This is a genomic window from Brachybacterium avium (assembly GCF_002216795.1).
GTDB lineage: Bacteria > Actinomycetota > Actinomycetes > Actinomycetales > Dermabacteraceae > Brachybacterium > Brachybacterium avium.
On record NZ_CP022316.1, the window covers coordinates 2,568,049 to 2,623,538 of the forward strand.

At 70.7% G+C, this 55,490-nt stretch carries 53 protein-coding genes, 2 tRNA genes and 2 pseudogenes (1 of these 57 running past the window's edge); 30 read left to right on the forward strand and 27 right to left on the reverse strand.

What is annotated here, in order from left to right; translation table 11 throughout:
- Positions 1-166 precede the first annotated feature (166 nt).
- The 5 genes from CFK39_RS11460 to CFK39_RS11480 all read left to right on the forward strand — a co-directional run bounded on the left by CFK39_RS11460 (position 167) and on the right by CFK39_RS11480 (position 5,436).
- Positions 167-1,729, forward strand: coding sequence for an HNH endonuclease signature motif containing protein (locus CFK39_RS11460; RefSeq protein ID WP_089065575.1), 1,563 nt, complete (start codon positions 167-169; stop codon positions 1,727-1,729).
- Between the two features lie 31 nt (positions 1,730-1,760).
- The gene (pheA, locus tag CFK39_RS11465) at positions 1,761-2,738 is read left to right on the forward strand and encodes a prephenate dehydratase (RefSeq protein ID WP_089065576.1); all 978 of its coding nucleotides are present in this window, start codon (positions 1,761-1,763) and stop codon (positions 2,736-2,738) included.
- Positions 2,739-2,750: 12 nt separating this feature from the next.
- Complete coding sequence (locus CFK39_RS11470; protein ID WP_089065577.1) at positions 2,751-3,290, forward strand: YdeI/OmpD-associated family protein; 540 nt, start codon at positions 2,751-2,753, stop codon at positions 3,288-3,290.
- Positions 3,291-3,409: 119 nt separating this feature from the next.
- Positions 3,410-4,357 (forward strand): universal stress protein, encoded by a 948-nt coding sequence (locus tag CFK39_RS11475; protein ID WP_089065578.1) that lies wholly within the window; start codon positions 3,410-3,412, stop codon positions 4,355-4,357.
- A 131-nt stretch (positions 4,358-4,488) separates the two neighbouring features.
- On the forward strand, positions 4,489-5,436 hold the full coding sequence (locus CFK39_RS11480; RefSeq protein ID WP_089065579.1) for a universal stress protein: 948 nt from the start codon (positions 4,489-4,491) through the stop codon (positions 5,434-5,436).
- On the opposite strand, the gene CFK39_RS11485 is transcribed toward CFK39_RS11480, so the two are convergent.
- Positions 5,437-6,600, reverse strand: a complete 1,164-nt coding sequence (locus CFK39_RS11485; RefSeq protein WP_089065580.1) for a diacylglycerol/lipid kinase family protein — start codon at positions 6,598-6,600, stop codon at positions 5,437-5,439.
- Between the two features lie 44 nt (positions 6,601-6,644).
- On the opposite strand from CFK39_RS11485, the gene serS reads away from it, so the two are divergent.
- Together serS and CFK39_RS11495 are read left to right on the forward strand one after the other, a co-directional pair.
- Positions 6,645-7,916: a serine--tRNA ligase gene (gene serS, locus CFK39_RS11490; RefSeq protein WP_089065581.1), complete on the forward strand. Its 1,272-nt coding sequence runs from the start codon at positions 6,645-6,647 to the stop codon at positions 7,914-7,916.
- Between the two features lie 94 nt (positions 7,917-8,010).
- Entirely contained in the window at positions 8,011-8,886 is an 876-nt protein-coding gene (locus CFK39_RS11495; RefSeq protein WP_089065582.1) for an HAD family hydrolase, read from the forward strand.
- Here the strand turns inward: CFK39_RS11495 and CFK39_RS11500 are convergent, their stop codons facing one another.
- Together CFK39_RS11500 and CFK39_RS11505 are read right to left on the reverse strand one after the other, a co-directional pair.
- Complete coding sequence (locus tag CFK39_RS11500) at positions 8,887-9,840, reverse strand: NAD(P)H-quinone oxidoreductase (RefSeq protein WP_157697251.1); 954 nt, start codon at positions 9,838-9,840, stop codon at positions 8,887-8,889. It lies immediately after the preceding gene.
- A gap of 2 nt (positions 9,841-9,842) precedes the next feature.
- Positions 9,843-10,829 (reverse strand): MDR family oxidoreductase, encoded by a 987-nt coding sequence (locus CFK39_RS11505; protein ID WP_089065584.1) that lies wholly within the window; start codon positions 10,827-10,829, stop codon positions 9,843-9,845.
- Positions 10,830-11,115: 286 nt separating this feature from the next.
- Here CFK39_RS11505 and CFK39_RS11510 point away from each other — a divergent pair, with 286 nt between their 5' ends.
- The 5 genes from CFK39_RS11510 (at position 11,116) to CFK39_RS11530 (ending at position 13,761) form a co-directional block, all read left to right on the forward strand.
- Positions 11,116-11,535: a hypothetical protein gene (locus tag CFK39_RS11510; protein ID WP_245822530.1), complete on the forward strand. Its 420-nt coding sequence runs from the start codon at positions 11,116-11,118 to the stop codon at positions 11,533-11,535.
- 144 nt (positions 11,536-11,679) lie between these two features.
- Positions 11,680-12,033 (forward strand): GntR family transcriptional regulator, encoded by a 354-nt coding sequence (locus CFK39_RS11515; protein WP_089065586.1) that lies wholly within the window; start codon positions 11,680-11,682, stop codon positions 12,031-12,033.
- A complete protein-coding gene (locus tag CFK39_RS11520; protein WP_089065587.1) occupies positions 12,030-12,908 on the forward strand; it encodes an ABC transporter ATP-binding protein in 879 nt (292 codons plus the stop codon). The genes CFK39_RS11515 and CFK39_RS11520 overlap by 4 nt, the downstream gene beginning before the upstream one ends.
- A gap of 13 nt (positions 12,909-12,921) precedes the next feature.
- Positions 12,922-13,638 (forward strand): hypothetical protein, encoded by a 717-nt coding sequence (locus CFK39_RS11525; protein ID WP_089065588.1) that lies wholly within the window; start codon positions 12,922-12,924, stop codon positions 13,636-13,638.
- A 35-nt stretch (positions 13,639-13,673) separates the two neighbouring features.
- A tRNA-Ser gene (locus tag CFK39_RS11530) sits at positions 13,674-13,761 on the forward strand.
- Positions 13,762-13,835: 74 nt separating this feature from the next.
- On the opposite strand, the gene CFK39_RS16435 is transcribed toward CFK39_RS11530, so the two are convergent.
- The 3 genes from CFK39_RS16435 to CFK39_RS11540 form a co-directional block, all read right to left on the reverse strand.
- Positions 13,836-14,057 carry a hypothetical protein gene (locus CFK39_RS16435; protein WP_172805625.1) on the reverse strand — a complete coding sequence of 74 codons (222 nt, stop codon included), beginning with the start codon at positions 14,055-14,057 and terminating at the stop codon, positions 13,836-13,838.
- On the reverse strand, positions 13,961-14,254 hold the full coding sequence (locus CFK39_RS17515; protein WP_089063853.1) for a helix-turn-helix domain-containing protein: 294 nt from the start codon (positions 14,252-14,254) through the stop codon (positions 13,961-13,963). The genes CFK39_RS16435 and CFK39_RS17515 overlap by 97 nt, the downstream gene beginning before the upstream one ends.
- A gap of 110 nt (positions 14,255-14,364) precedes the next feature.
- On the reverse strand, positions 14,365-15,279 hold the full coding sequence (locus CFK39_RS11540; protein WP_218192257.1) for an SDR family NAD(P)-dependent oxidoreductase: 915 nt from the start codon (positions 15,277-15,279) through the stop codon (positions 14,365-14,367).
- A gap of 102 nt (positions 15,280-15,381) precedes the next feature.
- Here CFK39_RS11540 and ptsP point away from each other — a divergent pair, with 102 nt between their 5' ends.
- On the forward strand, positions 15,382-17,100 hold the full coding sequence (gene ptsP / locus CFK39_RS11545) for a phosphoenolpyruvate--protein phosphotransferase (protein WP_089066415.1): 1,719 nt from the start codon (positions 15,382-15,384) through the stop codon (positions 17,098-17,100).
- A 160-nt stretch (positions 17,101-17,260) separates the two neighbouring features.
- Here the strand turns inward: ptsP and CFK39_RS11550 are convergent, their stop codons facing one another.
- The 7 genes and pseudogenes from CFK39_RS11550 to ku form a co-directional block, all read right to left on the reverse strand.
- Complete coding sequence (locus CFK39_RS11550; protein WP_089065589.1) at positions 17,261-17,533, reverse strand: HPr family phosphocarrier protein; 273 nt, start codon at positions 17,531-17,533, stop codon at positions 17,261-17,263.
- A 71-nt stretch (positions 17,534-17,604) separates the two neighbouring features.
- Positions 17,605-18,746: pseudogene (locus CFK39_RS11555) on the reverse strand (mannitol-1-phosphate 5-dehydrogenase).
- 7 nt (positions 18,747-18,753) lie between these two features.
- Positions 18,754-20,799, reverse strand: a complete 2,046-nt coding sequence (locus CFK39_RS11560) for a PTS sugar transporter subunit IIA (protein WP_089065590.1) — start codon at positions 20,797-20,799, stop codon at positions 18,754-18,756.
- A 179-nt stretch (positions 20,800-20,978) separates the two neighbouring features.
- A complete protein-coding gene (locus CFK39_RS11565) occupies positions 20,979-21,617 on the reverse strand; it encodes a TVP38/TMEM64 family protein (RefSeq protein ID WP_245822532.1) in 639 nt (212 codons plus the stop codon).
- Positions 21,618-21,730: 113 nt separating this feature from the next.
- Entirely contained in the window at positions 21,731-22,042 is a 312-nt protein-coding gene (locus CFK39_RS11570) for a putative quinol monooxygenase (protein ID WP_089065591.1), read from the reverse strand.
- 106 nt (positions 22,043-22,148) lie between these two features.
- A complete protein-coding gene (locus tag CFK39_RS11575) occupies positions 22,149-22,988 on the reverse strand; it encodes an SDR family NAD(P)-dependent oxidoreductase (protein ID WP_089065592.1) in 840 nt (279 codons plus the stop codon).
- 64 nt (positions 22,989-23,052) lie between these two features.
- Positions 23,053-23,934: a non-homologous end joining protein Ku gene (gene ku, locus CFK39_RS11580; protein WP_089065593.1), complete on the reverse strand. Its 882-nt coding sequence runs from the start codon at positions 23,932-23,934 to the stop codon at positions 23,053-23,055.
- A gap of 92 nt (positions 23,935-24,026) precedes the next feature.
- Between ku and CFK39_RS11585 the strand changes: the two are divergent.
- The 4 genes and pseudogenes from CFK39_RS11585 (at position 24,027) to CFK39_RS11600 (ending at position 29,504) form a co-directional block, all read left to right on the forward strand.
- Positions 24,027-26,481: pseudogene (locus CFK39_RS11585) on the forward strand (ATP-dependent DNA ligase).
- Positions 26,482-26,914: 433 nt separating this feature from the next.
- A complete protein-coding gene (locus CFK39_RS11590) occupies positions 26,915-27,118 on the forward strand; it encodes a cold-shock protein (protein ID WP_089065594.1) in 204 nt (67 codons plus the stop codon).
- Between the two features lie 129 nt (positions 27,119-27,247).
- A complete protein-coding gene (locus CFK39_RS11595) occupies positions 27,248-27,967 on the forward strand; it encodes a M50 family metallopeptidase (protein ID WP_089065595.1) in 720 nt (239 codons plus the stop codon).
- A gap of 79 nt (positions 27,968-28,046) precedes the next feature.
- The gene (locus CFK39_RS11600) at positions 28,047-29,504 is read left to right on the forward strand and encodes a lipase maturation factor family protein (RefSeq protein ID WP_089066416.1); all 1,458 of its coding nucleotides are present in this window, start codon (positions 28,047-28,049) and stop codon (positions 29,502-29,504) included.
- 12 nt (positions 29,505-29,516) lie between these two features.
- Here the strand turns inward: CFK39_RS11600 and CFK39_RS11605 are convergent, their stop codons facing one another.
- Both CFK39_RS11605 and CFK39_RS11610 read right to left on the reverse strand, forming a co-directional pair.
- On the reverse strand, positions 29,517-30,533 hold the full coding sequence (locus tag CFK39_RS11605) for a YdcF family protein (RefSeq protein ID WP_089065596.1): 1,017 nt from the start codon (positions 30,531-30,533) through the stop codon (positions 29,517-29,519).
- Positions 30,534-30,618: 85 nt separating this feature from the next.
- Complete coding sequence (locus CFK39_RS11610; protein ID WP_089065597.1) at positions 30,619-32,055, reverse strand: tagaturonate epimerase family protein; 1,437 nt, start codon at positions 32,053-32,055, stop codon at positions 30,619-30,621.
- A gap of 165 nt (positions 32,056-32,220) precedes the next feature.
- On the opposite strand from CFK39_RS11610, the gene CFK39_RS11615 reads away from it, so the two are divergent.
- The 5 genes from CFK39_RS11615 (at position 32,221) to CFK39_RS11635 (ending at position 36,489) form a co-directional block, all read left to right on the forward strand.
- Positions 32,221-33,213 (forward strand): LacI family DNA-binding transcriptional regulator, encoded by a 993-nt coding sequence (locus CFK39_RS11615; RefSeq protein WP_089065598.1) that lies wholly within the window; start codon positions 32,221-32,223, stop codon positions 33,211-33,213.
- Positions 33,214-33,232: 19 nt separating this feature from the next.
- Positions 33,233-33,910: a DUF1801 domain-containing protein gene (locus CFK39_RS11620; RefSeq protein ID WP_089065599.1), complete on the forward strand. Its 678-nt coding sequence runs from the start codon at positions 33,233-33,235 to the stop codon at positions 33,908-33,910.
- Positions 33,911-34,042: 132 nt separating this feature from the next.
- Entirely contained in the window at positions 34,043-35,788 is a 1,746-nt protein-coding gene (locus CFK39_RS11625; RefSeq protein WP_089065600.1) for a potassium channel family protein, read from the forward strand.
- A 33-nt stretch (positions 35,789-35,821) separates the two neighbouring features.
- Positions 35,822-36,298: a peroxiredoxin gene (locus CFK39_RS11630; protein WP_089065601.1), complete on the forward strand. Its 477-nt coding sequence runs from the start codon at positions 35,822-35,824 to the stop codon at positions 36,296-36,298.
- Between the two features lie 102 nt (positions 36,299-36,400).
- Positions 36,401-36,489: transfer RNA gene (locus CFK39_RS11635), tRNA-Ser, on the forward strand.
- Positions 36,490-36,556: 67 nt separating this feature from the next.
- Here CFK39_RS11635 and CFK39_RS11640 read toward each other — a convergent pair.
- Entirely contained in the window at positions 36,557-37,345 is a 789-nt protein-coding gene (locus tag CFK39_RS11640) for a GntR family transcriptional regulator (protein ID WP_089065602.1), read from the reverse strand.
- 320 nt (positions 37,346-37,665) lie between these two features.
- On the opposite strand from CFK39_RS11640, the gene CFK39_RS11645 reads away from it, so the two are divergent.
- The 5 genes from CFK39_RS11645 to ppc all read left to right on the forward strand — a co-directional run bounded on the left by CFK39_RS11645 (position 37,666) and on the right by ppc (position 43,869).
- Positions 37,666-38,589, forward strand: a complete 924-nt coding sequence (locus tag CFK39_RS11645) for a transporter substrate-binding domain-containing protein (protein ID WP_089065603.1) — start codon at positions 37,666-37,668, stop codon at positions 38,587-38,589.
- Between the two features lie 85 nt (positions 38,590-38,674).
- Positions 38,675-39,451, forward strand: a complete 777-nt coding sequence (locus CFK39_RS11650; protein ID WP_089065604.1) for an amino acid ABC transporter permease — start codon at positions 38,675-38,677, stop codon at positions 39,449-39,451.
- Positions 39,448-40,107, forward strand: coding sequence for an ectoine/hydroxyectoine ABC transporter permease subunit EhuD (gene ehuD, locus CFK39_RS11655; RefSeq protein WP_089065605.1), 660 nt, complete (start codon positions 39,448-39,450; stop codon positions 40,105-40,107). The genes CFK39_RS11650 and ehuD overlap by 4 nt, the downstream gene beginning before the upstream one ends.
- Positions 40,100-40,897, forward strand: a complete 798-nt coding sequence (gene ehuA, locus CFK39_RS11660) for an ectoine/hydroxyectoine ABC transporter ATP-binding protein EhuA (protein WP_275094101.1) — start codon at positions 40,100-40,102, stop codon at positions 40,895-40,897. The genes ehuD and ehuA overlap by 8 nt, the downstream gene beginning before the upstream one ends.
- A gap of 143 nt (positions 40,898-41,040) precedes the next feature.
- A complete protein-coding gene (gene ppc, locus CFK39_RS11665) occupies positions 41,041-43,869 on the forward strand; it encodes a phosphoenolpyruvate carboxylase (RefSeq protein ID WP_089065606.1) in 2,829 nt (942 codons plus the stop codon).
- Positions 43,870-43,957: 88 nt separating this feature from the next.
- Here ppc and CFK39_RS11670 read toward each other — a convergent pair whose 3' ends face one another.
- Genes CFK39_RS11670 through CFK39_RS11680 form a run of 3 tightly spaced genes read right to left on the reverse strand, consistent with a single transcriptional unit; the run spans position 43,958 to position 46,110 of the window.
- Positions 43,958-44,515, reverse strand: coding sequence for a GNAT family N-acetyltransferase (locus CFK39_RS11670; protein WP_089065607.1), 558 nt, complete (start codon positions 44,513-44,515; stop codon positions 43,958-43,960).
- Positions 44,512-45,618, reverse strand: coding sequence for an App1 family protein (locus CFK39_RS11675; RefSeq protein WP_089065608.1), 1,107 nt, complete (start codon positions 45,616-45,618; stop codon positions 44,512-44,514). Before CFK39_RS11675 ends, CFK39_RS11670 begins: the two co-directional genes overlap by 4 nt.
- Positions 45,619-45,624: 6 nt before the next feature.
- Positions 45,625-46,110: a GNAT family N-acetyltransferase gene (locus CFK39_RS11680; RefSeq protein ID WP_089065609.1), complete on the reverse strand. Its 486-nt coding sequence runs from the start codon at positions 46,108-46,110 to the stop codon at positions 45,625-45,627.
- Positions 46,111-46,266: 156 nt separating this feature from the next.
- Between CFK39_RS11680 and CFK39_RS11685 the strand changes: the two genes are divergently transcribed.
- Positions 46,267-46,785 carry an arsenate reductase/protein-tyrosine-phosphatase family protein gene (locus CFK39_RS11685; RefSeq protein WP_089065610.1) on the forward strand — a complete coding sequence of 173 codons (519 nt, stop codon included), beginning with the start codon at positions 46,267-46,269 and terminating at the stop codon, positions 46,783-46,785.
- Between the two features lie 19 nt (positions 46,786-46,804).
- On the opposite strand, the gene CFK39_RS11690 is transcribed toward CFK39_RS11685, so the two are convergent.
- The 8 genes from CFK39_RS11690 to CFK39_RS11720 all read right to left on the reverse strand — a co-directional run bounded on the left by CFK39_RS11690 (position 46,805) and on the right by CFK39_RS11720 (position 53,488).
- Positions 46,805-46,987: a hypothetical protein gene (locus CFK39_RS11690; RefSeq protein ID WP_089065611.1), complete on the reverse strand. Its 183-nt coding sequence runs from the start codon at positions 46,985-46,987 to the stop codon at positions 46,805-46,807.
- Positions 46,984-48,102: a hypothetical protein gene (locus CFK39_RS11695; protein WP_089065612.1), complete on the reverse strand. Its 1,119-nt coding sequence runs from the start codon at positions 48,100-48,102 to the stop codon at positions 46,984-46,986. Before CFK39_RS11695 ends, CFK39_RS11690 begins: the two co-directional genes overlap by 4 nt.
- Before the next feature lie 303 nt (positions 48,103-48,405).
- Complete coding sequence (pgm, locus tag CFK39_RS11700; protein ID WP_218192288.1) at positions 48,406-50,043, reverse strand: phosphoglucomutase (alpha-D-glucose-1,6-bisphosphate-dependent); 1,638 nt, start codon at positions 50,041-50,043, stop codon at positions 48,406-48,408.
- A gap of 110 nt (positions 50,044-50,153) precedes the next feature.
- Positions 50,154-50,648: a hypothetical protein gene (locus CFK39_RS11705; protein ID WP_245822534.1), complete on the reverse strand. Its 495-nt coding sequence runs from the start codon at positions 50,646-50,648 to the stop codon at positions 50,154-50,156.
- A 333-nt stretch (positions 50,649-50,981) separates the two neighbouring features.
- Positions 50,982-51,275 carry an inorganic phosphate transporter gene (locus CFK39_RS17585; RefSeq protein ID WP_338027722.1) on the reverse strand — a complete coding sequence of 98 codons (294 nt, stop codon included), beginning with the start codon at positions 51,273-51,275 and terminating at the stop codon, positions 50,982-50,984.
- Positions 51,185-51,997 (reverse strand): inorganic phosphate transporter, encoded by an 813-nt coding sequence (locus CFK39_RS11710; RefSeq protein WP_245822536.1) that lies wholly within the window; start codon positions 51,995-51,997, stop codon positions 51,185-51,187. Before CFK39_RS11710 ends, CFK39_RS17585 begins: the two co-directional genes overlap by 91 nt.
- A complete protein-coding gene (locus CFK39_RS11715) occupies positions 51,998-52,633 on the reverse strand; it encodes a DUF47 domain-containing protein (RefSeq protein ID WP_089065613.1) in 636 nt (211 codons plus the stop codon). It lies immediately after the preceding gene.
- A gap of 228 nt (positions 52,634-52,861) precedes the next feature.
- Positions 52,862-53,488, reverse strand: coding sequence for a hypothetical protein (locus CFK39_RS11720; RefSeq protein WP_089065614.1), 627 nt, complete (start codon positions 53,486-53,488; stop codon positions 52,862-52,864).
- A 286-nt stretch (positions 53,489-53,774) separates the two neighbouring features.
- Here CFK39_RS11720 and CFK39_RS11725 point away from each other — a divergent pair, with 286 nt between their 5' ends.
- Positions 53,775-54,866 (forward strand): IS110 family RNA-guided transposase, encoded by a 1,092-nt coding sequence (locus CFK39_RS11725; protein ID WP_245822990.1) that lies wholly within the window; start codon positions 53,775-53,777, stop codon positions 54,864-54,866.
- Between the two features lie 14 nt (positions 54,867-54,880).
- Positions 54,881-55,490: the 5' portion of a PH domain-containing protein gene (locus tag CFK39_RS11730; RefSeq protein ID WP_089065615.1), read on the forward strand. 47 nt of this gene lie beyond the right edge of the window; only the first 610 of its 657 coding nucleotides appear in the window; the start codon lies at positions 54,881-54,883; its stop codon lies off the right edge, out of view.

The window sequence follows — 55,490 nt, forward strand, 5'->3', positions numbered from 1 at the left end:
CAGATTCATCCCCATGTAGGGCTGGCTCTTGTTTCTGAGGGGGTCGGGAAATAGGATGGGAGATCCCAGGTGGAATTGCCCTGGGAGTGTTTTTCTGGATCGTTCCTGCGTTAGATTTTTCCTGAGTTGGATCGTTCCTGCGTGGCCCTGCGAGGAGGTGGAGACGATGACCGTGACCATTCGGCGCCCCGGCGGTGGTGGATCTGACGGCACCGCCCCAGCAGCTCCGGCCACCATGGTCCGTGCGCGCTCACCGTTGACGCCTGAATCGTTGCTCAGGCGCGGCAGGGTCGACCCGGGCAGCGCCGACGCCGCCGCCGTCTCCCGGATGATGGATCTCGAGCGGGAGGAGTCGCGGCGCTACGCCCGGCACCTGCGCGACCTCGCACCGTTCTGGATCGACCATGAGGACCCGGATCTCGCGGAGGACCGCGAGGAGCGGAGCCTCGCGATCGCCATCGCGCTGCGCACCACCACGGCACTGGCGTCCTTCCGGATCCGGGAGGCTCATATCGCGCTCCGGGAGATGCCGCGAACCTTCGAGCGCCTCGCCGCCGGTGACATGCCGAGGCGGTGGCATGAGAAGATGCTGAAGGCGGTTCGGGATCTCACCGGATTCCAGCGTTCGCAAGCGGATGAATATATCGCCGCGTGGGATCTCGCCTCGATTCCGGCTGACCGATTCCACGATGAGCTGCGTCAGCTGGTCTCCTGGTTCGAGCGGGAGCAGCCGCGGCACTGCCCGGAGCATTCCCGCGACGTCACCGTCGAGACCAGCGGGCGCGATGACGGCGTCGCCTGCCTGCGCGTCACCGGCCCGATCCCCGAGATCCTCGCCCTCGCCCGCCGGATCGATGCCTCGACGACGGCGGTCCAGTCCGCACAGCGTCATGCGCTCGCCCAGGGTGCCCCGATCCCCTTCGACCTCGACGGGGATGTCGCCCGCGACGGCAGCGCCATGACGCGTGCCGCCCTGCGCTACGCGATCATCCACCGCACCCTGCTCGACACCGCCGGCGTCGAGGTGCCGGCGCCCCGCCACCGCATCAACATCGTCGTCCCGGTCCTCACCCTGATGGGCGTCGATGACACCCCCGCCACCTACGACGGCATGACTCCGCTGCCCGCCGCGATGGCGCGGGACCTCGCCGAGTCCGAGCCCGTCTGGCACCGGGTCTTCACCCACCCCGTCACCGGAGCGTTCCTGCCGCTGCCGGCCCAGCGCTACCGCCCCACCCCCGAGATGGTCGAGCACCTGCGACTGACCACCCCTCGCTGCGCCGCCCCCGGCTGCACCAAGGGCACCACCGATGACGCGGAGAACGACCACATCGAGGAGTTCGACCACGCACACCCCGCACGCGGAGGGCCCACCAGCATCGACAACCTCCACCGATTGCACTGGGGTCATCACGACCTCAAGACCGCCGGACGCGTGGACCCCGTCCGAGAACCCGACGGCTCCACCACCTGGACCGTCGGCTCCCCACCCCTGATCACCACGAGGGTGTCACCGCGCCCTGACCTCGCCACGCCCCGTTTCGCCACCGCCATGATGGAGTCGTGGGAGCACTATCGGTGGCTCTGCATGACGGAGGAGATGGAGCGCAACGGCGAGGTGGAGCGGATCTTCCGGGAATGGGGCCCGATCGACCCCGCCGTGGATGGGCAGCACGACGACGAGGAATCCGCCCGGCGCGCGCCCTGGGCCGGCGACCCACCGTTCTGAGCCGTCCGGGCGCGAGCGCTACCCTTTCCCCATGCGGTACGGATTCCTCGGTCCTGAGACGACCTTCACCCACCAGGCGCTCCTGCAGGCCCTCGCAGAGATGCCCGAGGGCTTCGACACCAGCGCGCCGGAGATGGTGCCCTTCTCCTCCGTGGCCACCGCCGCTGCCGACCTGTTGGCCGGCGACATCGACGCCCTCATGGCCCCGATCGAGAACTCCGTCGAGGGCGGGGTCTCCGGCACGCTCGACGTCCTCGCCGCGACCGACTCCATCACGATCGTCGCCGAGCAGACCGTGCAGATCACCTTCGTGCTCGCCGCCCGCGAGGCCATGCCCCTCGACGAGCTGACCACGGTCTCCTCCCACCCGCACGCCCAGGCGCAGGTCCAGGGCTGGCTGCGGGAGGAGGTGCCCGGGGCGCACGTCGCCGCCGCCTCCTCGACCGCCGCCGCCGCCCGGGACCTCGCCGCCGCGGGGGAGGACGAGGCCCGCGGCTGCGCCGCCGTCTGCTCACCGCTCGCGGCCGAGCACTTCGGCCTCGCGGTCCTCGCCGAGGGCATCGAGGACTACGAGGGCGCGATCACCCGCTTCGTCCTGGTCACCCGCGAGGGGAGGATCCCCGCCCGCACCGGGGCCGACAAGACCACGCTCGTCCTCCAGCTGCCGCACAACCGCTCGGGCGCGCTGCTCGAGGCGCTCGAGATCCTCAGCTCCAACGGAGTGAACATGTCGCGGATCGAGTCCCGGCCCGTCGGCGACTTCCTGGGCCGCTACTCCTTCTCCCTCGACATCGAGGGCCACCTCGAGGACCGCCGCGTCGCCGCCGCCCTGCGGGCGCTGCACCGGCTGTGCCCGGTGGTGCACTACCTCGGCTCCTACCCTCGGGTCGACGGGCGGCGCGCGGAGGTCCGTGAGGACTTCGCCGACCCTGCCTATGACGACGCCCGCCGATGGATGCAGCGATTGACGGCGATGATCACCCCGACCGACCCGAGCACCGAGATCTGAGGGAGAGCACCGATGGCAGCGAAGTCCGTCGCCCCTGTCCGAGGCAGCACCGCGGCCCGCGCGATCGACCAGCGGCTCATCATTCCCCTGCCCGGGGAGGCCAGCTCCGCGCTGCCCTCCCGCGGTCAGGTCGCGGTTGATGCGGTGCTGAACGGCCGGGAGTTCGCCACCGTCGTCGAGCCCGACGGGCGCAAGGGCCACTGGCTGCGGGTCGACGACGCGCTGCGGACGGAGCTGGGGCTCGAGGACGGCACCGCGGTCGAGTTCACGCTCACGCCCACCAAGACCTGGCCCGAGCCCGAGATCCCCAGCGATCTGGGCGCCGCCCTCGAGGACGCCGACGACCTCGGACCCACCTGGGCATCACTCACCCCCATGGCGCGCTGGGAATGGGTGCGCTGGATCGGCGCGACCCGGAACCCCGACACCCGCGCCCGCCGGGTCGAGGTCTCGATCGACAAGCTCCACAACGGGAAGCGCCGCCCCTGCTGCTTCGACCTCGCCTCCTGCACCGATCCGGAGCTGGCCCGCAGCGGCAGGCTGAAGGACTGAGCGCGGGGACCTAAGCCGGATTCAGCGCCGGAGGGTGATCTAGGGTACGAGGCGACGCGATGGCCTCGACAGCGGGGCGCCATCGTCGTCCGTGCCGGCAGCCCCGCGGAGTATCAGCCATGCACACCGCAGCTCAGCCGAACCACCACTCGCTCCCCGACGACCCCACCGCACGCGACCTGGGTGTCGTGGTCGGATTCGACGGGTCACCGAACTCTGCGCTGGCGCTGGACTACGGGGCCGCTGTCGCCGCGCGCCGTGGCCGCCCGCTCACCGTCGTCACCAGCTACCGGCCCGCGATCCCGGGATACCCCACCGACGACGAGCTGCCTCCGGACCCCGAGGACGTGGCGCGGAAGCGGCAGGCCGAGACGGTGCTGGACGGGGCCGCAGAGCGGCTGACGGAGCACTCCGGCACGGTCTCCTATCTGGCCATCGAGGGGGACTCGGTCGGAACCCTCGCCGACCTCTCCGCGAAGGCGCACCTGGTGGTCGTCGGCGCCCGCGGGCGCGGCGGCTTCCTCGGCCGGGTGCTGGGGTCGGTGTCCACGGCGCTGCCCGCGCACGCGCAGTGCCCCACCGTGGTGGTCCCTGCTGAGCCGGAGCCCGGCGACGGTCCGGTGGTCGTCGGTGTCGATGGCTCGCAGCACGGGCGTCGTGCCGCGGTGCGTGCGGCGCAGGAGGCCCTCGAACGCGGCACCTCGCTGGTGCTGGTGACCGCGATGCAGACGCCCGACAGCGGTGAGTACTGGTTCCCGCTGCCCCCGGGCGATGCCGTGGAGCTCGTCGAGGAGCACCGGATCGAGCTCCAGGACGACCTGCAGCGGGAGGCCGCCCGGATCTCGGAGCAGGTGCCCGGCGTCGAGGTCACCGGGGAGGTCCGCAGGGGCGTGGCCGCTGCCGTGCTGCACGACGCCGGCCGCGGGGCGCAGCTGGTCGTCGTCGGCTCCCACGGTCGTGGCCGCGTGGCCAGCGCCCTGCTCGGCTCGGTCTCCCGAGCGATGCTGCACGGCGCCCGACGACCGGTCATGGTGGTGCCGCCGCTGGCGGAGGAGCGCGCGGAATGACCGCCGGAGGACCTCCGTCCTGGGCATGACCTCCCGTCGGCCGTACGCTGGGAGGCGACGAGGATGGACTCGAGACTCGAGAGCGGGGCATCATCATCGTCTTCACCCGGTAGCCCCGTGGAGGAACTGCCATGAACACCGACGGTCGCCCGGAGCAGCTCACGATCCCCTTCGACCTCGCCGCACGAGATCTCGGCATCGTGGTCGCGTTCGACGGTTCGCCGAACTCCGAGCTGGCGCTGGACTACGGCGCCGGCGTCGCCGTTCGCCGTGGTGCGCCGCTCACCGTGATCACGGCGTACAAGACCCCCTTCCCGCTCTACGTCAACTACGCCTCGCTCCCGCCCTCGCACGAGGCGGAAGCCAGCGAGCGGGGTGCCGAGGACGTGCTGCAGGCCGCCGCGAAGCGCCTGGCCGACTACCGCGGTGAGGTCACGTACCTGACGATGGAGGGGGACTCCGTCGGTGCACTCGTCGATGCCTCTGCGAAGGCGCATCTGATGATCGTCGGCGCCCGCGGCCGGGGAGGCTTCCTCGGTCGAGTGCTGGGATCGGTGTCGATGGCGCTGCCGTCGCACGCGCAGTGCCCCACCGTGATGGTCCCGGTCAAGGCCGAGCTCGGCGATGGGCCGGTGGTCGTCGGCGTCGACGGCTCGGTCCACGGTCGCCGCGCCGCCCTGCACGCGGCGCAGGAGGCCCGCGAGCGCGGCACCTCCCTGGTGCTGGTGACTGCGATGCAGACGTCCGATACCGGCGACTACTGGTACCGGGTGCAGCCGCGCAGAGACGACGATCTCGTCGAGGGGCGTCGGGCCGAGCTCCAGGAGGAGCTGGAGAAGGAGGCCGCGTGGCTCTCCGAGCGCGTGCCCGGTGTGGAGATCTCGGGCGAGGTCCGCATCGGGACGCCCGGTGAGGTCCTCCACGACGCCGTGCCCGAGGCGCAGCTGATCGTGGTCGGATCCCATGGTCGCGGCGCCGTCGCCAGCGCGCTGCTCGGCTCGGTCTCGCGAGCGACGCTGCACCGGGCTCAGCGACCGGTCATGGTGGTCCCGCCGCTGGAGGATGAGCGGGTGGGGTGATCAGCGCCGTGCGGAGTCCCCGTGCCCGGGGACCCGCAGGCGCAGCACCCCGGGATCGACGGTCGCGATCATGTGAGTGGCCTCGGCATCGCTGTCCCCGTCCAGCTGCACCGGCTGCGGCTTCATCGTGGTCACCTGGATGCCGGTGGTCAGGTACCGGTCCATGGTCGCGAGCTTCGGACCGAACCGCGGGGTGAGCTTCGGGTTCATGACTTGGGCCGCGACCTGGCTGAACCCGGCGGCGCCGCGCCAGCCGGCCACGACCACCTCGAGCCTCCCGTTGTCGATCGTCGCATCCGGCATCAGCACGAAGCCGCCGGGCAGCTTGCCGACGTTTCCCAGCAGCACGGTGCGCGCCTTGTGCGCATGGCGGCTCTCGTCGGGCAGCTGCACGACGACGTCCACCGAGCGGCCCAGGATCGTGCGGATCCCGCCGAAGATGTAGGCGATCCAGCCGATGCGCTTCTTCATCTCCGGGTCGGTGTAGCCGATCATCTCCGCATCGGCCCCGAACCCGGCGATCACGAGGAAGATCTGCCGCTCCGCGGCGCGCGCGGCGGCCAACGAGTCGCCGACGCGCAGCCAGCCGACATCGACCTGGCGGTCCGAGCCGGTCAGTGCGGCGACCATCGCCCCGGTCGGGTCCTCCAAGGGGATATCGACGTTGCGGGCCAGCAGGTTCCCGGTGCCGGAGGGGATGACGCCCATCCGGGTGTCGGTGCCCGCCAGCACGGAGGCGACCAGACGCACCGTCCCATCGCCGCCGGCGGCCATCACCAGATCGGCGCCGTCCGCGACGGCCTGCTGCGTCTGCCCCGTGCCGGGATCATCGATCGTGGTCTCGTAGAAGGCGACCTCGGCACCCTCGATGCGCTCCACCGCCTCGGTGATCTTCCGGCGGAAGGACTCGGTCTCCTTGAACTTCGAGGGGTTCAGCACCACGGCGACCTTGCGCAGGGAGCCGTCATCGGCCGACGGGGGATCCGTCGCCCCGTCCTCCTGGCTGTCGGCATCGGCGGCGGTGTGCCGCTGGGTGGCTTCCTTCAGCGCGGCGAGCTCACGACGGTGGCGGCCCAGATGGCGCAGCACGATCACGAGCAGCACGATCGTGATCGCGGCGATGACCACCGTGGTGATGCTCAGCAGCAGCAGAGTGAGGTCCATGTCGTCAGAGTAACGGCAGCGGCGTACGCGGGTACCCTGGAGGGATGATCGATCTGCGGCACCTGCGCGAGAACCCTGAAGCTGTCCGTGACGCCCAGCGGGCGCGTCGACGAGACCCCGCCGCCGTGGACGCGGTGCTGGAGGCCGACGTCCGCTGGCGCGAGACCACCGCGGCCTTCGAATCCGCGCGCGCCGAGCAGAAGGCCTTCGGCAAGCAGGTCGCCCAGGCGAAGGGCGAGCAGAAGCAGGCGCTGCTGGCCGAGGTCAAGCAGCTCGCGGCCGACGTGAAGCGGCTCGAGGCCGAGGCCGGCGAGGCCCTGACCGCCCGCGATGCGGCGCTGCGGGAGATCCCGAACCTCTCCGAGGGCGCCCCCGAGGGTCTCGAGGACGACTTCACCGTGCGGGAGCACGTCGGCGAGGTCCCCCGCTTCGACCACCCGATCAAGGACCACCTCGAGATCGCTGAAGGTCTCAGGGCGATCGACATGGCTCGCGGCGCGAAGGTCTCCGGCGCCCGCTTCTACTTCCTGCGCGGCATCGGCGCCCAGCTGGAGCTGGCGATCCTGAACTCCGCCATCGACCAGGCCACGAACGCGGGGTTCACGCCGATGATCACCCCCACCCTGGTGCTGCCCGAATCGATGGAGGGCACCGGCTTCCTCGGCGAGCACGCCGATGAGGTCTACCACCTGGACAAGGGCGACGATCTCTACCTCGTCGGCACCAGCGAGGTGGCGCTGGCCGGCTACCACAAGGACGAGATCATCGACCTCTCCGACGGCCCGCTGCGCTACGCCGGCTGGAGCGCCTGCTATCGCCGCGAGGCCGGCAGCTACGGCAAGGACACCCGCGGCATCATCCGCGTCCACCAGTTCCACAAGGTGGAGATGTTCTCTTACTGCCGGATCGAGGACTCCTACGAGGAGCACGAGCGGCTGCTGGACTGGGAGCGGGAGATGATGGCGCGCATCGACGTGCCCTACCGCATCATCGACACCGCCGCCGGGGATCTCGGCACTTCCGCAGCGCGCAAGTTCGACTGCGAGGCGTGGATGCCCAGCCAGGAGACCTACCGCGAGCTGACCTCCACCTCGAACACCACGCAGTTCCAGGCGCGCCGGCTGAACATCCGCGAGCGCACGGAGGACGGGCTGCGCCCGGTCGCCACCCTCAACGGGACGCTCGGCACCACCCGCTTCCTCGCGGCGATCCTCGAGAACCATCAGCAGGCCGACGGCTCGGTCGTGGTCCCCGAGGGGCTGCGTCCCTACCTCGGTGGGCGCGAGGTCTTCGAGGTCGTGGGGGGCGCAGCCTGAGATGGCGTCGTCGTCCCCCTTCCGCCGCATGCGGGAAGTTCTTCGTCACCGATGGTTCACCCGTTCGTCGGGCGGCGATGCCACACTGCGTGACATGACAGGCACCTCCACCTCCACCTCGATCACCGATCGTGAGGCCACCCGTGACCGCCTCCGGGAGCACCTGGCCGGGCTCGCAGGGCAGCAGCTGCTGATCGGGCTCGACGTCGACGGCACCCTCGTCGACCACGACGGTGCGATGACCCCCCAGATGCACCGGGTCCTGCAGCGGGCCGCCGAGGAGCACACGGTCGTGATCGCGACCGGTCGCTCCCTCGGGGCGACGCTGCCGATCGTCGAGACCGCCGGGATCACCCGCGGCTACGCGGTCTGCTCCAACGGCGCGGTCACCCTCGAGATGGATCCGGAGCTCCCGGGCGGGCACCGCATCATCGACACCCGCGCCTTCCAGCCCGGCCACGCGCTGCGCACCCTGCGGGAGGTGGCACCGGATGCGCACTACGCGGTGGAGATGTCCGACGGGACCTTCCGCTCGACCCCCGGATTCCAGGACGCGAGCTTCGGGGTCCAGGCGATCGAGAGCGATCTGGACGAGCTGATGGAGCTCGAGGCGGTGCGCGTGGTGGTGCACGTGCCGGACCTCTCCCCGCAGGAGTTCTCGAAGGTCATCGCCGAATCCGGGGTGCACGGCGTCGAGTACTCGATCGGCTGGACCGCCTGGCTCGACATGGCCGCCCCCGGCATCTCCAAGGCCAGCGCCCTCGAGGTGCTGCGCGGGCGGCTCGGGATCGACCAGGCTCACACGGTCGCCGTCGGTGACGGCTTCAATGACGTCGAGATGCTCACCTGGGCCGGCGTGGGTGTGGCCATGGGCCAGGCCCCGCAGGGCGTGAAGGACGTCGCAGATACCGTCACCGACTCGATCTATGAGGACGGCACCGTGCTCGTGCTGGAGCAGCTGCGGGGCTGATCAGCGCCGGCGTGCGGGCGGTGCCACCTCCAGGACGACCTTGCCCAGGTGGCCGCCTTCGCGCAGGATCGCATGCGCCCCCGCCGCCTGCTCGAGCGGGAGGCGGGCGTGGAGCGGGACCTGCAGCTCGCCCGAGGCCAGCAGCGGCCAGGCCAGCGCCTCGGTGGCCTCGAGGATCTGGTGCTTGGCCTCGGTGGGGCGCGAGCGCAGGGTGGTGCCGATGACCCGGCCGCGCTTGCCCATCAGCGTCCCGATCGGCAGCTCCCCGCTGGCCCCGCCGAGGGTGCCGATGATGACCAGGCGGCCGTGCTCGCGCAGCATCCCCACGTTGTCTGCGAGCATCGACCCGCCCACCACGTCGAGGATCACGTCCGCCCCGCCGGTCTCCCGGACCGCCGCCAGCAGATCGGTGGAGTGCCGGTTCCAGGCCATGTCCGCGCCCAGGGAGCGTGCCGTCGGGATCGCCCCGTCGGAGCCGACGGTGGTGAGCACGCGGGCTCCCAGGTGCCGGGCCAGCTGGATCGCGACCGTGCCGATGCCGCCGGTGCCGCCGTGGATCAGCACCGTCTCGCCCTCGGCGAGGCCGGCTTCGAGCACGAGGTTCGAGATCACGGTCGCGCAGGCCTCGATCACGCCCGCGGCCTCGACCAGGTCCCTCCCCGCGGGCGCGGGGAGCAGCTGCGGCTCCGGGACGGCGACCACCTCGGCGTAGCCGCCGCCGGCCAGCAGCGCCACGACCGGCTCGCCGGTGTCGCGGCGGTGGCCCGAGATCTCCAGCCCCGGCAGCTCGGAGGCGCCGGGCGGCGGCGGGTACTTCCCGGCGACCTGCGCGAGATCGGCGCGATTCACTCCCGCACCGACCACGTCGATGAGCACCTCGCCGGGGGCGGGGACCGGCTCGGGCAGCTCGGCGAGCTCGAGGCGGTGGTCCTCGGTGATGGTCATGGCGCGCATGGTCACTGATCCACCTCCACGACGGTGCGGCCGCGGACCTCACCGGCGAGGATCCGCGGGGCGTGGTCGATCACCTCGGAGAGCCCGATGGCGGTGGTCATGCCGTCCAGCAGCTCCGGATCGAGCTCGCCGGCCAGGGCGTCCCAGGCGCGCTCGCGCAGCGGCAGCGGGCACTGGACCGAGTTGATCCCGGCCAGCGTCACCCCGCGCAGGATGAAGGGCAGCACGGTCGCGGGCAGGTCCGGGCCCTGCGCCATCCCGTAGGCCGCGACGGTGCCACCCCAGGTGGTCTGGGCGAGGACGTTGGCGAGCGTGGTGCTGCCCACCCCGTCGATCGCCGCGGCGAAGCGCTGGGACTGCAGGGGGCGGCCCGGCTGCTCGGACAGCTCTCGCCGATCCAGCACCTCGGCGGCCCCGAGCTCGCGCAGGTACTCCCCGTTCTCCTCGGTCCGGCCGGTGGAGGCGAGCACCCGGAAGCCGCGGCCCGCCAGCAGGGCGACGGCGATCGAGCCGGCGCCGCCGGAGGCCCCAGTGACCAGGACGTCCCCGGATTCCGGCGTGACGCCCCCGTCCTCCAGGGCCAGCACCGCGAGCATCGCGGTGAAGCCCGCGGTGCCGATCGCGGCGGCGCGGTCGGGGGAGAGCGTCGCGGGCAGGCGCACCAGGGCGTCGGGGCGCACCCGGGCGCGGGTCGCGAAGCCGCCGTGGACCGATTCGCCGATCCCGTCGCCGTTGAGGATCACCAGGTCTCCGGCGGAGAAGCGCCCGTCGGCGGTTTCGGCGGCGTCGGTCACCCGGCCCACCAGGTCGATGCCGGGGATCAGGGGATGGGTGCGGGCGATGCCCGTGCCGGCCAGGGCCATGCCGTCCTTATAGTTCAGGCCGGAGGCCAGGACGTCGAGGCCGATGTCACCGCTCAGCAGCGACTCGTCGGCATCCTCGACCAGGCGCGGGGCCGCGCCCTCGGACTCGATCAGTACGGCGCGCATGGGGCGCTCCTCTCGCTCGGGCGGATGACCCCAGCCTATGCGCCGCTCTCCTCCGCCGGCATCCAGCACGTTCCCGTGCACCCGCGATCCTCGTGGGTGAACCCGAGCGGCTGGCGGTATATGCATCATGGGGAGCGGTCCCCATGGGCCGGTACCGTCATCCGCGGACGATCCAGATCGCATCGTCGGGAAGGACGGACCGATGGCCGAGGTCTGGTATCGGGCGCTCAGGATCGGGTGGATCCGCACCGGCTTGGGATGCGTTGTGGGTTTCGCCTGTCTCATCATGCTCGGAGCCGGCGCTTGGCTGCTCACCCTGGATTCCGCCGCCGGGGTGCTGGGAGCGGTGATGTGCCTGATGGTCGTGCTGCTCATCGTTGCCATGGTGCTGATCGGCACCCGGCTCCAGTTCACCGTCGATGACGAGGGCCTCAGCGTGCTCCACTACTTCCGCTCCCACCGGTTCCCGTGGGCGGAGGTCGCCGTGATCGAGCAGAGCACCGCCTACTGGACCTCAGGGGCCGTGGTGGTGGTGCTCAAGAATCCCTCCGGGCACCGGATCACGGCGCTGGCGACCACGGACCGCATGGCGGTGTACCGCGGTGAGAACATCTTCAGTTGGGGCAGACCGGCGTCGGAGCTGCGCCCGCCCACCCGGGCCGCCATCGCCGCACACCGACGCTGGCTCGCGGCCTCGGCACGGTGATCCCAGCCCCTTGAGCGGTGAGCTGGGACGGGAGGCGCCGCAACGGGCGGAGGAATCCTCTTGACGAGCCCTCGGTTCCATGGTTCATTAGTGGAGTAATGAACCAACGAGCCGCCGGGGCGGCCGACGACCGGGGAGGCGCGTGTGCTGGACGAGACGAAGCCCCTCTACCTCGCGGTCGCGGAGCAGATCGAGGACGGGATCCTCGACGGCACTCATCAGGAGGACGCCCCGGTGCCCTCGACCAATGAGCTGGCCGCCTTCCTGCGGATCAATCCCGCCACCGCCGGCAAGGGACTGAACCTCCTCGCCGACGCCGGCGTGCTGGTCAAGCGGCGCGGGGTGGGCATGTTCGTGGCTCCCGGTGCCATCACTCGGCTGCGACAGCGCCGACGCGACGACTTCGCTCGCGACTACCTCGTCCCGCTGCTGCGCGAAGCCGCTCACCTGGGCATCGAGCCCCGAGAACTCACCGAGATGATGGAGGCCCTGCAATGAAGGCCATCGAGACCCGCAACCTCAGCAAGCACTTCCGGGACGTCGCCGCTCTCGAGGACGTCTCCCTCGACCTCGATGCGGGGCGGGTGCACGGCCTGCTGGGACGCAACGGCGCCGGCAAGACCACCCTGATGAAGCTGCTCACCGGGCAGATCTTCGCCACCTCCGGCCAGATGCGGATGCTGGGGGAGGACCCGGTCGAGAACGCGCGGGTGCTCTCGCGGACCTGCTTCATCCAGGAGAGCCAGAAGTACCCCGACGGCTTCCGGCCGCGGGACGTGCTGCGCATCGCCGGGAGGCTCTATCCCGCCTGGGACGACGAGCTCGCCCGGGAGCTGGTCGCCGAGTTCCGGCTGCCGGAGAAGCGGGTCATCAAGAAGCTCTCGCGCGGTCAGCTCTCCGCCGTCGGCATCATCGTCGGCCTCGCCTCGCGGGCCCCGCTGACGTTCTTCGACGAGCCCTACCTGGGGCTGGACGCCGTGGCGCGGCGCCAGTTCTTCGACCACCTGCTGGCCGACTTCTCCGCCCACCCCCGCACCGTGATCCTCTCCACCCACCACATCGACGAGGTCTCCGACCTGCTCGAGCACGTGGTGCTGCTGGACGAGGGCCGGGTCGCGATCTCCGCCGAGACCGAGGAGCTGCGGAACGCGGCGATCGAGGTCTCTGGCCGGCTCGACGAGGTCACGGCCTTCATCGCCGGGGCCGACGTGCTCCACCACCAGGAGATCGGCTCGCTGGCCACTGCGGCCATCCATGCCGAACCCGGCAGCGCGGAGCGGGCCCGAGCGGCCGGCCTGCAGGTCGCCCCGGTATCCCTGCAGAACTACATCGTCCACCGGACCACCGCCGCGGCCACCGCGCCGGTGGCGTGAGAGGAGAGCCGTCATGCGCGCACGGAACGTCATCGACATGCACCTGGTCAATCGGATGCAGGCCTTCGGCTGGCCCCTGTTCGTCCTCGTCGTCGCCTTTACGATCGTCCTCTCTGTGGGCCTCATCGTCGGCTCCCAGGGGCCCGGGGCACAGGCCGGGATGTACGAGGGGATGCGGTGGAGCGGGGCGATCTTCGCCCTGCTGGGTCCGCTGATCGGCTACGGCTTCACCTCGATGGGCCAGTACTTCCCGCTGGCCCTCGGTCTGGGCCTGACCCGTCGGGAGTTCGCCGCGGGCCTGAGCGCGGTGTTCCTGGGCAACGCCGTCACCTACTCGGTGCTGATCACGATCGGCAAGACGATCGAGAAGGCCACCGACGGGTTCGGCCTGCGGGTGAGATTCTTCGACGTGTTCTACACGGGCACCGGCGCCTCCTGGCAGACCCTGGTGCAGACCTTCCTGCTGATCCTGACGGTGCTGTTCCTCGGGGCGGCGATCACTGCGGCCTTCCTGCGCTTCGGCCAGGTCTTCTTCTGGTGCGCGGGCGCGGTCCTCGCGCTGATCGCCCTGGCAATCATCGCCGGACTGGTCCTCGTCGACGGTTTCGGCCGCGCGCTGCTGGACGTCCTCACGATGGGATGGGGGCCGTGGATGGGGGTGATCGCCCTCATCGGCGTGCTCTCGGCCGGAGTGTGGCTGATGCTGGTGCGGCGCACCCAGGTGGGCTGAGCCCGGTACAGTACCGGGGGTGCCTCCGGGCATCGGGAGGGTTGTCAGAGCGGCCGAATGAGATGGTCTTGAAAACCATTGTGCAGTGACCCTGTACCGCGGGTTCGAATCCCGCACCCTCCGCTCTGTGGTGTCTCAGGACATCGTTCGCGGATGTCTTGGGACATCGTTCGCGAGGAGAAGGCTCCGGTGAGTGTTCACCGGGGTCTTTTTCGTTGTGGTTGGTACCCGCGGTCGGGGTCGATGGTGTGTTCGGCGAGTAGTTCTCCGGTGGCGAGGTCGATGACCATCGTGTCGGGGCCCTCGCGGATGATGCGGACTCTCAGTCCGGCGTGGGCGCGGCCGATGCCGAGGTGGCGCATCGTGCCGGCGTAGCGCAGGGAGACTTTGCCGTGGGTGTCGACTCTGTCGGTGCGCACGGAGTAGTCCCTCTGGCGGGTTCCTCCCACGGAGGCCTTCGGCGTGAGCCGGGGTCGAGGGCCTCGACGCCACCTTTGCGGTAGCGGGCCACGAGGATCTGTACCCAGCGCGGGGAGACGTGGAACTTCTGTGCGGCTTCGTTGGTGCTCATGCCCGCCTCGATGACGCTGAGCACTATCGCTGTGTTCTTCGACATGCTCCATCGTGCGAATGATGACGCGAGACACCAGCCCTCTACTACGGCCGATCATGACGACGCCGAGGTGCGAACGATGACGCGAGACAGGGGCGAACTATGTCTTGAGATCACACACCGCACCCTCCGCTCTCGGCCCGCGCCCAGGCCGTGACCTCTTCGGCCAGATCGCGGTCCAGCGCCGCCTCCGAGCGGCGCAGGAGCGTCGGCCGCCCCCGCAGGGCCCGGATGCCGTCGGGGCCGATGTAGGAGCCGGGCGGCAACGGCTGGGTGGCGGCGAAGAGCACCGGTGCGGCCCCCTGCGTCGCGGGCATGGCGAGCGGGCGGGTCACCTCGGTGATCATCCGGTCGAGCCGGGCGGAGCCGGTCGCGTTCTGCAGGTTCGTCAGCACCCAGCCGGGATGGACCAGCTGCAGATCCACCGGCCCTGCCTGCTCCCGCAGCCGCTCCGCCAGCTCGAGCCCCCACAGCATGGTCACGAGCTTGGATCGTCCATAGGCGGCGGGCAGCGACCAGCCGCCGCGGGAGAAGTGAGGATCGGCCAGGTCGATCGCGCCGGCGGTGTGGGCATCGGACGCCGTCACCACGACCCGCTCACGCACCAGCGGCAGCAGCAGATCCGTCAGCAGCAGGGGGGCCAGGGCGTTCACCCCCATCATCAGCTCGAAGCCGTCGGCCGAGACCTGACGGCGCCGGGTCACCAGGCCCGCGACATGGATCAGCAGGTCGATCCCGTGCTCGCCGGCGAGCTCCGTGATCCCGTGCGCCGCGGACCGGACCGAGTCGAGGTCCGCCAGATCCAGGTGGACCAGGCGGACCGCCTCCGGCCGGCCGGTCTCGCGCACGATCCGGGAGCGGACCACCTCTGCCTTGGCGCGATCGCGCACCGCCAGGATCAGCTCCGCGCCCCAGTGCGCGAGCTGGAGCGCCGCCTCGCGCCCGAGGCCGTCGCTCGCCCCCGTCATCACGACGGTGAGCCCCCGCAGATCCGGCGCGTGCAGATGCTCCCAGCCCATGGCGTTCATCGCGCCATCGTAGAGGTGCGGACGCGGACCGGCGGCGACACCCGCCCGCGTACCATGACGGGCACGATCCGACCGTTCGGCTTCCCGGAGGAGATGGCAGCGATGGCCCAGTACACAGGTGTGGCAGTGAGCCCCGGCCGAGTGATCGGCACGATCCGGTCGATGGCCCCGCCGGTCGCCGAACCTCCTGCCGGGGAGAAGCTGGCCGAGGGGGCCGACGCCGCGACCGAGTCCGAGCGCATCCCCGTCGCGGCCGCCGCCGTGCAGGCCTCGCTGCTCCGGCTCGCCGAGCGCGCCTCCGGGGACGGGAAGAAGATCCTCGAGGCCACCGCACAGATGGCCGCGGATCCGTCCCTCACCCAGACGGCGCAGGGCTTCGTGACCTCCGGTGGGAAGTCCCCGGCGCGCGCCGTCTGGGAGGCCGGTGACCAGGTCGCCGCCATGCTCGAGGGCCTCGGCGGGTACATGGCCGAGCGCGCCACCGACGTGCGCGACGTGCGCGCCCGCATCGTCGCCGAGCTGCGCGGCGAGCAGGCGCCCGGGATCCCCGAGGTCGAGGACCCCTTCGTGCTCACCGCGATCGATCTGGCCCCCGCCGACACCGCGACCCTCGACCCGAGCCGGGTGCTGGCCCTGGTCACCTCCGACGGCGGCCCGCAGTCGCACACCGCGATCCTCGCCCGGCAGCTGGGCCTGCCCGCGATCGTCGCCGCCAAGGACATCCACGAGTTCGCCGACGGCACCGAGGTGTTCGTCGACGCCGGCTTCGGCACCGTCACCGACGAGGTCACCGAGGAGCACCAGCGCCTCTCCGCCGCCTGGGCCGAGCTGCAGAAGAACCCGCTGACGTATGAAGGAGGGGGAGGGGTCCTCGCCGATGGCACCCGCGTGCAGCTGCTGGCCAACATCGGCAGCGCCAAGGACGCCGCGACGGCGGCGGCCGCGAACGCCGACGGGGTGGGCCTGTTCCGCACCGAGTTCCTGTTCCTGGACCGTGAGGACGAGCCGAGCGTCCAGGAGCAGACCGCGGCCTATGCCGAGGCCTTCGCGCACCTGCCCGGCAAGAAGGTCGTGGTGCGCACGATCGACGCCGGCGCCGACAAGCCGCTGCCCTTCCTCACCGACGCCGACGAGCCGAACCCGGCGCTCGGCGTGCGCGCCTACCGCACCTCCTGGGAGAAGCGCTCGGTGCTGACCAACCAGCTCGACGCGATCGCCGCCGCCGCGGAGCAGTCCGAGGCGACGGCCTGGGTGATGGCGCCGATGATCGCGACCGTCGAGGAGACCGAGGACTTCATCGCCCTGTGCCGCGAGCGCGACCTCGCCCCGGCCGGGATCATGGTCGAGACCCCCGCGGCGGCGCTCACCGCGGATCGCCACCTCACCGCCTGCGATTTCGCCTCCATCGGCACCAATGACCTCACCCAGTACACGATGGCCGCGGACCGACAGCTCGGTTCCCTCGCCCATCTGAACACTCCCTGGCAGCCGTCTGTGCTCGCGCTGGTGGGGGCTACCTGCGCCGGGGCCCGCGCTGCGGGCGGCGACCCGGAATCCTTCGGGGAGAGCGCGAACAAGCCCGTGGGCGTGTGCGGCGAGGCCGCCGGGGAGCCGGGCCTCGCGGTGGTGCTGGTGGGTCTGGGTGTGAACAGCCTGTCGATGACCCCGCGGTCCCTGCCCGCGGTGGCGAAGGTGCTCTCCACCGTGACCCTCGAGCAGGCCAAGGAGCGCGCGGCGAAGGCCCTCGCCGCCCGTACCGCGGACGACGCGATCAGCGCGGTCCGCGCCGGGCTGCCGATCCTCGGCGAGCTCGGCCTCTGAGGCGCTGACCCGGGCCCGGTCCGCGCGCGCCCGGCGCCCTGCCCATCCCGCGACACGCATGCCGAGACCCCCGATATCGTTCGCTGGTGAGCGATATCGGGGGTCTCGGTGCATCAAGCGGGGGTGTCGGCCGGGGTGTCGGCGGGGGCCGCTGACCGGCTCACTCCTCGGCGTCGAGGTCCTTCTCCAGGAGATCGGCCAGGGCCTTCACCGACTCGTCGGCGCCCTCGCCCTCGGCGCGCAGGGTGACCTCATCGCCCTTGCCGGCGCCGAGGGTCATCAGCATCAGCATGCTCGAGGCCTGCACGGCGCTGCCGCCCGCCTTCTCGATGGTGACGGTCGCGGGCTGCTCCGCCGCGGCCTGGGCGAAGATGCCGGCGGGGCGGGCATGGAGCCCGGAGGAGCTGGCGATCTTGACGGTGCGCTCTGCCATGGTAAGTACCTTTCGTGGGCTCACGTGCTGTGAGGGGAATATATCGTCTCAGGTGGTGGGCGGTGGTGGGCTCAGACTCCCGCGATGCGTGCGGCGATGAGCGCCCGCACCTCGGGATGCAGCGGATGGTCCGGGGCGAGGGAGGTGATCTCGAGCGTCGCGGCGTCGGCGTCCGTGGTGCGCAGCAGCTCCTGCAGGCGGTCCACCTCCTCGTCGCCCACGGGGGTGAAGGCCAGCGCCGCGGCGAAGGCGGACAGCAGTCCCTCGTGCTCCATCCCGCGCTCGGCGAGTGCGGCGGCCGGGCCGATGATGCGGTCCTCGCGCGAGAGCTTGCGCAGCGGCCCGCGCCCCACCCGCTCCACCGGATCCGGCAGGGCGGTGTTCGCGAAGCGGCCCAGCACCTTGCTGCGATAGGCGGCCATATCGTCCTCGGAGAAGCCGTGCTGAGCGATCAGCAGCGAGGAGGTCTCCGCGAGCACGGTCTCCACCTCGATCGCGACCGCGGGATCACGGATCGCCTCGGCGATGGTGGCGTGGCCCGCCGCCCAGCCGTGCCAGGCGGTCGTCGCATGGCCGGTGTTGACGGTGAACAGCTTCCGCTCGATGTACGGGCCGAGGTCGTCGACCCAGGTGATCCCCGGGACGTCCGGTTCGTTCCCGCCGAAGGGCCCTCGCTCGACCGCCCACTCGAAGAAGTCCTCCACGGTGACGTCCAGACCCGCCCCGTCGGCCTGGACCGGCACGATCCGGTCCACCGCGGTGTTGGCGAACAGCGCCTTCTCCTCGAGGTCCTCGCCCTGGAAGTTCGCGCGGACCTCCTGCTCCAGCAGATCCGTCGCATTGATCGCGTTCTCGCAGGCCATCACGGCCAGCGGGGCGCCCCGGCGGGGCGGGCGGCGATCCCGGCGGCGATGTTCGGCGCGACGAAGCGCAGGATGCGCGCGCCGACGGCCGTGGTGACGATGTCCGCGGAGGCGATCTCCTCGGTGAGCGTCTCCGGGTCCCGGGCGGAGTTCAGTGCCCGGAACCCGTCCACCACCGTGGTGGTGGGGTGCTGACCGACGGTGGTGACCGTGTAGGAGTCGGCCTCCTGGAGCTGCTGGACGAGGGCCTCGGCGACGTCGGAGAACACCACCTCGCAGCCCGCCTCGTGCAGCAGCAGGCCGACGAACCCGCGGCCGATGTTCCCGGCACCGAAATGTACTGCCTTCATCGCTGGCTCACTCCTTCGTATCGCCGAGGATCTCGAGGATCTCCTCGGTGGTGGTCGCGTCCTCGAGGCGCTGGACCTGTGCGGGGTCCGAGAAGGTCATGGCGACCTTCTGCAGCAGCTCGAGGTGCTCGTTGCCGACCCCGGCGATCCCGATCACGAAGGTGGTCGGGTTGCCGTTCCAGTCGATCCCCTCGGGATAGCGCACGAAGGACATCGCCGAGCGCTGGATGCTGGACTTGGCCTCGCCCGTGCCGTGGGGGATCGCCAGGCCGTTGCCCATGAACGTCGAGACCGTCGCCTCGCGGTCGTGCATGGCGGCGACGTAGCCCTCGTCCACGGCCCCGGCGGCGACCAGCAGCGCGCCGGCCTCGTCGATGCCGGAGGCGGAGTCGCTCGCGGTGCCGGAGAGGATGATCGAGTCGGCGGCGAGGATGGTCGCGGTACCAGGAGAGGCGGCGGTCGCCTCCTCCTGCGGAGGTCCGGCGGCCGGCCCGGGCCCCGTGTCGTCCGCATTCCGCTGCTGCACCAGCTGGACGACCTCGTCGTAGCGGGGGGAGTTCATGAACTGGTCCACGCTGACATGGACGGCGGAGCCGGTGCGCTGCTGGGCCCGGTCGGTGAGCTCCTTCTGGGTCACCACCACGTCCCATTCGTCGTCCAGGCTCGAGATCGCCTTGTTGGTGACCTCCACATCGTCGAAGCCGGCGGCGCGGACCTTCTTGCGCAGCACCGTCGCTCCCATCGCGGAGGAGCCCATGCCGGCGTCGCAGGCGAAGACGATCCTGTGGATCGGGCCGGTATGGCCGGAGGCGTCGGCCGCTGCGGCGGCACCGGCGCCCGCGCCGGTCAGAGCGCCGGCGACGGAGGACTTCTTGCCCTTCATCTGCTCCATCTTGGCGGTGGCGGCGGCGATGTCGCCGTCGTCCTGCTTACCGATCTTCAGGAACACGGCCGAGAGCACGAAGCTCACCGCGGCCGCGGCGAGGACGGAGAGCCCGATGCCCAGGTAGGAATCTCGGGCGGCCACCCCGAAGATCGCGAAGATCGAGCCGGGGGAGGCGGGTGCGATCAGGCCGGTGTGGAACACGGCGTTGACGAAGACGCCGGTCATGCCGCCGCCGATCGCGGCGATGATGAGGATCGGCCGCATCAGCACGTAGGGGAAGTAGATCTCGTGGATGCCGCCGAAGAACTGGATGATCGCGGCGCCGGGGGCCGTGGCGCGGGCGGCGCCGCGGCCGAAGAAGGTGAAGGCGAGCAGGATGCCGACGCCGGGGCCGGGATTGGCCTCGAGCAGGAACAGGATGGACTTGCCGTCCACGGCAGCCTCGGAGATGCCCAGCGGGGTGAGCACGCCGTGGTTGATCGCGTTGTTGAGGAAGAAGACCTTCGCCGGCTCGATGAGCAGGGACACCAGCGGGAGCAGCCCGGCGTTCACCAGGCCGTTGACGCCGTTGGCCAGCAGGGTCATCAGCCCGTTCACCAGCGGGGCGAGGCCGAAGAACCCGGCCGCCAGGGCGATCAGCCCGAAGATGCCGGCCGAGAACATGTTCACGAGCATCTCGAAACCGGCCGGGATGTGGTCCTGCCACAGCCGGTCGAGCTTCTTCATCACCCAGGCCGCCAGCGGCGCCATGATCATCGCGCCGATGAACATGTGGACCTCGCCCAGCGCGGCGAAGTCCGCCTCCGCATTGCCGTCGGCCAGCCACTTCTCCAGCAGCTGCGCGTTCTCCTGGGCGATCAGCCAGTCGGAGCCGCCGATGACACCCATGGTGGCGATCACGCCGACCACGGCGCCGCGCGCCTCGTAGATCATGCGGCCGCCGGTGTTCGCGATCAGCAGCGGCAGCAGGTAGTGGATCATCGGGTCGACGACGCTCGCCAGCGGGGCGTTCGGAGTCCAGCCGTCGGGGATGAAGAATGCGGTCAACAGGCCCCACGCGATCAGCGCGGGGATGTTCGGCATCACCATGTTCGACAGGGAGGTGCCGACCTTCTGCAGGGCCACGCGCGGGCTGAACCCGCTGGGTGCCTCGGTCGTAGTGCTCATGCCACATCCTCAGGGACGGCCGGGGCGCTGCGTGCCCCGACGGGGACGGCGCGCGTCGGACGACGCGCTGTGGCCAGTCGCGAGATCCAGAGGGGCCGGTGAAGGACCGAGAGGAGGTGCCCGGGTGGCCTGATCGCAGTGTAGTGCCGGGAACCGGCCGGTGAACAGCACGGACGGTGCTACTGGGTGGCCCGCCAGCGCCGATAGGACAGCAGCGTGAGCACGAGGACAGCGATCCAGGAGACCGCCACGGCGATGCCGTTGACGAGCGTGGCATCCGCGATGAAGGCCCCGACCGCGATCAGCGAGACCTGGCCCGGCAGGGCGGAGACGGCGGTCGCGATGAGGAACTCGCGCCCGCTGATGCCCAGAGCGCCGCTGCCGTAGTTCACCGGCCAGTACGGGATCCCGGGCATCAGGCGCAGGGTGCACACCGCATAGAAGCCGCCGTCCTGGAGCCGCTCCTCGACCACCTCGGCATGGGAGCCGAGCATCCGCATCACGGTGTCCCGTCCCAGCAGCCGGGCGATCCCGTAGCCGCCGCAGCAGCCGAGCACGACGCCGATCATCGACAGCAGGGTCCCCAGCGGCAGCCCGAAGATCATCCCTGCGGCGACCGCCATGATCGTCACCGGGATCGGCGTCACGGCGACGACCGCGTACAGGCCGATGAAGAAGAACGGCCCCCACAGCCCCAGCTCCGCGATCTCGGCCTGCATCTGATCCAGGGAGGGCAGGCGCACGTTCAGGGCGAGCCAGATCATCGCGAGCACGACGAGCACGAACGCCGCATTGCGCAGGATCGACGCCCAGGGCACACCCCCGCGGTCGGGGAGGGGCGCTCGGCGGTGGTGTCGGCGGGCTCGGACATCCCGCGATCCTACGGGGCGGGCGACGGGATCCCGACCAGCAGACCGCTGACCTCCGCGGTTCAGAGCCGGCCCTGGGCCTCCGTGCCCGCGGGGATCGGGGTCATCCGGGTGACGGTGGCCGGCTTCTCGATGAGCGCGGCGATGTCCTCGCGCAGCACCGCCACCTCGTCGCTGTCGCCGTGGGTGTCCAACGCCTCGGCCGAGGACCACTTCTCGATCATGGTGATCGTGCCGTCCTCGGCGTCATGGATCGCGTAGAGCTCGCAGCCCTGCTCGGTGTGGACGGCGGTGATGCCGCGGTGCATGGCCGCGGCCAGCTCCTGCTTCTTGCCGGGCCGGGGATGGAACACGGCGGTGACGACGACGGTCATGAGGACTCCTCGGGCGGTGCGGTCTCGGTCAACCCCATCCTGCCCGTCCTGCGCGTGCGCGGCCATCGCGTCCCAGCGGGAGGCCCGCTCAGCGGCAGTCCTCCGCTCAGTCCAGCCCCACGAGTTCGGCGCTGCGCTGCCAGAGCGCGGCGGCGAGCTCGGCGTCGTCGGCCTGGGGATTGACCTTCGCGGTGGGCCGGTCCTGGTCGTAGTAGCGCCCGGAGGTCCAGGTCGATCCGGGGGTCCCCGTGAGGAACCAGGCGAGGGTCGCACCGCCCTGCTCGGGACCGATCATCGGCACGAACCGGGAGAGCGGGGACTGGTAGAGCCAGCGCATCACGCTCCTCGACCCGGTGCCGAAGCTCGTGCGCACGATCCCGGGATGGAATGCCGCCGCGGAGAGTCCCTCGGCGTGGAACCTCGTGTGCAGGCTGCGGGTGAACAGCACGTTCGCGAGCTTCGCGTCGCCGTAAGCCTTCCGGGCGCTGAAATGACGGGTGTTGTCGAGGTCCTCGAGATCGAGGTGACCGAAGAATCGGTGCCCGATGCTCGAGGTGGCGATGACCGAGGCGCCGCCGGGGAGCAGGCGCGGCAGCAGCAGGTTCGTCAGCAGGAAGGGTGCGAGGTGGTTGATCTGGAAGGTCTTCTCATGGCCGTCCACGGTGGGCGTGCGCTCGCCGAAGATCCCCCCGGCATTGTTCGCCAGCGCGTCGATGCCGTCCTCCCCGGTCGCCGCCGAGAGCTCCTCGGCCAGGCGCCGCACCTCGTCCAGCCGAGCGAAATCGGCCACGAAGTGCTCGGCGCCGAGCTCCTGTGCCAGGGCAGCGGTCTTCTCGGGAGAGCGGCCGACGAGGAGCAGCCGGTGACCGGGACCGGCCAGCTGCCGGGCCGCCGCGGCACCGATGCCGTCGGAGGCTCCGGTGATGACGAGAGTTCTGCGGTCCATCGGTCTGGCTCCTCGGATCGGGCGGTCGCACCGCCGAGTGTTCCAGATCGGCACCGGGTGGACCTCAGGCGGACTTCTTGGTCCCGGACTTCTTCTTGGCCCCGGACTTCTTCTTGGAGCCGCCCGACGGCTTCGCGGGCTCGTCGGCCTTCTCGTCGCCGCGGCGGGAGCGGACGCTGCGCTCGAGCGCGTCCATCAGGCTGAGGACCCGACCGCCCTCCGGGGGATCCTGCTCCGCATCCTCCTCGCCGAAGGTCGCGTCGGTGTCGACGGAGTCGCCCTCCTCGAGCTTCGCCTCGACCAGCTCGCTCAGCTGCGCCTGGTACTCGTCGGTGAACTGCTCGGGCTCGAAATCCCCGCTGAACTGCTCGACCAGCGCAGCGGCCATCGTCATCTCCTTCTCGGAGACCTTCGACGTCCTGGGAGCGAGGTCGACCTCCTTGAGGTCCGCGGGCCAGCGCAGGGTCTGCAGCGCGAGCATGTCGTCATGGACCCGCAGCACGCCCAGGCGGGTCTTGGTGCGCAGCGTGAAGGTGACGATCGCCGTGCGCTCGGTCTTCTCCAGGGTGCGCCGCAGCAGCACGTACGCCTTCCCCGAGCGGCCCACCGGCTCGAGGAAGTACGAGGTGCCCAGCAGGATCGGATCCACCTGGTCCGAGGGCACGAACTGCACCACATCGATCTCGTCGTTGTCCTCCGCGGGCAGGTCGGCGAGCTCCTCATCGGTGAGCACGACCGTCTTGTCGCCGTCGTCATAGGCCTTGTCGATGTGCTCGTAGTCGATCTCCCGCCCGCACACCTCGCAGGTGCGCTGGTACCGGATCCGGCCGTGGTCCTCGTCGTGGACCTGGTGGAAGGAGAGGTCGTGCGAGCGCGTCGCCCCGTAGAGCTTCACCGGCACGTTCACGAGGCCGAAGGTGATCTCACCGCTCCATATCGCACGCATGCCCCATCACACCATGCGGCCCGGGCCTCCGGCCAGGAGCACGCGGTCGCCCGCCCCGTGACGGATCGCGTGATCGGGGGCACAGTGGAGCCATGGCCAGCAGAGAGCAGATGGTCGAGGTCGAGGGGCGCACGCTGCGGATCTCCCACCTCGACAAGATCCTGTACCCCGAGACGGGCACCACCAAGGGCGAGGTGATCGACTACTACCACCGGATCGCGCCGGTGATGCTCCCGCAGGCCACCAGGCGCCCGGCGACCCGGAAGCGCTGGGTGGACGGGGTCGGCACCGCCGAGGAGCCGGGGAAGGCGTTCTTCCGCAAGGACCTCGAGGACCACGCTCCCGACTGGGTGCCGCGCGCGGACATCCAGCACAGCGACGGGACCTCGAGCTATCCGCTGCTGGACGAGACCGCGGTGCTGGTCTGGCTCGCCCAGCTCGCCGCCCTCGAGATCCATACCCCGCAGTGGCGCTTCGACGCGCAGCTCGATCCCGCACCGCCCGACCGGTTGGTCCTCGACCTCGACCCCGGTGAGGGCGCCGGACTGGCCGACTGCGCGCGCGTCGCCCACTGGTGCCGCGAGATCCTCACCGGGATGGGGCTGGAGGCATATCCGGTGACCTCCGGCTCCACGGGCATCCACCTGTATGCGCCGCTCGAGGGCACCTCGAGCGCCGAGGAGGTCTCCCAGGTCGCCCACGAGCTCGCGCGAGCCCTCGAACAGGACCACCCGGACGACGTCGTCAGCGCGCAGAAGAAGTCTCAGCGCACCGGCAGGGTGCTCGTGGACTGGTCGCAGAACAACGGCAGCAAGACCACCGTGTGCCCCTACTCCCTGCGCGGACGGCTGCGACCCACCGTCGCCGCGCCGCGCACCTGGGAGGAGATCGAGGATCCGGAGCTGGACCACCTGGAGCTGGCCGAGGTGCTCGAGCGGGTCGAGGCGGGCGCGGACCCGCTCGCCCCGCTGGGCATCGCCCCGGGGGCCTCCCCGGCACCGGGTCCGGACCGGCTGGAGGTGTACCGCTCCAAGCGGGACCCGGACCGGACCCCGGAGCCGGTCCCCGGCACCGACGCCGCGCGGGACGCGCTGGAGGCGGAGGCACCGATGTTCGTGATCCAGGAGCACCACGCCTCCCGCCTGCACTGGGACTTCCGGCTCCAGCATCACGGGGTGCTGGTCTCCTGGGCGGTGCCCAAGGGGCCTCCGCTGGAGACCGCCGTGAACCGCCTCGCCGTGCAGACCGAGGACCATCCGCTGGAGTACGGCACCTTCGAGGGCGCCATCCCGCAGCACGAGTACGGCGGCGGCGACGTCACCATCTGGGACACCGGCACCATCGAGATCGAGCAGTGGCGCGAGGGGAGGAGGTGATCGTCGTCTGCCACGGTGCGGCCGACGGCGGCCTGGGTGGCGTCCCGCGACGCTTCGCCTTCCTCCGCACCGGCGGTCTCGACCGCGGGTCCCGTTCCACCGCGGCGACGGCGACGGCGAAGGACAACTGGCTGCTGCACCTGATGAAGGACCAGCCGGAGGCCGCGCCCGAGGCCGACACCGGGAGCGATCCGGACCAGCCGATCGCGCCGATGCTCGCCACGCTCGGTCGGCGCAGCGACATCCGGGAGGAGGACGACTGGACCTTCGAGATGAAGTGGGACGGCGTCCGCGTCATCGCGACGGTCGCCGAGGGTGCGGTGCGGCTCACCAGCCGCGGCGGCGAGGACATGGCCGCGAGCTTCCCCGAGCTCGCCGAGCTCCACGAGGCCGTGGGGGCCGATCTGCGCACGGCGGGCGCGACCGTGCTCGACGGGGAGATCGTCGCCCTGGACCGCCGCGACCGGCCCTCCTTCTCCCGTCTGCAGCAGCGGCTGGGACTCACCCGGGAGCGGGACGTCGAGCGGGTGCGGCACGAGGTGGAGGTCCACGTGATGCTCTTCGACCTGCTCGTGCGCGGCGGGGAGTCGCTGCTGGGCCGCCCCTATCGTGAACGCCGCGAGGCGCTGTTCGAGACGGTCCGCGCCACCGAGCACGTGCAGTGCCCTCCAGCGGACCACGGGGACGTGGCACAGGCGATCGAGCTGTCGCAGACCCTCCAGCTCGAGGGGGTGATGGCGAAGCGGGAGTCCGGCGTGTACCGGCCCGGCAAGCGCTCGCGCACCTGGATCAAGCTCAAGAACGCCCACCATCAGGAGGTGGTGGTGATCGGCTGGCGCCACGGCAGGGGTGAGCGCGCCGGCGGCATCGGCTCGCTCCTGGTCGCGGTGCCCGACGCCGAGGGGAGCTGCGCTACGCGGGCCGGGTCGGCACCGGCTTCACCGAGCGGGACCTCGAGCAGATCATGGACCGCCTGCGCTCCCGTGCCCGCAGGACGCCGCCGGCGGGGGACGTGCCCGCCGCGGACCGGCGCGACGCCGAATGGGTGCGGGCGGATCTGGTGGCCGAGGTCCGGCACACCGAGCGCACCGGGGCCGACCGGCTGCGCCACCCCGTCTGGCGGGGCTGGCGGCCCGACAAGGAGGCCGCGGAGGTGCAGTGGGAGGCATGAGGGACGAGAGCGCTTGGCCCGGCGCGCGGCCGAGAATCGTCCGGTGGGTCACATCGTGGTCGGAGCACCCGGCGCCATGCCGTAGTCTGGTCGGGCACGGCGCAGGATGCCTCCCCGGAGGCGACCGACGACGGTCGCGCACCTCCGAAGAAATTGGGAATTCATCACCTCCTCCGCACTGCCCCCGTATGACGCGGCGCTCGCCGTCCCCGCTGAGCGCTCCACCCCTTCCTGGCTCCGAGCCGATGGTGACATCGCTGTGCTCGCCGGAGGGTCCCCCACGGCCTGCGGGCCCCAGATCAGCCGCACCGGCGACGTCCTGTCGTCGGCCGCGGCTCAGGCAGCCCCAGCGGCTGCACCCCATCCGCGGCGGCGCCGTCGTCACGGATACCCGGGCCACGAATGTGGTTCACGACTACGAAGGAATATCGCCATGGCTACTGGCATCGTCACCTGGTTCAACTCCGACAAGGGCTACGGCTTCATCGCCCCCGAGGACGGCTCCGCCGATGTGTTCGCGCACTTCAGCGCCATCGCCGGCACCGGCCGTCGCGACCTCGAGGAGAACCAGCGCGTGGAGTTCGAGACCGAGCAGGGCCCCAAGGGCATGCAGGCAGTGAACATCCGCGGAATCTGAGCGTTCCGGCCGCTCCACGGAGCGGCTGCGTGATCCAGGCGCCCGTCGCCTCCGGCATCAGCCGGAGGAGGCGGGCGTCCTCGCGTCCGCTCCCAGCGCGCTCCGGGCCGGTGCTGTCACCATGTGCGGATGGACCTGCGCACCCTCGGACATGAGATCGCGGAACGGCTGCTGCCCGACGCCGCCCCCGCCACCGGCTGGTGGGTGCCGGCCGCGCTGCTGGTGGCGCTCGTGGTGGTGGCGCTGCCGCCCGCCTGGCGCCTCGCCCGGCTCGCGGTGACCATCGTCCACGAGCTCGGCCACGCGAGTGTCGGGATCCTGCTGGGACGCCGATTCACCGGCTTCGTGGTCAGCGCGGACATGTCCGGCCACGCCGTCACCGTCGGCCCCCGTCGCGGATTCGGCCGCGTGGCCTCCACCTGGGCCGGGTACCCGGCGCCCGCGCTGGTGGGTGCGGTGCTGGTCCAGATCGCCCTGCACGGCTGGGCGCCCACCGCCCTGTTCGCCGCACTGGTGGTGCTCGTGCTCTCGGTGGTCTTCACCCGCACCCTGCACACCCTGGCGGCCGTGCTCGGCACCGCCGCAGCAGTGGGGGCGCTGTGGTGGTGGGGGAGCCCGGTGCTCACCGCCGTGCTCACCCTCGCCGGCGGCGTGTTCCTGCTGCTGGGCGCCTGGCGGCACCTCGGCGCCGTGATCCGCCGCGGCGGCCGCGGCGACGATCCCGCCCAGCTCGCCGCCCTGACACCGGTGCCGGGATGGGGGTGGACGCTGTGCTTCGCCGTGGTGCTCGCGGCCTGCACCTGGTGGGCGTGGACGGCGCTCGCCCCGCACCTCCTGGACCTGATCTGAGGCTGCGCCCCCGGGCGTGACAGGCGGGCGCTCCCGACGGATGATCGGGGCAGAGGCCGCACTGTCGGAGGTGAGCGTCGTGGAATGGAGCAGCTGGCTCGGGCTGCTGGACGGGCACGAGTACACGATCGCCCGGGAGGTGATCCAGCGCGGGGTCGCTGCGGTGTTCGTCCTCGCCTTCGGCTCCACCTTCCATCAGTTCCCGGTGCTGCTGGGCGAGCGGGGGCTGCTGCCGGTGCCCGACTTCCTCGCACGCGCCGGCGATCGCGCGGGGCCCACGCTCTTCCGGTGGCGCCGCACCCCGTACAGCGACCGCCTGCTGCGGGCGATGTGCCTGGCGGGAATGCTGCTCGGCGCCCTGACCGTGCTGGGAGTGCCGCAGCAGGGACCGGCCTGGACCATGATCGTGGTGTTCGGGGCGATGTGGGGGATGTACCTCTCGATCCATTCCGTGGGCCAGGTGTTCTACGGCTTCGGCTGGGAGTCGATGCTGCTGGAGTGCGGGTTCCTCGTCGGCTTCCTCGGCTCCCACGCGGTCGCGCCGCCGCTGCTGATCCTGTTCTTCCTGCGCTGGATGCTGCTGCGCCTGGAGTTCGGCGCCGGCATGATCAAACTGCGGGGAGATGCCTCCTGGCGCGATCTCACCGCGATGGACCATCACCATCAGACCCAGCCGATGCCCGGTCCGCTCAGCCGCCTCGCGCATCTCATGCCGCGCTGGTGGCACCGACTCGAGGTGCTGGGCAGCCATGCCGTGCAGCTGGGGGTGGTCTGGCTGGTGCTGCTGCCCCAACCGGTCGCGTCGATCGCCGCGGCGGCGGTGATCCTCACCCAGCTGTTCCTGGTGCTCACCGGCAACTACGCGTGGCTGAACTGGCTCACCATCGTGGTGGCGTTCTCCGCGATCAGCGATCCCTTCCTGCGCTGGATGGTGGGCGGGCCCTGGCCGGGGTTCGGGGCGCCGACGCCCGGTGCGGCCTCGCCGCTGTGGTGGCAGCTGCTGATCCTGGCCGTGTTCGCCCTGCTCGTGGTCCTCTCCTGGGCGCCGCTGCGGAACCTGTTCTCCTCCCGCCAGCTGATGAACGCGAGCTTCAACCGCTTCCACCTGGTCAACGCCTACGGCGCGTTCGGCTCCATGACCGAGCGCCGGTACGAGGTGGTCATCGAGGGGACCCGCGCCGAGGACCCCGACGTCGCCGAGGAGGAGGAGTGGGTGCCCTTCGAGTTCCGCGGCAAGCCGGGTGACGTGCGGCGGCGCTCGCGGCAGTTCGCCCCCTACCACCTGCGGCTGGACTGGCAGATGTGGTTCCTCGCTCTGCGCCCCGGTGCCGAGCGGTGGTTCGTGGCGCTGCTGGAGAGGCTGCGGGACGGTGACCCCGGGGTGCGGCGTCTGCTGCGCATCGACCCCTTCGCGGGCGAGGCGCCGACGGGGATCCGGGTGCGCCTGTTCGAGTACCGGTACACGACCCGGCAGGAACGGCGGGAGACCGGTGACTGGTGGGTGCGCACCGAGCTGGGGCAGCTGGCGCGGCTGTGATCCCCTGAGCCCTCAGAGGTACAGCGTCGCCACCCGGACCAGCAGCGCGACGAGGCCCAGCGACGGCAGGAACGTCACCGCGAGCCACATCTTGCGGTAGGAGAGGACCGCGAGGAACTCCCGCAGGGTGGCGCTGGGGACGTAGTAGAACGCCGTCGGCCCGCCCACGGCCTCGTCCTCGAATCCCAGGGAACGAGCCAGCAGTGCGGCACGGAACGCGTGATACCTGCTGGTGGCGACGATGTACGGCCCGTCGATGCCGGCCTCCTCGAAGATCCGGTGGGAGAGGGTGAGGTTCTCCTGCGTGGTGCGGGACTCGGTCTCGGCCACGACCCGGTCCTGCGGCACCCCGGCCTCCTCGACGAGGTACTCGGCCATCGCCGCGCCCTCGGCCCGGGGCTCGTCCTCACCACGGCCGCCGGAGGGCACCAGCAGCGGATCCAGGCCGAGGCCCAGCAGCCGCTCCCGCTCGGCGACCGCACGATCCAGCCGGTTGCGCAGCAGCCGGCTCACGCTGCCGTGGATCAGGCCGGATCCATGGATGATCACGCCCTCGGCGGGCAGTCGCTTCGGGAACAGCTGGTAGGGGATCGAGGCGCACAGGAACACCAGGAACGCGATCCCCAGGTGCAGCGAGAGCAGGGCCAGCAGCGCCCCGGCACCGAGGCCGAGCGGGGTGAGGGAGAACATCAGCACCCCGGCGGCCACCGGCGCTCCCAGCAGCGCCAGGCCCACCAGCCCCGAGAGCAGGTTCCCCAGGGACCTGCCCTCCTTGCGCACCATGGTCAGCCCGTTCCACACCATGAACACCCCGAGCGCGATCACCCCCAGCAGCGCCAGCGCCGTCCCGGTGAGCACCAGCACTTCACCCAGGGGCACGGTGGTCTCCACCAGCAGGGTCAGCGTGGACGTGCTCGAGTACAGCGCGATCAGCAGCAGCACCCCGTTGCGCACCCGTCGGCGGTCCCGACGGAAGACCAGCAGGTACACCGCCCACCAGAAAGCGGTCCCGATCAGCGATCCCAGCATCCACAGCTCCTCTCGGCGGGCGACGTCCCATCCTCACACGTCGGACACTCCGGAGGCGTCGGGCGGGGTGCGGGAGCGCGGATCCTCAGCGCATCGCGGGGGCCCCGGCGAAGGCTGTCAGGTGTCGGCCCAGGTGCGCGGCCAGCACCTCGCTGTGGCGCTCCTGGTGCGCGGCGACCACGGAGAGGAAGCGTTCGTGGAGCGGGATGCCGGAGGGATCGGTCGCATTCAGCGAGTCCCCGTAGCCCACGTGCAGGATCTGCCGGGCATCCTCCGAGCGGATCAGCTCCAGCAGATCCACCCCCTCCAGCGAGGCGGGGGTGCGGTCCTCATGGGCCGAGACCTGGTAGCTCGCCCGGGCCTGTGCATAGGAGGCGCGGGAGACGCCCCAGATCCTCGAGAACAGCTCCTCGTCGTGCGCGGCGACGACCTCGAGGCCGCACAGGTAACTGGTGCCGGAGGTCTTCAGGTGCACCAGCCCTTCGGTGGCCTCGACGCACAGCGGGTAGATCGAGAACTTGTCGGAGCCGGTGTGCAGCGAGATCTTGTAGCCGCCGAACTGCTCGGCGATCGCATGGTGCGCCTCGAGGTTGCTCCGCAGCTCCTCGACATCGCCTCGGAACTCCACCCCCTTCTCGAAGCCGTCGACGTAGCGCGGGGCGAAGCTGGACCACGAGGCGCCCAGGCGGCGCAGCTCGGAGGCCAGGTAGTAGTGCTCGAAGAGGGTGGTCTCCCAGGCGGTCTCATCGACCGCGATCTCGATCTCGATCTCCTGCTGCGCGGCCCCGGTGGCGTGCCGGAACAGCCGCATCGCCTCGACCACGGCCCGGCCGTACTTCACCGCCGCGATGAGGACGTCCTGTTCGGTGACCTCGATCTGCGTACGGCCGACGTCCAGCGTCATCCCCGCATAGCGCCGGCGGAGATCCTCCAGGGAGTCCTCGAGCTGGTCCCAGGGGAGCGCCTCGGCATCCGCGGCGGTGACCCCGGCGGTCACATCGGCGACCAGGTCGCCCGGATCCAGGGTGAACATCACGAAACCGGCCTCGAGGCCGCGGTCGATGCCCTCGGTGGTCTTGATGTGGTCGCAGTCGGCGCCGAAGCCCCGGTCCCAGCCGGCCTCGACGAGGCCGAAGACGGCATCGTCCATGACGGAGCGGGCACTGCGCCCCAGGCGGTCCATCTCGCGGATCGACTGCTGGGCGAGGACCGGCATCACTCCCGTGCCCGCGGTCGCGAAGGCGCGGGCCTGGCCGGGGGTGGCCAGGCCCGTGCGGTCGCCGGTGCCCACGGAGGTGCGGTGGTGGCTGATCAGCTGGGGGCGCAGGCATGGCAGCGCGGCCTGCAGTGCGGTGGCGTTCGCGGTGGTCAGCGGGCCGGTGAGGACGTAGCCGTCGCCGGAGGAGGCGGACGTGCCCTCGAAGGGCGCCAGGGTCTCGGCCGTCGCGGCGTCCAGGCGCAGGGAGCGGGCGGAGCCCTCGTAGCGGATGCTCGCGGCGAGGGCGTCGGTGCGCAGGGTCATCGGGGTCTCCGTCCCGGCGGGGTGGGGGACACCGTCGGCCCCGCCGGCCACCCACACCATGGAATGTAAACGATTGCATAGATGTGTACAGGATGGAAGGGGTTGACGCCGGGTGCGATACGCTCGCAACTGCAAAAGTTGCAGCAGAAGCGGGAGGGGTGGGAGATGGCAGTGACGCTCAAGGACGTCGCCGCGCACGCCGGGGTGTCCGTCGCGACCGCCTCTCGGGCATTCCAGCGCCCCGAGATGGTCGGCCGGGATGCCCTGGCGCGAGTCCGGGACGCCACGGAGGTGCTCGGCTACACCCCGAACCGCACCGCCCGCGCCCTGGTCACCGGTCGTGCGGGGGTGTACGGCGTGATCGTCCCCGACCTCGAGAACCCCTTCTTCCCGGCAGTGCTCAAGGGGGCCCAGGCCCGTGCCCACGAACTCGGTGCGCAGCTGCTGATCACCGATGCGGGGGAGTCGCCCGAGGGGGAGCTGCCCCTGGTGCGCACCCTCGCGCCGCAGGTCGACGGCATCCTGCTGTGCTCGAGCCGGATGGACGAGGAGTCGCTGCACGAAGCCGCCGCGCTCACCCGTCTCAGCCTGGTCAACCGGGTCTCTCCCCGACTGCCCGGGGTCTTCGCGGATCCGGAGCCCGGCATCCCCGCCGCGGTGCAGCACCTGCGACGCATGGGGCACCGGCGGATCGGCTACGTCGGCGGACCCCTCCGCAGCCGCTCCGACCAGGTGCGGCGCGAAGCCATCGCCCGGATCTGCGCAGCGGCGGGACTGGACTGGATCGAGATCGGCTCCTTCCCGCCCACGGCCGACGGCGGTCGCCGCGGTGCCGAGGCCCTGCTGCGGACCGACGCCACCGCGGTGCTCGTCTACAACGATCTGATGGCGCTCGCGCTGATGGAGCGCCTGCACGGCTGGGGCGTCCGCGTCCCCGAGCAGATCAGCCTGGTGGGCTGGGACGACATCCCCTTCTCCAGCATGGTGACCCCGGGGCTGGCGACCGTGCGGGTGCCGCGCTACGACATGGGGGCCACCGCGATCGATCTGCTGCACGGGGCCGACGAGGCCGGCCGGCCGGCGAGGGTCGGCCTGCCCACCCAGTTCGTGCCCCGCGGATCCATCGCCCGCGCCACCGCAGAGGACGCGCAGGCGTGAGTTCGCCTACGCTCCCTCCATGAGCGCTCTGACCACCCCGCTCGGGGACCTTGCCGGCGTCGGCCGCCCGGCCGTCCGTGCCCTGGCCGCCCACGGACTGCACACCGTCGGCGATCTGGCGGGGCGCGATTGGCCGGAGCTGGCGCAGCTGCACGGCGTCGGTCCCGCGGCCGGACGCCGGCTGCAGGCGGCGCTCGCCGAGCACGGCGCCACGATGCAGGACCCGCCCGCCCCGCAGGCGCGCCGGGCCGTGATCACCCCGGGGGCGACCGGGACCGGCGCGAGCGACCTGAAGACCCACGCCACCACCGCCGACCCGGCCGAGCACGTGGCCGGGCTCGAGCCCCGCCGTCGCCGCGACGGGGAGGCGCTGCTGGAGATCTTCGGGGCGGCCACCGGCGCGAGCGCGACCATGTGGGGGCCCAGCATGATCGGCTACGGCGAGGTCCACTACCGCTACGCCACCGGGCGGGAGGGAGACACCTTCCAGCTCGGCTTCAGCCCGCGCAAGGCCGAGCTCGCGCTCTACGGGTTGCAGGGCTTCCCTCACTCCGAGGAGCTGCTGGAGCGGCTCGGGAGGCACCGTCGCGGAGCCGGCTGCCTCTGGGTGCGCTCGCTGGAGGGGATCGATCTCGAGGTGCTGCGCGAGCTGATCGCGCATGCGTGGACGCACGGACCCGACGGCGCCGGGCCGTGACGCTCCGCTCACCGAGGCAGGGCCGGATGCATCGAGGACCGGTTGCGGCCTACTGTGCTCCGGGAGCTCTCGGGAGCCGCGCCGCAGCCGCGGGCGGTCAGGAGCTCCCGGTCAGTCGGGGAGAGGACGGCGATGGGTCTGTCGACAGCTGAGCGCCCGCGCGCCGAACGGCTTCTGTTCGCCCGCCGCCGCTCGAAGGCGGGCGTGGTGATCCTCGGGGTCGGCGCGCTGATGGTGGTCGTGTACTCGGTGGTGTTCAAGCTGCTGATGGCGCACGAGGTCACGGACCATTCCTGGGCCACGGCTGTGTACTGGACCGTCACCACCATGTCCACCCTGGGGTACGGCGATGTCACCTTCACCTCGGACCTGGGCCGGCTGTTCTCCATGTTCGTGCTGCTCAGCGGGATCGTCTACATCCTGGTGCTGCTGCCCTTCTACGTGATCCAGTACGTCGTCACCCCGTGGCTGGACCGGCGCCGCGCCGCCCGGACACCGCGGCGGGTCCCGCCGGCCCTGCGGGACCACGTGCTGCTGGTGGGGTCCGACGCCGTCACCCAGGCCTTCGCCGCCCGGGCCGAGCGCTGCCAGGTCCCGGCCGTCCTGGTCCTCGAGGACATCGCCCTCGCCGGGGAGCTGCATGATCAGGGGCGGCAGGTGGTCGTCGGCCCCCTCGACTCCGCGATGACGTACCGCAGCGCCGGAGCCGCCCGAGCACGGCTGGTGATCTCCACCCTCTCCGACACCGCGAACACGAACGTCGCCTTCACCGTGAGGCAGGCCGCCGCCAAGGTGCCCGTCGCGGTGACCGCGTCGAAACCGGTCTCCGTGGACGTGCTCGATCTCGCCGGCGCCGACCACGTGCTCGAGCTCGGCCAGGTGCTGGGGCGCGAGATGGCCTCCCGCGTGCTGGGATCGACCGGGCGGTTCCACGCCATCGGCAGCTTCGGCACCACGATCATCGCCGAGGCGGCAGTCCGCGGCACCAGCCTGGTGGGGCTGACCCTGGGGGAGGCCCTGCCCCTGCTGCGCTCCCGGGTGCGGATCCTGGCGATCATGCGCAAGGGACGGCTGCGGGCGATGACCCCGGATCTGCGGATCACCGATGCGACCGTGCTGGTGCTCGCCGGCCAGGAGGAGGACCTCGCCCGGTACGACGAGCAGTTCCAGAGCGGGGAGATCTCCGAGGACCCGGTCGTGATCCTCGGCGGCGGCCGGGTCGGTCGCGCCGCGTCCCGTGCGCTGAGCGATGAGGGGGTGCCCAACACGATCGTCGAGCTCGAGCCCGGGCGGGTCGAGAACTCGTACTCGGTGCTCGAGGGGACCGCGAGCTACGCGGTGGTCGCGGGCGATGCCGCCGATCAGCGGGTGCTGCGCCGGGCGGGGCTCGAGACCGCCTCGGCCGTGCTGGTCACGCCGCGCGACGACGATCTGAACGTCTATCTCACGCTGTTCTGCCGTCGGCTGCGTCCCGAGCTGCAGATGGTCTCGCGGGCCACCTACGAGCGCAACGTCGCCACGCTCTATCGCGCCGGGGCGGACAGCGTGCTCTCCTACGCCACCATCGGCGCGACCGACCTGTGGAACCGTGCCGGGCTCAGCCACCGGGTGCTGGTCGCCGAGGGCAATGAGCTGTTCCTGGTACCGCGGCCCGCTTCGCTGGCGCGCCGGTCGGTGCGCGACGACGAGGTGCGCCGGCGCACCGGCTGCCATATCGTCGCCGTCCTCGATGAGGACGGCACCCTGGGCTACGACACCGAGTCCATCCCCTCGGCCCCCGTGCAGCTGCTGCTGCTCGGTGACCGGCACGCCGAGCGCCGCTTCCGCGAGACCTACCTCGGACGGCGCCGGCTGGGCCGACGGCCGGGCCGACGATAGGCTGGCGGCACACCCTTCGTCCTCAGGAGATCCATGTCGCCCGCACCCGTGAAGCTCGCCGTCGGGGATGCCGCCCCCGCCCTGGATCTGCCCACCGCCGGAGGCGGCCGCGTGGACCTCGCCGCGCTCGCCGGCGCCCCGGCCCTGCTGTGGTTCTATCCGGCGGCGAACACCTCGCTGTGCACGAAGCAGGCCTGTGACCTGCGTGACAATCACCAGATGTTCTTGGATGCCGGCTATCGCGTGATCGGGGTGTCCCCGGATCCCGTGGCGGAGCTGGACCGCTTCGTCGCCGAGCAGGACCTCCCGTACACCCTCGCCTCCGACGAGTCGCACCAGGTGATGGAGGCCTACGGGGCCTGGGGGGAGAAGAACATGTACGGCAAGCTGGTCCAGGGCACGATCCGCTCGACCTTCGCGCTCGACGCCGAGGGCGTGCTGACCTTCGTGAAGTACCGCGTCGGCACCCCGAAGCACATCGCGCTGCTGCAGGAGAAGCTCGGCCTGTGAGGCCGCTGGCGCAAGTGTGACGTGATCTGCGTGCTCTCGCTTTGGAGCACTCCGCTCGCTCCCGTATGCTGGCTCGGCGTGCCGCGCACGAGTGCGGTGCCAGGAGACGTGGCAGAGCGGCCGAATGCGCTCCCCTGCTAAGGGAGTAGGCGACCAAAATCGCCTCGGAGGTTCAAATCCTCTCGTCTCCGCCGACGAAAAGGCCCCTCACCTGCGATGATGTCGCGGGGGAGGGGCCTTCGGCGATGGCGGCCGGTGTCACTGGTCGGTCAGCGTCGTCCACTCCGGGCCATCGGACTCCAGCAGATCGGGATCGCGCACCACCCGTTGCGTGTGCTCGCCGCTGCGCAGTCGTCCCGCCAGCTCCTGCAGCGTCTCGCGCAGCACGGCGCGCGCACGGGAGCCGTCGCCCGCGGACAGGGCGTCGAGGAGCTTCTCGTGCGCCGTGGTGATGTCGGCGCGGACGCCGAAGCCGAGCGGATCGGAGAAGCTCCCCATCCGGGTGAGGATCACGATCGTGCTCATGGCGGAGACCAGGAAGCGGTTCCGGGCGATCTCGGCGAGCTGCTGGTGCAGATCGAGGTCGGCATTGCCGGCCTCGATCACCTCCTCGGCGGCGAGCGCCTGCCGGGTCCGCTCCAGGGTGTCCCTCAGCGGTGCCAGCAGCTCCTGCACCGCGGGGGCGTCGTCGGCGGCGCGCAGCGCGGTGATCCGGTCGGCAACGATCGAGGCGGCCTGCATCTCGATGCCCAGTCGGTAGTCGATGAAATCCGACATCGTCTCGGCATCCATCCTGGTCACGAACAGGCCGCGTCCCGGGATCTGGGTCAGCAGACCGTCGCGGACCAGGCGCTGGCAGGCCTCGCGCAGCGAGGAGCGGGAGATGCCCATCTGCTTGGAGACCTGGACCTCGGGGATGGTGTCACCGGGGCGGAGGTCGCCGAAATAGATCGCATTGCGCAGTTCGAGCTCGGCCTGGTCGATGATCGAGGGTCGACGGATCGGCTGCATCATCGGCAGCTGGACCGTCTCCTGACGAGGGCGCATGGAATCCTCCTGGTCTCGTGCGCGAAGAGCGCGCGGGGCGTCATCTAATCATCTGTCCTCGGTGCGACGACGCCAGCCCCGCAGGGAGTCATCGCCATCACATTCCTCCTGCCGGGGACGGGCGGACGTGGGGCCGCGAGGCGGGCAGAGGTGGATCACGACCCCATTACGAAACTCGCCGGTGCGAGCCCGTCGTGCCGTGGTGCGATTAGCGTGGGCGGTGATCCGATCTGCTGATCGCCGGATTGTCCGACACGTGTAGTGTCTCAGGGCACTGTCGATTCCGCAGATCACGCGACATACGCCAAGGGAGCATTTCCATGCAGAACCGCCGCAGCTTCATCCGAGGGAGCGGTCTCGTCCTGTCGGCCGCCGCACTGGGCGGCCTCGCCGCCTGCAGCCGCACCAGCACCGGGGGCGGGGACTCCGGCGGCAGCGACGGCGGTGGTGGCGGCGGCGACCTGCTGAGCAAGCTGCAGGACGCCGGGAAGATCACCGTCGGCTTCGCCGGCGAGGCACCGTACAGCTTCGAGGACGGCGGCGAGCTCCAGGGCGCGACCGTCGCCATGCACCGCGAGATCTTCGGTGAGCTGGGCATCGACACCGTCGAGGGCAAGCTCACCGACTGGGGCTCGCTCATCCCGGGCCTGAACGCCGGCCAGTTCGACGCGGTCAGCGCCGGCATGTCGATCCTCCCGGACCGCTGTGCCCAGGCCGCCTTCAGCGAGCCCGAGTTCCAGTACACCACCGCACTCATGGTCCCCACGGGCAACCCGGACGGGCTGAAGGACATGCAGTCCTTCGTGGACTCCGGTCTGACCGTCGCCACCATGTCCGGTGCGATCGAGTCCAGCTACGCGGAGGATCTCGGCCTGGACAGCATCGAGGTCGGCGGCCCGCAGGACGGCGTGGACGCGCTCAAGGCCGGCAACGCCGCAGCCTTCGCCCTCACCGCCATCTCGCTGAACTGGCTGGCCGACAACACCGTCGACGACGTCGAGGTGACCGACAGCTTCGTTGCCGAGATCGACGGGGTCAAGCAGGTCGGCGCCGGCGGCACCGTGTTCCGCAAGGAGGACACCTCCCTGCTGGATGCCTACAACGAGAAGCTCGCCGAGATCATCGCCGATCCCGAGCGCTACCTCTCGATCGTCGGCGACTACGGGTTCACCAAGGAGGAGCTGCCGCCCGAGGACATGACCACCGAGATCCTCTGTTCCGGTGACCTCTCGTCCCTGCAGTGATCCCGTGCTCCATCGATGACGTCGTCCCGGCACGAGCCCTCGCGGGCCGTGCCGGGCCGTTCGTCGCCCGAGAGGTGATTCCCCGATGGATGGAGTGATCGGCTTTATCCAGGATCTCGGCCCGAACCTCCAGCTGGTGCTGGACCGGATGCCGATGATCCTCGACGGCGTCACGATCACGTTGCTGGCCAGCGTGCTGGGCGCCGCACTCGCGCTGTTCATCGCGTTCGCCTTCGGACTCGCGCTGCTCGCGAAGAACGTGCTCGTGCGCGGCGTGGCGAGGGTGTTCGTGGAGTTCTTCCGCGGCACCTCGCTCGTGGTGCAGCTGTTCTGGCTGGCGTTCGTGCTCCCACAGCTGCCCTACCCCCTGGGCTTCCAGCTCGATCCGCTGCTGGTCGGCGTGCTCGCCCTGGGCCTGAACTACGGGGCCTATGCGGCGGAGGTCGTGCGCGGCTCGATCGGCTCGGTGCCCACGGGGCAGTACGAGGCGATCAGCGCGCTCAGCCTGAGCCCGGCCCGCGGCATGTTCCGCATCGTGATCCCCCAGGCCTGGGCCCTGATGCTCCCGTCGCTGTCGAACCTGTGGATCCAGCTGCTCAAGGGCAGCGCCATCGTCGGCACGGTGACCCTGTACGACCTCTTCTTCCAGGTCGAGCAGCTGCGTGACCGGACCGGCACCTGGTTCGCCTATTCCTTCGCACTGCTGGCCTACTACCTGATCGCCTGGCTGATCGTGATCCTCATGAACGGTCTGGAGATCCGGGCCAAGCACCAGATCGGGCGCGGCCCGGCCCTGAAGGACTCGTGGCGTTCGCTCTTCCGGGCGCCCGGCAGCACCCCGGCAGGAGGTGGGGCGGCATGAACCCGAACTCGTCCTGGTGGGATTGGGACCACGCTGCGGCAGTCCTGCCCTCACTGCTGCTCGACGGTTTCAAGATCACCGTCCTGGCCACCGTCCTGGGAACCCTCATCGCCCTGGTGCTGGGACTCATCGTCGCGATCATCCGGCGCAGTGCGCCGCCGCTCATCAACGCTCCGGTCACGTGGGTGGTCGAGTTCATCCGGATGACGCCGCTGGTGGTCCAGCTGGTGTTCGCGAACCTCGTGCTCTCGCAGTACATCAACTCGACGCTCGCGATCGGGATCTGCGTGCTCGGCGTCCATTACACGACCTACATGGCCGAGGTGTACCGCGCCGGCATCGACTCGGTGCCCACCGGGCAGTGGGAGGCGGCCACGGCCCTCTCCCTGCCGCGCGTGCGGACCTGGCGCGCGGTGGTCATCCCGCAGGCGATCCGCAACACCCTGCCGGCGCTCGGCAACTACGCGATCTCCATGTTCAAGGAGACCCCGTTCTTCGTCGTGATCTACATCCCGGAGCTCGTGCGGGTCGCGCAGAACTACGGCTCGCACAACTTCCGCTACACCGAGGCGATCACCCTGGCCGGCCTGATCTTCCTGGCCGCCAGCTACCCCACCTCGCTCCTGATCCGACGACTGGAGAAGAAACTTGCCTGAGAACACAGCCCCGACCGGCACGGCGGACGTGCCCCACATCGAGTTCCGCGACGTGGTCAAGAAGTTCGGCGACAACACCGTGCTGGACGACCTGAACTTCACCGTCACCAAGGGTGAGCGCGTCACGCTGATCGGGCCCTCCGGCTCGGGCAAGACGACCATCCTGCGTCTGGTGATGACCCTAGAGGAACTCACCGGCGGGTACATCCACATCGGTGGGACGCCGCTGCAGTACCAGGAGCAGGGCGGCAAGCGCGTGCGGATCTCGGACAAGCGCCGCCGCCGCACGACCACCGACATCGGCATGGTCTTCCAGCACTTCAACCTGTTCCCCAACATGACCGTGATGGAGAACATCATCGAGGCCCCGGTCAACGTGATGGGGCTGAAGAAGGCCGAGGCGGAGGCCAAGGCCGAGGCCCTGCTCGACAAGGTGGGCATGGCGTGGAAGAAGGATGCCCGTCCCAATGAGCTCTCCGGCGGTCAGCAGCAGCGCATCGCGATCGCGCGGGCCCTGGCCATGGATCCCGAGATCCTGCTGCTGGACGAGGTCACCTCGGCGCTGGACCCGGAGCTGGTGGGCGAGGTGCTCGCGGTGCTCAAGGACATCGCCGCCGAGACCGACATCTCCATGCTGATCGTGACTCACGAGATGCAGTTCGCCCGAGACGTCTCCGACCGCGTGATGATGTTCGACCAGGGCTCCGTCATCGAGGAGGGCCTGCCGGACAAGATCTTCAGCGAGCCGGAGAACCAGCGCACCCAGGACTTCCTGCGCGCCGTGCTCTGACGGCGTGAGGCTGTCCGCCGACTGTCCCCGAGAGATGCGGCGGCGGCTCCCGCTGTAGTCTGTCCCCGTTCGTTCCGCGCCGACGCGGTCGCCCTGAGTGCTGTCGGCGGCCGCCTGCCGGTGTGCCGACCCCAGGAGGCCCTGTGCCAGATCCCGACGCTATCGCCGTCCCCACGTTGACGAGCGAGTTCCCCGTCGTCGGCGACGACCCCCATATCGACGCCCCGCTGCGAGCCACCGTTCGCCGCCTGTCCACCCTGTTGGGCGGCGCCCTCGCCGACCAGCACGGCCAGGAGATGCTCGACCTCGTCGAGCAGGTCCGCAAGCTCACCAAGGAGGCGAAGTCCTCCGAGTCCGAGGGCAGCGCCCTCGACGTCCAGAACCGCCTCGCCGAGCTGCCCATCGAGCAGGCCACCACCCTGACCCGGGCGTTCAGCCAGTACTTCCTGCTGGCCAACGCCGCGGAGCAGGTCTACCGGGTGCGGGCGCTCGACGAGCGCCCTGCCGCCGACTCCTGGATGCCGCGCACCGTGCGCGCCATCCACGAGGAGCTCGGCGCCGACGGTCTGCAGAAGGCGATGGACTCGCTCGACGTGCGCCTGGTCTTCACCGCGCATCCCACCGAGGCCTCCCGCCGCGCTGTGCTGACCAAGCTGCGCCGCATCTCGGACATCCTCGGCGTGGAGACCGAGGAGGGCTCCGTCGAGCGGCGGCGCCAGGACCGTGATCTCGCCGAGCTCATCGAGACGCTCTGGCAGACCGACGAGCTCCGCCGCCAGCGCCCCACCCCGCAGGACGAGGCGCGCAACGCCCTCTACTACCTGCGCCAGATCTTCCGCCAGACGATGCCGGAGATGCTCGACGACCTCCGCGAGGAGCTGCGCGAGCACGGTGCGCAGATGCGCGACGACCAGGTGCCGCTGCGCTTCGGCTCCTGGATCGGCGGCGACCGCGACGGCAACCCCTTCGTCACCGCCCAGGTCACCCGCGAGGTGCTGGAGCTGCAGGCGGAGACGGCGATCGACTTCGCCGTCGAGGTCATCTCCGATCTGATCCTCGAGCTCTCGGTCTCCAGCGAGCTGACGGGCGTGGACGAGCAGCTGATGGAGAGCCTGCGGGAGGATCTCTCCCAGGGCTCCGAGATCGACCCGGTCCAGCAGGAGCTCTACCGCCAGGAGCCCTACCGCCTCAAGCTCGGCGCGATGCGCTCCAAGCTGCGCGCCACCCAGGAGCGCATCAGCACCGGGGACGGTCACGTCCACGGCCGGGACTACAGCGACAGCTCCGAGCTCCAGGATGACTTCCGGGTACTGCGCGAGGCGCTGCGCCGGCACGGCGGAGAGCGCGTCGCCGACGGTGCCCTCGCCGTCGCCCAGCAGGTGCTCGCGGCCTCCGGTCTCAACCTGGCCACCCTCGATGTGCGCGAGCACTCCGAGAAGCACCACGACGTGCTGGCGCGTCTGTTCGACCGGGTGGGCGAGCTGGATCGCCCCTACATGGAGCTCAGCCGGCAGGAGCGCACTGCGGTGCTGGGGCGCGAGCTCGGCAGCCGTCGGCCGCTGGTGGGATCCGCGATCACCGAGGACGAGTCGGTCCTCGACGATCCGACCCGCACCACCTACAACGTGTTCCGGGAGATCCGGGACGCTCACCGCCTCTACGGCACCTCCGTCATCGAGACCTACATCATCTCGATGACCCACGGCAGCGACGACGTGCTCGCAGCCGCGCTGCTCGCCCGCGAGGCGGGGCTGATCAGCATCGCCGGCAGCGAGGAGCGTCGTGCCGATATCGGCTTCGTCCCGCTGCTCGAGGAGGTCTCGGAGCTGCGCCACGCCGGCGAGATCCTCGACCAGCTGCTCAGCGATCCCTCCTACCGGGAGATCGTGAACCTGCGCGGCGACCGCCAGGAGGTCATGCTCGGCTACTCCGACGGCAACAAGGACGCCGGCGTGATCACCAGCCAGTGGGAGATCCACCAGGCCCAGCGCTCGCTGCGCGATGCGGCGGCCCGCCACGGGGTGACCCTGCGGCTGTTCCACGGTCGCGGCGGTTCCGTCGGCCGCGGCGGCGGTCCCACCTATGACGCGATCCTGGCCCAGCCGTACGGCGTGCTCGAGGGCGAGATCAAGTTCACCGAGCAGGGCGAGGTCATCTCCGACAAGTACATGCTGCCCTCGCTGGCCAGGGAGAACCTGGACCTGTCGCTGGCCGCGGTGCTCGAGGGCTCGGCCCTGCACACCTCTCCGCGCACCCCGGCGCAGACCATGGACCACTTCGGCGAGGTCATGCAGTCGGTCTCCGACGCGGCGTTCTCCCGGTACCGCACGCTGGTCGACGACGAGAACCTGCCGGAGTACTTCGTCTCCGCCACCCCGGTGGAGCAGCTGGGCGATCTGAACATCGGCTCGCGGCCCTCGAAGCGCACCACCTCGGAGAAGGGCCTGGAGGGCCTGCGGGCGATCCCGTGGGTGTTCGGCTGGACCCAGTCGCGGCAGATCGTGCCCGGCTGGTTCGGTGCCGGCTCCGGTCTGAAGGCGGCGCGCGAGGCCGGGCTCGAGCCCGATCTGCACGAGATGTACCGCAACTGGCACTTCTTCCGCACCGTGATCAGCAACGTCGAGATGACGCTGGCGAAGACGGACATGCAGATCGCTGCCCACTACGTGCACTCACTGGTGCCCGAGCGGCTGTGGTACCTCTTCGACCGGATCCGGGCGGAGTACGAGCTCTCGGTGGCGGAGATCGAGCGGCTCACCGGTGTGCTGGGTCTGCTGGACAACCAGCCGATCCTCAAGCGCACCCTGGCCGTGCGCGACCGCTACCTGGATCCGATCTCCTACATGCAGGTCGCGATGCTGCAGCGGGCCCGGGCCGCCACGGAGCGGGGCGAGGAGCTCTCGCCCGAGCTGCAGCGCGCGCTGCTGACCACCATCAACGGCGTCGCCGCGGGGTTGAAGAACACCGGCTGATCCGCCGCACGACGAGCACGAGCTCCGGCCCATCTTCCGTCACGGAAGGTGGGCCGGAGCTCGTTCTCGTGCCGGGGGAGCGGAGCGCTCAGCGCAGGTGGCGCTCCATGACGTCCATACCGAGGCCGGCGACCTTGAGCCACTCGGGATCGCCCGCGAACGGCACCGCCCGGCCGACAGGGGTGAAGCCGTGGCGTCGGTACCAGTCCTGCAGCTCGGGCCGGCCCTGCAGCACCTGGATCTGCAGCACCTGCGCACCGATGCCGCGCAGCAGCTCGACCTGGGCCTCGAGCAGACGGCCGCCGTACCCGCGGGATTGGACCGCGGGATGGACCGCGAACAGACCCAGCTCCGCCCGGCCGGCCCCGTCGACCCCCATCGGCTCGCAGCGCGTGTAGCAGCAGCCGGCGAGCTCTCCTCCGCTTTCGGCCACCAGCAGCGTGACCTGCGGATCGGCGAGCATCGCACGGACCTCGTCGGCATCGGTGCGGCGGCCGTCCACGAGATGCGCCTCTGTGGTCCAGCCGCCCTCGCCCCGGTAGGCCGCGTGGATCAGCTCGAGGAGCTCGGGGATGTCGTCTGCGGCGGCAGCACGCAGCGTCACCTCGGTGGCCTGCTGGCCCCCGAGTGCCTGCCGAGCGGTCATGAGGAGATCCTTCCGGTGCGCTCGAGCTCGGCGAGCAGCCCGTGCCCGTCCGGCGCCTCCAGGCTGAGCGGCGCCGCAGGGCGGTGCGCGGAGTGCTCGCGCGGCCGTCGGGAGCCGTGGGCGAGCAGCTGCTCGGGTTCGGTGAGCTGACGGATCAGCACGGAGTCGACCTGGTCCGGGTGGTGGGCGGAGAACTCCGCGTAGATCGAGGGGTCGTGCTGGCCGTCGTCCCCGACCAGGATCCAGCGCATCGTCGGGAACTCCGCCGCCAGCTGTGCGAGGGCCCGGTGCTTGTGATCGGGGCCGGAGCGGAAGAACCCGGTGTTGGTGGGGCCCCAGTCTGTGAGCAGCAGCGGGCCGTCGGGATAGCCGTTGCGGTAGAGGAAGCGCTTCAGGACGGGGAACACGTTCCAGGCCCCGGTGGAGAGGTAGAAGACGGGCATCATCGGATGCTCCCGCGCCAGGCGCTGATAGAGCATCGGCATCCCGGGCACCACCTGGCGCGAGGACTGGTGGATGACGAAGGCGTTCCAGAAGGCGAGCAGGGGCCGCGGCAGCCAGGTCACCATCACGGTGTCGTCGATGTCGCTGACCAGCCCCACCTCGGCCGCGTCCGGGACCACGGTGATGTCCGCAGTCACCTCGTTGCCGGGGGCGGTCCACAGCACCGCTTCGTGATGCCCCGGGGGCAGCGCCACCTCGAGCTCGGCATCGACGATGCCGGCACGGTCGGCGCGCACCGTGAACTGCTGGTCACCGAGCAGCACCTGGACCGTGCGGTGCGGGGCGACCTGGGAGGCGAAGTTCCGCCAGCCGCGCACCGCCATCGTGCGCATGTCGTGGACCGGCTGGTCGTGGAAGTCAGCCGGGGTGCCGGGGGAGGCGTAGAGCACCTTGGCCAGCACCCGCACCCGAGCGCCCGAGCCGAAGCCGTGGAACGGCTGCAGGCGCAGATCCCAGTGGAGGCGGCGCAGCGTGGTGCCCACGACGGCGTTCTTGACGTCCTCGATCCGTGCGGCCCAGTGCGGGCGGTCGGTGTGGGACCGTGAGGCGACGGCGCGGAGCGCACCGCGCGCCGACGTGAGGCTGGACGAGAGGCCCACCGGGTCTCAGACGCCGCGGGCCATCTTCAACCAGGCACCGTCCGGATCGTCCTCGATGATCTCCCAGCGGTCACCCGTGTCGGAGAAGCCCAGGGCCTCGTACAGCGCGCGAGCGCCCTCGTTATCGGGGCCGACGTACAGGGTGACGGTGTCGGCGCCGTCCTCGCCCGCCCAGGCGAAGACCGCCTCGGCGAGCTTGCCGGCGATGCCCGAGTGGCGGGAGTTCGGCGTGACCCACATGGCCTGGAGCTCGCGCTCGTTGGCGGGGGAGTCCTGCTCGTGGCGCGCGGCGACGACAGCCACCGGCTGATCGTCCTCGAGGGCCAGGAACCAGGCCGCGTCCTGCACTCGCTGTTCCCAGACGGAGTCCTCGTACGTGGATTCCTTCTCCCAGCTCTGCCCGAAGGCGGCAGGATCCGTACTGAGGGACCGGAGACGGATCTCGCGCACGAGCGACCAGTCGTCGTCGTGGGCGCGGATGATTTCGGCCATGGGTGTCCTCCTGAGCCGTCGTTGCGTGGTCACGGGCCGTCGAGCCCGGGCGATCATGCTTCCGCGTTGCCGCAGGCACCGCATGCAGTCAGCCCCCAGTGTACGTTCCCGAGCAGTTCGGCGCTCCCAACCTTCGGACCTTGACACAATGGGGGTATGGAGCCCCTTCGTCTGCTGACCGTCTGCACTGGCAATGTGTGCCGTTCCCCGGCCGCCGCCGTGATGCTCCGCACCGCCCTCGAGGAGGCCGGCCTGACGGAGAGCATCGAGGTGGGCTCCGCCGGCACCAGCTGGGAGGCCGAGGGAATGCCGATGGACGACCGCACCGTGCTCGCCCTCGAGCGCGCCGGATATGCGCGGCCCTTCGAGCACGTGGCGCGGACCATCCATCTCACCGAGCTGCTGGCCTGGGACCTGGTGCTGCCGATGACCGCCGACCATGCCCAGCGGATGCGCCGGATGGTGGAGCAGGCTCCGCCGGGAGCCCCTGTTCCCGAGATCCGGATGTGGCGGCGCTTCGAGCCGGGCGTCGCGCCGGACGCCCCCGCGACGGAGCTCGCGGTCGAGGACCCCTGGTACGAGGGTCAGCGTGCCTTCGACAGGACGATCCGGCACATGCGTCAGAGCGTTCCCGGCATCATCAGGCGGGCGCAGGAGCTGCTCGCCGAACGGTGAGCCGGCGTGCCCCGCACGCTCAGCGGGGGCCGCGACGGCTGAGCAGGGTGGCGCCGACGAATCCGGCCGTGGTGAGGAAGCCGATCCCCAGCACGATCAGGATGACCTGGCGCATCTGACCGACCGTGGAGTCGGAGTTCTCGGAGATCGCGTCGAACAGACGGACCACCGGCCCGGCCTCCGTCGTCTCCGCGGTGCTCACGGCGGGCTCGGACGCGCTCGGGGGAGGGCTCGACTCCTCCCCGGCGCCGCCGGCGGCCTCGCTGCTCTCATCGGTGCTGGCGGAAGTGACCGTGGGGTCTCCACCGGGGCGGAGGTGGGGTCGGCGGGAGCGCTGTCCGGGGCCGGGGGAGTCGTCTCCCGCTGTGCGGGCGGCTGCGCGTGCTCGCTCTGCGTCGGCTGCGGGTCGCTCGGCTCGGGCTGGACTGGCTCAGGCTGGACGGGCTCCGGCACCGCCGTCGTGGGCTCCGGCTCAGTCGTGGGTTCGGGCGCTGGGGTCGTGGACTCCGGCTCAGTCGTAGTTTCGGGCTGCTCCGTGGTGGGGGCTTCCGTGGTCGGAGCATCCGTAGTGGACTCCGGCGACTCGGACTCGTCCGGAGTCTCCTCCGGGTCGGGGTCGGTCTCGTTCGGAGTTTCTGTGGGCTTATCTGAGGAGTTCTCACCCTCCTCGGAGGCGTCTCCGGTGGGGACGTCGTCGCCCGGCGTCGCGTCGGAGTCTCCGGCTGGAGGGACCTCCGGGGGCGTCACGGACTGGGCGGGCACCTCGGTCGGTAGCAGCGAGGGCTCGTCCGTCTCGGTGGGCACCTCGGTCGGTGCCGACGGAACTTCGTCGGTCGGCTCGGCAGTCTCGGTGGGCTCAACTGGCTTCGTCGGCTCGGCAGTCTCGGTGGGCTCTGCAGTGTCCGTCGGGTCCGTCGTGGGGTCGTCGGAGGACTGCCCCGAGTCGTCCGTGGGTGAGCTGCTGTCGCTCTCGCCCTCGGCGTCGTTCTCGTTCCCGCCTTCGACGTCGTCCTCATCGTTCTCGTCCCCGTCGTCCCCGCAGTTCTCGCGGCTCTCGCGCAGCAGGTGGGGGGCGGGTCCGGGCGTGCAGTGGTCGTGCTCGCCCGCGGTCTCGGAATCGCTCGGCGACGGGCTCGCGACGATGTCGTCGGCGGCTCCCGTGTCATCGGAGTCTGCGGACGGCTCTTCGTCGGCCACGGACTGTGTGGCCGGGGCGGGATCGCGGTCGGTCATCTCGGCGAGAGCAGGGGCGGCCGCGAAGGGGACCGTCACGGCGATGGCTGCTGAATACGTGCACAGGCGCGCGCGCAGGCGCATAGGCGTGGTCCCCCCTCTCCTAGTCGCGAGCTCGACAGCTGCGGTCGGTGATGTCTCCGGTGGGTCCGACGGAGCACAATACCCTACGGAAACTTTACTTTCGACCCCATGGTTCACCCGGGGATTCGACCGCGCAAGGGCGCTGTGCGGGGCGCCACGCACCCGCGGCAGACGCCGTGTTGACGTCTTCTTGGTCTGAATTTTACTAGCGACCTGCGTGAACACTGTTCCTGCGACCCCGGCGCCGGGTGCACGAACACCGGACCCCGCTGAGCAGGATCCGGTGTTCCAGGCGCGATCGGATCAGTCGGCGAGGACCTCGTCCACGAGAGCCTTCGCGGCGTCCTGCACCTGTCCCAGATGCTCCTCGCCCCGGAAGGACTCGGCGTAGATCTTGTAGATGTCCTCGGTGCCGGAGGGGCGGGCCGCGAACCAGGCCGACTCCGTGGACACCTTCAGGCCACCGATCGCGCCCCCGGCAGGGGCTTCGGTGATCGCCGAGACGATCGGCTCCCCGGCCAGTTCGGTCGCGCTGACCTGCTCGGCGCTGAGCGCCTTCAGCTTCGCCTTCTGCTCACGGTTGGCGGGGGCGTCCACGCGCGCATAGGCGCTGGTGCCGAACTCCTCGACCAGCTCGGCATGCAGTGTGCTGGGAGAGCGGCCGGTGACCGCGAGGATCTCCGAGGCCAGCAGCGCGAGGATGATGCCGTCCTTGTCGGTGGTCCACACCGAGCCGTCGTGCCGCAGGAACGAAGCACCGGCGCTCTCCTCGCCGCCGAAGCCGACGGAGGAGTCGATCAGCCCGGGCACGAACCATTTGAAACCCACCGGTACCTCGTACAGCTCCCGACCCAGCGAGCTGACGACGCGGTCGATCAGGCTGGAGGAGACGAGCGTCTTGCCCACCTTGGCCGTGGCGGGCCAGTGGGGGCGGTGTGCGAACAGGTAGCGGATCGCGGTGGCGAGGTAGTCGTTGGGGCTCATCAGCCCGCCGTCGGGGGTGACGATGCCATGGCGGTCCGCATCCGCATCGTTGCCGGTGGCGATGTCGTACTCGTCGCGCTTCTCCAGCAGCGACGCCATCGCCCACGGGCTCGAGCAGTCCATGCGGATCTTCCCGTCCCGGTCCAGGGTCATGAACGACCAGCGGGGATCGACCTCGGGATTGACCACGGTGAGATCGAGATCGTGCATCTCCCCGATCTCCGCCCAGTAGTCGACCGCCGCGCCGCCCAGCGGATCCGCGCCGATGCGGACCCCGGCCCGACGGATGGCCTCGAGGTCGATGACGTTCGGGAGATCCTGCACATAGGTATGGAGGTAGTCATAGCGCTCAGCATCCTGCAGCGCCTTCTGCCGGCTGTGACGGCGGACGCCCCGCAGGCCTGCGGCGAGGAGCTCGTTCGCACGATCGGCGATCCAGGAGGTCGCGTCGGTGTCCGCCGGGCCGCCATGGGGCGGGTTGTACTTGAAGCCGCCGTCACGGGGAGGGTTGTGACTGGGGGTGACCACGATGCCGTCGGCCCGCCCGGGGTCGTTCGCCGAGCGGCCCCGGTTGTGGACCAGGATCGCGTGGGAGATCGCCGGGGTGGGGGTGAAGCCGTCCAGTGCGTCCACCTGGGCGGCGACGTCGTTGGCGGACAGCACCTCGAGCGCGGTGTCGAAGGCGGGGCGGGAGAGCGCGTGGGTGTCGCGGCCGATGAACAGCGGCCCACGGATGCCCTGGGCGGCCCGGTACTCGACGATCGCCTGCGTGGTCGCGGCGATGTGGTCCTCGTTGAAGGCCACATCGAGCGAGGAGCCGCGGTGCCCGGAGGTGCCGAAGGCGACGGCCTGGTCGGGATCCGCGGGGTCCGGATGGTTGTCGTAGTACGCGTCGAGGAGAGCGTCGACGTCGACGAGGTCCTCCTCCAGTGCCTTCAGGCCTGCACGGGGGTGCATCATCACCACTCCATCCTCGAGGGTCGGGTTCCTGCCCCACACTCTAGGGCAGGGCAGGACCTCACCGCCGAGGTGCGCCTACCTGCTGAGACGGCGCGTGACGGCGCGCCTCAGCGGCGGCGTGAGCGCACCAGCAGCACGATCCCGACGATCGTGAGCACCAGGCCGACCAGCCCTGAGATCAGCCCGATGATCGGGCCGATCAGCAGCGGCGCCGCCATCCCGAACAGGCTGTACGGGCCGAGATAGGCCGGGGCGTCCGTGCCGGTGCAGGAGATCGTCACCGTGGTGTCCTCGAGGACGGCGACCCCGATCTTCTGCTCGTACCGGGAGCCGTCCCCGAAGGTGACCGAGGAGGCGCTGGGCACCACGCTCAGCGCGCCGGGCTGGGAGCCCTCAGCGGTGCATTCGGCGCCGGCGGCATCCTCCTGGGGCACATACACGATGAGCATCTCGTTCGCGGAGACATCGATCTCGCTGCTGTCCGCGCCGATCACCGTCGGCCCGGAGGCGGCGTCCCCGGCGAGCGAGCCCACGGACCACACGATCCCGCCGATGGTCGCGGCGGGACCGATCACCAGCAGCAGCACCAGACCGATGATCAACGGCAGCAGCCCGCGCCGGCGACGGGGGAGGGATCCGGCGCACCGGAGGCCGGCAGCGGGCCCGTTTGCGGCCCGTACGACGTCGCGCCGAAGCCGTCGGGTGCGTCGTATCCGTGATACCCACCGGGAGCGGGGGTCGACGGGGCGCCGTAAGACGGCGCGGCGTCGGGGGCGGGGGTGGTCGGCCCCGGCAGTCCGTAGCTGGGACGCCTGCGCGGGGCGGGCGTCGTGGACTCACCGTCGGACATCAGGACTCCTTCGCGATTCGGATCCCCTCAGCGTAGTGGCCGTTCCTCCGAGGATCCGGGGATCGCCGGCTCGGGACCGGATCGCTCAGGACGCGGTGAGCTCCAGTGCGATCTCGAGCAGCGCGGCGCCGACGGCGGCCGTGGCCAGCGGGGTGGCCAGCCAGGTCAGCACGATGTGCAGCGCGACCCGCCAGCGCACATTGCGCAGGCCCTTCGCAGCGCCCGCCCCCACGACGCTGGAGGCCAGGGCGTGGGAGGTGGAGACGGGGGAGCTGACCCCGAACAGGCTCAGCGACATCGTCGTCGCGGCGGAGATCTCCGCCGCGAGCCCCTGGGCGACCGTGAGATCGGTGAGCCTGCGGCCCAGGGTGCGGATGATCCGGTGCCCCCGATCAGGGTGCCGGCACCCATGGCGACCGCGATCGCGACCATCATCCCCATCATCCCCGCCGGCGCGGCGCCGGTCGCGGCGGCCGCGACCGCGACCACAGCCAGCGGCAGGCGCGAGTCATTGATCCCGTGCCCGGTGGCGACCGCCCCGGCGGAGAGGGTCTGGGCGAAGCGGAGATGACCCCGCTGCAGCCGCTCGTGCCGTCCCAGCCGGAGCAGGCCGTGCATCAGCGCGAAGGCCAGCCCCGCCGACAGCAGCGGGCCCACCAGGGAGACCAGCAGGATGATGCCGAGCTGCCCCCAGGCCGCGGTCGCACCGCTGACGAGGGTGACGCCGAGCGTGGCCCCGAGGAAGGCGTGCCAGGTGGAGGCCGGCATCCCCAACCGCCAGGTCACCAGATCCCAACCGATGGTCGCGAGCATGATCGCGAGCAGAGCGAGGCCGAGCCGGTCAGGATCGTCAGCCGTCGCCTCGGTGAGAGGGACCATCCCGAGCAGATGCACCGCCCACTCCATCGTGACCACGAGCAGAGCCATCCCCAGCAGAGCCCCGAGCAGGTTCAGCAGCGCGGCCATCGCCAGCGCCGTCGACTCCCGCAGGGTCCTCGTGGTGATCGTGGTGGAGACGGCGTTGGACGCGTCGTGGACCCCGTTGACGTACGCCATCACCAGCGCCGTGAGGACGACCAGCACCAGCAGGGTCGAGGTCACTCAGGAATCCTTGACCCGCAGCAGGTCCGCGATCCGTGCGCTGCGCTCCTGCAGGATGATGGTCTCGCGGATCGACTCGGCGACATCGTGCAGCGGGAGCAGCTCCTGAGCCGAGCCGCCGCGCGCATAGAGCTCCCCGAGCGCACGCCGCACCAGTCGGTCCCCCTGCCGCTTGAGCTTGCGCACCTGCTCGTAGTGATCCCCCAGATCCCGCACTCGTGACAGCTTCCAGGTGACCGCCACCGTCAGCTCCGCGGCGCGCTCGACGCCCTCGGCGGCCTCCAGCAGCGGGGTGGGCAGAGCACTCACCTCGGAGATGAGCAGCAGCTCCGAGGTGTGCTCCATCGAGTCCAGGGTGTCGGAGATGGTCAGGGCGAAGTCGTAGAGCAGCTCCGCCTCGTAGGGCGTGATCAGGGAATGGGCGAGCCGCTGGGCGATGCGGCGGCACAGCTCCTCGGCGACAGTCGACTGCTCATGCAGTCGAGGAACCAGGCGGGTGCGTTCGCGGTATCCATGACCGAGGAGCGTGGAGTGGGTGTCGGCCGCCTGGACCAGCAGCTCGGCGAGCTCCGCGAAGAGGTCGTACAGGGGGCGCTCGCTGCGCTGGGGGAAGAAGCGGGCGAGGAACTGCGCCATCTCGGTCGCCTCCTCGCGCCACCGGGCGCCTGATGTCGCTGCGCCGCCGGAGCGGGACGGACTTGTTCATGAAGCTGGGGCGCCGGACCGGGATGCGCCTGTCGGCGCGAAGGCCGCTCGAAGCGGCAAATGTTGGAGCCCGGGGCAACCGCGGCCCGGCGCGCTCCCATCGTAGGGCACGACCGGACGGGTGATGCAAGCCGGCGCCGTGCCCTGATGGCGTGGGCCTCAGTCCAGGAGCCCTGCCTCCGCCTGCCGTCCGGCGGCGGTCAGCTCCTCCCCGGTGCTGAGCAGCCGCTCGGCCTGCCGGGTGCGGGCGTCACCGGAGTCCTCGTCGGCCAGCTGCGCGGTGCCGTGCGCCACGATCATGGCCACCGCCCCGGCACGCCGCAGCGCCATCCCGAGATCGCCGGTGAACGCCCCGCGCAGGATCTCGTCCATGGTGCGACGGACCTGTCCGACGTCCGGCGGCTCTGCGAAGCCGGAGAGGTAGCGCAGCCCGGGCACGGTGCGCGACCCCGCCCGATAACGGCGCACGACGTCGTCGCCGCTGTCCTGCGACCAGGTGTGCAGCACGTACAGCCGCCACAGCGCGCCGGGCAGGGAGGTGGCAGGAGCACCTGACCACAGGGCCGCGAGATCGGTCAGCCCGTCCTCTGCCGCCAGCGCCACCACCCGCTCGACGACCTCGGGATCCGCGCTGCGGAAGACCCCGTCGAGCAGGGCCCGGGCAGAGTCGTACGCGAGGTCGGAGGAGGTCGCGGGGTCGGGCTCGCCCGGGATCGCCTCGGCGACCGAGGCGTACAGCGGGGCCGGCCGACGGAATCGGGGAGCGGAGGAGCCGTGCGAGGACATGCTCCGCACACTACGCGCTGATCCTGAGCCACCGCATTACGCTGGGCCCAGTGTGAGGCTTGCTGGTGCCGCGGATGTCGCGGTGGTTGGATCCTTTCCATCCGGTGATTGGCTCTTACGCTGGCTGCCGTTCTTCGTTGAACTGGCCTTCATGGGTATTGCCGTCGCCGGGTGGGAAGGACCGGCCGGCGTGACTTGATAGGAGCGTGCAGCTGCCCCACTGAGGTTTGTCCGCCGACCGGCCCGACCGTTCGACCCCCACTCGAATACAAGGGAGGCAGTGACCATGGTGGTCCTGATCGGCGCTGACGTCCACAAGAACTCACACACCTTCGTCGCGGTCGACGCGGCGGGCAAGCAGATCGGGCAGATCACTGTCCGCGCGACTCATAGCGGTCACGAGAAGGCCTACCGATGGGCCAGGAAGTCCTTCATCGAGCAGGACCGCCAGTGGGGGGTGGAGGACTGTCGCCACCTCACCGGTCTGCTCGAACGCGATCTCCTTGCCCATGGAGAGCCCGTGGTCAGGGTGCCGGCGAAGCTGATGGCACGCCAACGCGCCACAGCGCGCACTCGCGGGAAGTCCGACCCGATCGATGCTCTCGCCGTCGCGCGGGCGATGGCCCGCGAGGACGATCTGCCGACCGCGTTCACCGATGAGCAGGCACGAGAGGTCAAGCTGGTCCTGGCGCGTCGTGAGGACCTGGTCGCGGAGCGGACCCGGGTGATCAACCGCCTGCGCTGGCACCTGCACGAGCTCGACCCCGAAGTCGACCCGGCACCACGCGCGCTGACCCATCGACCGGCTCAGGAACGAGTGCGGGAGCTGGTCGAGGCGAGCGAGGGGATCGTCGCGGAGATCGCGGGCATGGTCCTGGCCGACCTCGAACGGCTCTGCTCCTCGATCAGCGAGCTGGATGCGCGGCTGCGTGTCATGGTCCGGGAGGTGGAGCCGGTGCTGTTGGAGATCCCCGGCTGCGCGGAGCTGTCGGCCGCGAAGATCCTCGCCGAGACCGCCGGGATCGAACGGTTCGCGAACGAGGGGAAGTACGCGATGTTCGCCGGCTGCGCTCCGATCCCGGTCTGGTCAGGCAAGACCGAGGGGAGAGTCCGTCTGAACAGGGGCGGGAATCGTCAGTTGAATTGCGCGATCCACCGCATCGCCCTCACTCAAGTCCGTCTCGAAGGACCCGGTAAGGAGTACTACGACCGGCTCCGCGAACAGGGCAAGACCGTGATGGAAGCCCTCCGCTGCTTGAAGAGCGCGATCGCCCGCCGCATCTGGCGCGCTCTCACCCGTGCCCACGCCGAAGCCCTCGCCACCACCCCGATCCCACTGAACCCCACCTCAACGACTTGCGTACCGCAAGCCGCTTGACATAGGAGATACCCATGACCATCCCCCGGCAGATCGGACCCGAGACCGGCCCGCGCACGGCCCTGCCCGACTACAGCCGCAGCAGCGCCACCGTCGAGCGCATGGTCGCCGCGCTGCACCAGGCCCCCGGGAGGAAGCGCGGGGCCGCGGGGTCCGTGCGCGCTCTTCTTCCCGCCGCGGCCGTGCGGGACACGATGCTGCGGGCGATCATCTCCGCCGTGCTGCTCGGCGGCGTGCTGATCGCCGGTGTCGTGATCGCGCTGCTGCTCGTCTCTCTCCCGGAGGGGCGCTCCCCGGGGATCGGGCTGCTGATGCTGCTGCTCGCACTGGGCGCGCTGGCGGTGATCCTGCTGCTGCTCGGTCTCCGCTTCGGGATCGTCGCGCTGGGCACGGCCCGCTCCCGCGTCGAGATCTCCGAGGAGGGGCTGCACGTGATCGGAGGCATCGGCTCCCGCCGGGTCCCCTGGCGCGACATCGTCGCGGTCGAATCCCGGGTGGTCCACCCCGTGCACTGGCTCACCGCAGCACTGCGGCTGCGGGATGGCTCCCGCGTGGTGATGCCCGCCTTCGACCGGCACGTGTGGACCTACTCCCAGGCATCGGGGCAGGACATTCGCACCCTGC

Bases quoted from the DNA above. Each gene is read 5' to 3' on its own strand.
- CFK39_RS11500 (WP_157697251.1), bottom strand. From the start codon at position 9,840: ATGCGCGCCATGACCATCACCGAGGACCACCGCCTCGAGCTCGCCGAG.
- ku (WP_089065593.1), bottom strand. From the start codon at position 23,934: ATGCGTGCGATATGGAGCGGTGAGATCACCTTCGGCCTCGTGAACGTG.
- CFK39_RS11525 (WP_089065588.1), top strand. From the start codon at position 12,922: ATGCGCGCACGGAACGTCATCGACATGCACCTGGTCAATCGGATGCAG.
- serS (WP_089065581.1), top strand. From the start codon at position 6,645: ATGATCGATCTGCGGCACCTGCGCGAGAACCCTGAAGCTGTCCGTGAC.
- CFK39_RS11725 (WP_245822990.1), top strand. From the start codon at position 53,775: ATGGTGGTCCTGATCGGCGCTGACGTCCACAAGAACTCACACACCTTC.
- CFK39_RS11620 (WP_089065599.1), top strand. From the start codon at position 33,233: ATGAGCGCTCTGACCACCCCGCTCGGGGACCTTGCCGGCGTCGGCCGC.
- CFK39_RS11720 (WP_089065614.1), bottom strand. From the start codon at position 53,488: ATGTCCTCGCACGGCTCCTCCGCTCCCCGATTCCGTCGGCCGGCCCCG.
- CFK39_RS11695 (WP_089065612.1), bottom strand. From the start codon at position 48,102: ATGCGCCTGCGCGCGCGCCTGTGCACGTATTCAGCAGCCATCGCCGTG.
- CFK39_RS11550 (WP_089065589.1), bottom strand. From the start codon at position 17,533: ATGGCAGAGCGCACCGTCAAGATCGCCAGCTCCTCCGGGCTCCATGCC.
- CFK39_RS11510 (WP_245822530.1), top strand. From the start codon at position 11,116: ATGCTCGGAGCCGGCGCTTGGCTGCTCACCCTGGATTCCGCCGCCGGG.
- CFK39_RS11680 (WP_089065609.1), bottom strand. From the start codon at position 46,110: ATGGCCGAAATCATCCGCGCCCACGACGACGACTGGTCGCTCGTGCGC.
- CFK39_RS11630 (WP_089065601.1), top strand. From the start codon at position 35,822: ATGTCGCCCGCACCCGTGAAGCTCGCCGTCGGGGATGCCGCCCCCGCC.
- CFK39_RS11590 (WP_089065594.1), top strand. From the start codon at position 26,915: ATGGCTACTGGCATCGTCACCTGGTTCAACTCCGACAAGGGCTACGGC.
- CFK39_RS11640 (WP_089065602.1), bottom strand. From the start codon at position 37,345: ATGCGCCCTCGTCAGGAGACGGTCCAGCTGCCGATGATGCAGCCGATC.
- ehuD (WP_089065605.1), top strand. From the start codon at position 39,448: ATGAACCCGAACTCGTCCTGGTGGGATTGGGACCACGCTGCGGCAGTC.
- CFK39_RS11715 (WP_089065613.1), bottom strand. From the start codon at position 52,633: ATGGCGCAGTTCCTCGCCCGCTTCTTCCCCCAGCGCAGCGAGCGCCCC.
- CFK39_RS11505 (WP_089065584.1), bottom strand. From the start codon at position 10,829: ATGCGCGCCGTACTGATCGAGTCCGAGGGCGCGGCCCCGCGCCTGGTC.
- CFK39_RS11645 (WP_089065603.1), top strand. From the start codon at position 37,666: ATGCAGAACCGCCGCAGCTTCATCCGAGGGAGCGGTCTCGTCCTGTCG.
- CFK39_RS11540 (WP_218192257.1), bottom strand. From the start codon at position 15,279: ATGAACGCCATGGGCTGGGAGCATCTGCACGCGCCGGATCTGCGGGGG.
- CFK39_RS11595 (WP_089065595.1), top strand. From the start codon at position 27,248: ATGGACCTGCGCACCCTCGGACATGAGATCGCGGAACGGCTGCTGCCC.
- CFK39_RS17515 (WP_089063853.1), bottom strand. From the start codon at position 14,254: ATGTCGAAGAACACAGCGATAGTGCTCAGCGTCATCGAGGCGGGCATG.
- CFK39_RS11495 (WP_089065582.1), top strand. From the start codon at position 8,011: ATGACAGGCACCTCCACCTCCACCTCGATCACCGATCGTGAGGCCACC.
- CFK39_RS11605 (WP_089065596.1), bottom strand. From the start codon at position 30,533: ATGCTGGGATCGCTGATCGGGACCGCTTTCTGGTGGGCGGTGTACCTG.
- CFK39_RS11625 (WP_089065600.1), top strand. From the start codon at position 34,043: ATGGGTCTGTCGACAGCTGAGCGCCCGCGCGCCGAACGGCTTCTGTTC.
- CFK39_RS11485 (WP_089065580.1), bottom strand. From the start codon at position 6,600: ATGGACCTCACTCTGCTGCTGCTGAGCATCACCACGGTGGTCATCGCC.
- CFK39_RS11685 (WP_089065610.1), top strand. From the start codon at position 46,267: ATGGAGCCCCTTCGTCTGCTGACCGTCTGCACTGGCAATGTGTGCCGT.
- CFK39_RS11610 (WP_089065597.1), bottom strand. From the start codon at position 32,055: ATGACCCTGCGCACCGACGCCCTCGCCGCGAGCATCCGCTACGAGGGC.
- CFK39_RS11560 (WP_089065590.1), bottom strand. From the start codon at position 20,799: ATGAGCACTACGACCGAGGCACCCAGCGGGTTCAGCCCGCGCGTGGCC.
- CFK39_RS11470 (WP_089065577.1), top strand. From the start codon at position 2,751: ATGGCAGCGAAGTCCGTCGCCCCTGTCCGAGGCAGCACCGCGGCCCGC.
- CFK39_RS11480 (WP_089065579.1), top strand. From the start codon at position 4,489: ATGAACACCGACGGTCGCCCGGAGCAGCTCACGATCCCCTTCGACCTC.
- CFK39_RS11520 (WP_089065587.1), top strand. From the start codon at position 12,030: ATGAAGGCCATCGAGACCCGCAACCTCAGCAAGCACTTCCGGGACGTC.
- CFK39_RS11670 (WP_089065607.1), bottom strand. From the start codon at position 44,515: ATGACCGCTCGGCAGGCACTCGGGGGCCAGCAGGCCACCGAGGTGACG.
- CFK39_RS11570 (WP_089065591.1), bottom strand. From the start codon at position 22,042: ATGACCGTCGTCGTCACCGCCGTGTTCCATCCCCGGCCCGGCAAGAAG.
- ptsP (WP_089066415.1), top strand. From the start codon at position 15,382: ATGGCCCAGTACACAGGTGTGGCAGTGAGCCCCGGCCGAGTGATCGGC.
- CFK39_RS11460 (WP_089065575.1), top strand. From the start codon at position 167: ATGACCGTGACCATTCGGCGCCCCGGCGGTGGTGGATCTGACGGCACC.
- pheA (WP_089065576.1), top strand. From the start codon at position 1,761: ATGCGGTACGGATTCCTCGGTCCTGAGACGACCTTCACCCACCAGGCG.
- CFK39_RS11615 (WP_089065598.1), top strand. From the start codon at position 32,221: ATGGCAGTGACGCTCAAGGACGTCGCCGCGCACGCCGGGGTGTCCGTC.
- CFK39_RS11475 (WP_089065578.1), top strand. From the start codon at position 3,410: ATGCACACCGCAGCTCAGCCGAACCACCACTCGCTCCCCGACGACCCC.
- CFK39_RS11575 (WP_089065592.1), bottom strand. From the start codon at position 22,988: ATGGACCGCAGAACTCTCGTCATCACCGGAGCCTCCGACGGCATCGGT.
- CFK39_RS11650 (WP_089065604.1), top strand. From the start codon at position 38,675: ATGGATGGAGTGATCGGCTTTATCCAGGATCTCGGCCCGAACCTCCAG.
- pgm (WP_218192288.1), bottom strand. From the start codon at position 50,043: ATGCACCCCCGTGCAGGCCTGAAGGCACTGGAGGAGGACCTCGTCGAC.